The 57671-nt window shown below is 34.2% G+C and carries 48 protein-coding genes and 1 pseudogene (2 of these 49 running past the window's edge); 3 read left to right on the top strand and 46 right to left on the bottom strand.

What is annotated here, in order from left to right:
• From topA to IAE51_RS01290, 14 genes and pseudogenes are all read right to left on the bottom strand, one after another.
• Positions 1-1037, bottom strand: the start of a protein-coding gene (gene topA / locus IAE51_RS01355) for a type I DNA topoisomerase (protein WP_003131148.1). 1096 nt of this gene lie to the left of the window's left edge; 1037 of the gene's 2133 nt are visible here — the first part of the coding sequence; the start codon lies at positions 1035-1037; its stop codon lies off the left edge, out of view.
• Positions 1038-1298: 261 nt separating this feature from the next.
• Positions 1299-2147, bottom strand: a pseudogene (dprA, locus tag IAE51_RS01350) (DNA-processing protein DprA).
• A 145-nt stretch (positions 2148-2292) separates the two neighbouring features.
• Complete coding sequence (locus IAE51_RS01345; RefSeq protein WP_015426409.1) at positions 2293-2673, bottom strand: RidA family protein; 381 nt, start codon at positions 2671-2673, stop codon at positions 2293-2295.
• Between the two features lie 40 nt (positions 2674-2713).
• Positions 2714-3424 (bottom strand): acetolactate decarboxylase, encoded by a 711-nt coding sequence (budA, locus tag IAE51_RS01340; protein ID WP_003131140.1) that lies wholly within the window; start codon positions 3422-3424, stop codon positions 2714-2716.
• A gap of 118 nt (positions 3425-3542) precedes the next feature.
• Positions 3543-4793 (bottom strand): threonine ammonia-lyase IlvA, encoded by a 1251-nt coding sequence (gene ilvA / locus IAE51_RS01335; protein ID WP_015426407.1) that lies wholly within the window; start codon positions 4791-4793, stop codon positions 3543-3545.
• A 55-nt stretch (positions 4794-4848) separates the two neighbouring features.
• Complete coding sequence (gene ilvC / locus IAE51_RS01330) at positions 4849-5871, bottom strand: ketol-acid reductoisomerase (protein ID WP_017864494.1); 1023 nt, start codon at positions 5869-5871, stop codon at positions 4849-4851.
• Positions 5872-5916: 45 nt separating this feature from the next.
• Positions 5917-6393 (bottom strand): acetolactate synthase small subunit, encoded by a 477-nt coding sequence (gene ilvN / locus IAE51_RS01325; protein ID WP_010905839.1) that lies wholly within the window; start codon positions 6391-6393, stop codon positions 5917-5919.
• Positions 6386-8113 (bottom strand): acetolactate synthase large subunit, encoded by a 1728-nt coding sequence (locus IAE51_RS01320; RefSeq protein ID WP_200094547.1) that lies wholly within the window; start codon positions 8111-8113, stop codon positions 6386-6388. The genes ilvN and IAE51_RS01320 overlap by 8 nt, the downstream gene beginning before the upstream one ends.
• Before the next feature lie 10 nt (positions 8114-8123).
• Positions 8124-9836 (bottom strand): dihydroxy-acid dehydratase, encoded by a 1713-nt coding sequence (ilvD, locus tag IAE51_RS01315; RefSeq protein WP_014570601.1) that lies wholly within the window; start codon positions 9834-9836, stop codon positions 8124-8126.
• A gap of 121 nt (positions 9837-9957) precedes the next feature.
• Positions 9958-10737: an ABC transporter ATP-binding protein gene (locus IAE51_RS01310; protein WP_200094545.1), complete on the bottom strand. Its 780-nt coding sequence runs from the start codon at positions 10735-10737 to the stop codon at positions 9958-9960.
• 13 nt (positions 10738-10750) lie between these two features.
• Complete coding sequence (gene leuD, locus IAE51_RS01305) at positions 10751-11326, bottom strand: 3-isopropylmalate dehydratase small subunit (RefSeq protein ID WP_200094543.1); 576 nt, start codon at positions 11324-11326, stop codon at positions 10751-10753.
• A 19-nt stretch (positions 11327-11345) separates the two neighbouring features.
• Entirely contained in the window at positions 11346-12728 is a 1383-nt protein-coding gene (gene leuC / locus IAE51_RS01300; protein WP_200094540.1) for a 3-isopropylmalate dehydratase large subunit, read from the bottom strand.
• Between the two features lie 217 nt (positions 12729-12945).
• Positions 12946-13983 carry a 3-isopropylmalate dehydrogenase gene (gene leuB, locus IAE51_RS01295; RefSeq protein ID WP_012897815.1) on the bottom strand — a complete coding sequence of 346 codons (1038 nt, stop codon included), beginning with the start codon at positions 13981-13983 and terminating at the stop codon, positions 12946-12948.
• Positions 13984-13994: 11 nt separating this feature from the next.
• Positions 13995-15536, bottom strand: coding sequence for a 2-isopropylmalate synthase (locus tag IAE51_RS01290; protein ID WP_058203795.1), 1542 nt, complete (start codon positions 15534-15536; stop codon positions 13995-13997).
• Between the two features lie 424 nt (positions 15537-15960).
• On the opposite strand from IAE51_RS01290, the gene IAE51_RS01285 reads away from it, so the two are divergent.
• Entirely contained in the window at positions 15961-16920 is a 960-nt protein-coding gene (locus IAE51_RS01285; protein WP_003131122.1) for a rhodanese-related sulfurtransferase, read from the top strand.
• Positions 16921-16933: 13 nt separating this feature from the next.
• Here IAE51_RS01285 and IAE51_RS01280 read toward each other — a convergent pair whose 3' ends face one another.
• From IAE51_RS01280 to IAE51_RS01160, 25 genes are all read right to left on the bottom strand, one after another.
• Positions 16934-17743 carry a histidinol-phosphatase gene (locus tag IAE51_RS01280; protein WP_058206575.1) on the bottom strand — a complete coding sequence of 270 codons (810 nt, stop codon included), beginning with the start codon at positions 17741-17743 and terminating at the stop codon, positions 16934-16936.
• A complete protein-coding gene (hisIE, locus tag IAE51_RS01275) occupies positions 17744-18382 on the bottom strand; it encodes a bifunctional phosphoribosyl-AMP cyclohydrolase/phosphoribosyl-ATP diphosphatase HisIE (protein ID WP_021721688.1) in 639 nt (212 codons plus the stop codon). It abuts the gene before it with no gap.
• Entirely contained in the window at positions 18379-19158 is a 780-nt protein-coding gene (gene hisF, locus IAE51_RS01270) for an imidazole glycerol phosphate synthase subunit HisF (RefSeq protein WP_085624359.1), read from the bottom strand. Before hisF ends, hisIE begins: the two co-directional genes overlap by 4 nt.
• Positions 19148-19867 (bottom strand): 1-(5-phosphoribosyl)-5-[(5-phosphoribosylamino)methylideneamino]imidazole-4-carboxamide isomerase, encoded by a 720-nt coding sequence (gene hisA / locus IAE51_RS01265; RefSeq protein ID WP_058206573.1) that lies wholly within the window; start codon positions 19865-19867, stop codon positions 19148-19150. Before hisA ends, hisF begins: the two co-directional genes overlap by 11 nt.
• On the bottom strand, positions 19868-20470 hold the full coding sequence (gene hisH / locus IAE51_RS01260) for an imidazole glycerol phosphate synthase subunit HisH (RefSeq protein WP_033899582.1): 603 nt from the start codon (positions 20468-20470) through the stop codon (positions 19868-19870).
• Complete coding sequence (gene hisB, locus IAE51_RS01255) at positions 20471-21073, bottom strand: imidazoleglycerol-phosphate dehydratase HisB (RefSeq protein WP_139916727.1); 603 nt, start codon at positions 21071-21073, stop codon at positions 20471-20473. It lies immediately after the preceding gene.
• A complete protein-coding gene (locus IAE51_RS01250) occupies positions 21070-21816 on the bottom strand; it encodes a methyltransferase domain-containing protein (protein WP_226319422.1) in 747 nt (248 codons plus the stop codon). Before IAE51_RS01250 ends, hisB begins: the two co-directional genes overlap by 4 nt.
• Before the next feature lie 95 nt (positions 21817-21911).
• Entirely contained in the window at positions 21912-23207 is a 1296-nt protein-coding gene (gene hisD, locus IAE51_RS01245; RefSeq protein WP_200094537.1) for a histidinol dehydrogenase, read from the bottom strand.
• Positions 23191-23817, bottom strand: a complete 627-nt coding sequence (gene hisG / locus IAE51_RS01240) for an ATP phosphoribosyltransferase (protein WP_003131107.1) — start codon at positions 23815-23817, stop codon at positions 23191-23193. The genes hisD and hisG overlap by 17 nt, the downstream gene beginning before the upstream one ends.
• Entirely contained in the window at positions 23810-24796 is a 987-nt protein-coding gene (locus tag IAE51_RS01235; protein WP_032946489.1) for an ATP phosphoribosyltransferase regulatory subunit, read from the bottom strand. The genes hisG and IAE51_RS01235 overlap by 8 nt, the downstream gene beginning before the upstream one ends.
• The gene (gene hisC / locus IAE51_RS01230; protein ID WP_003131105.1) at positions 24784-25866 is read right to left on the bottom strand and encodes a histidinol-phosphate transaminase; all 1083 of its coding nucleotides are present in this window, start codon (positions 25864-25866) and stop codon (positions 24784-24786) included. The genes IAE51_RS01235 and hisC overlap by 13 nt, the downstream gene beginning before the upstream one ends.
• A gap of 470 nt (positions 25867-26336) precedes the next feature.
• On the bottom strand, positions 26337-28334 hold the full coding sequence (gene rnr, locus IAE51_RS01225) for a ribonuclease R (RefSeq protein WP_103054740.1): 1998 nt from the start codon (positions 28332-28334) through the stop codon (positions 26337-26339).
• 100 nt (positions 28335-28434) lie between these two features.
• Positions 28435-29955 carry a MucBP domain-containing protein gene (locus IAE51_RS01220; protein ID WP_058206567.1) on the bottom strand — a complete coding sequence of 507 codons (1521 nt, stop codon included), beginning with the start codon at positions 29953-29955 and terminating at the stop codon, positions 28435-28437.
• 34 nt (positions 29956-29989) lie between these two features.
• Positions 29990-30334, bottom strand: coding sequence for a helix-turn-helix transcriptional regulator (locus IAE51_RS01215; protein ID WP_021721680.1), 345 nt, complete (start codon positions 30332-30334; stop codon positions 29990-29992).
• An 807-nt stretch (positions 30335-31141) separates the two neighbouring features.
• Positions 31142-31771, bottom strand: coding sequence for a K(+)-transporting ATPase subunit C (locus IAE51_RS01210; RefSeq protein WP_033899568.1), 630 nt, complete (start codon positions 31769-31771; stop codon positions 31142-31144).
• A 17-nt stretch (positions 31772-31788) separates the two neighbouring features.
• A complete protein-coding gene (gene kdpB, locus IAE51_RS01205) occupies positions 31789-33855 on the bottom strand; it encodes a potassium-transporting ATPase subunit KdpB (protein WP_103054739.1) in 2067 nt (688 codons plus the stop codon).
• A gap of 8 nt (positions 33856-33863) precedes the next feature.
• Positions 33864-35591, bottom strand: a complete 1728-nt coding sequence (locus IAE51_RS01200) for a potassium-transporting ATPase subunit KdpA (protein ID WP_200094534.1) — start codon at positions 35589-35591, stop codon at positions 33864-33866.
• A 9-nt stretch (positions 35592-35600) separates the two neighbouring features.
• Positions 35601-35681 (bottom strand): K(+)-transporting ATPase subunit F, encoded by an 81-nt coding sequence (kdpF, locus tag IAE51_RS12400; protein ID WP_072285303.1) that lies wholly within the window; start codon positions 35679-35681, stop codon positions 35601-35603.
• Positions 35682-35927: 246 nt separating this feature from the next.
• The gene (locus IAE51_RS01190) at positions 35928-36638 is read right to left on the bottom strand and encodes a response regulator transcription factor (protein WP_058203809.1); all 711 of its coding nucleotides are present in this window, start codon (positions 36636-36638) and stop codon (positions 35928-35930) included.
• On the bottom strand, positions 36628-39258 hold the full coding sequence (locus IAE51_RS01185; protein WP_085624371.1) for a sensor histidine kinase KdpD: 2631 nt from the start codon (positions 39256-39258) through the stop codon (positions 36628-36630). The genes IAE51_RS01190 and IAE51_RS01185 overlap by 11 nt, the downstream gene beginning before the upstream one ends.
• A 287-nt stretch (positions 39259-39545) precedes the next feature.
• Positions 39546-42017 (bottom strand): Cna B-type domain-containing protein, encoded by a 2472-nt coding sequence (locus IAE51_RS01180; RefSeq protein ID WP_085624373.1) that lies wholly within the window; start codon positions 42015-42017, stop codon positions 39546-39548.
• 338 nt (positions 42018-42355) lie between these two features.
• A complete protein-coding gene (locus IAE51_RS01175) occupies positions 42356-43366 on the bottom strand; it encodes a DUF916 and DUF3324 domain-containing protein (protein WP_233611008.1) in 1011 nt (336 codons plus the stop codon).
• An 80-nt stretch (positions 43367-43446) separates the two neighbouring features.
• Complete coding sequence (locus tag IAE51_RS01170; RefSeq protein WP_058203811.1) at positions 43447-43974, bottom strand: hypothetical protein; 528 nt, start codon at positions 43972-43974, stop codon at positions 43447-43449.
• Positions 43971-44306 carry a hypothetical protein gene (locus IAE51_RS01165; RefSeq protein ID WP_058203812.1) on the bottom strand — a complete coding sequence of 112 codons (336 nt, stop codon included), beginning with the start codon at positions 44304-44306 and terminating at the stop codon, positions 43971-43973. The genes IAE51_RS01170 and IAE51_RS01165 overlap by 4 nt, the downstream gene beginning before the upstream one ends.
• Positions 44307-44342: 36 nt before the next feature.
• The gene (locus tag IAE51_RS01160) at positions 44343-46634 is read right to left on the bottom strand and encodes a bacterial Ig-like domain-containing protein (protein ID WP_162551441.1); all 2292 of its coding nucleotides are present in this window, start codon (positions 46632-46634) and stop codon (positions 44343-44345) included.
• 456 nt (positions 46635-47090) lie between these two features.
• On the opposite strand from IAE51_RS01160, the gene IAE51_RS01155 reads away from it, so the two are divergent.
• Both IAE51_RS01155 and IAE51_RS01150 read left to right on the top strand, forming a co-directional pair.
• Positions 47091-48560 carry a helix-turn-helix domain-containing protein gene (locus IAE51_RS01155; protein WP_200094529.1) on the top strand — a complete coding sequence of 490 codons (1470 nt, stop codon included), beginning with the start codon at positions 47091-47093 and terminating at the stop codon, positions 48558-48560.
• 126 nt (positions 48561-48686) lie between these two features.
• Positions 48687-49343: a YoaK family protein gene (locus tag IAE51_RS01150; protein ID WP_058203814.1), complete on the top strand. Its 657-nt coding sequence runs from the start codon at positions 48687-48689 to the stop codon at positions 49341-49343.
• A 185-nt stretch (positions 49344-49528) separates the two neighbouring features.
• Here IAE51_RS01150 and IAE51_RS01145 read toward each other — a convergent pair whose 3' ends face one another.
• From IAE51_RS01145 to rlmD, 7 genes are all read right to left on the bottom strand, one after another.
• Entirely contained in the window at positions 49529-50464 is a 936-nt protein-coding gene (locus IAE51_RS01145; protein ID WP_033899552.1) for an AEC family transporter, read from the bottom strand.
• 257 nt (positions 50465-50721) lie between these two features.
• Positions 50722-52386, bottom strand: a complete 1665-nt coding sequence (gene alsS / locus IAE51_RS01140; RefSeq protein WP_003130131.1) for an acetolactate synthase AlsS — start codon at positions 52384-52386, stop codon at positions 50722-50724.
• Between the two features lie 154 nt (positions 52387-52540).
• Positions 52541-53797 (bottom strand): tetratricopeptide repeat protein, encoded by a 1257-nt coding sequence (locus IAE51_RS01135; RefSeq protein WP_200094527.1) that lies wholly within the window; start codon positions 53795-53797, stop codon positions 52541-52543.
• A gap of 27 nt (positions 53798-53824) precedes the next feature.
• A complete protein-coding gene (locus IAE51_RS01130; protein ID WP_003130134.1) occupies positions 53825-54997 on the bottom strand; it encodes an AI-2E family transporter in 1173 nt (390 codons plus the stop codon).
• A 65-nt stretch (positions 54998-55062) separates the two neighbouring features.
• Positions 55063-55683, bottom strand: a complete 621-nt coding sequence (locus IAE51_RS01125; protein WP_143458584.1) for a class I SAM-dependent methyltransferase — start codon at positions 55681-55683, stop codon at positions 55063-55065.
• Position 55684: 1 nt separating this feature from the next.
• Positions 55685-57292 (bottom strand): NAD(P)/FAD-dependent oxidoreductase, encoded by a 1608-nt coding sequence (locus tag IAE51_RS01120; protein ID WP_200094525.1) that lies wholly within the window; start codon positions 57290-57292, stop codon positions 55685-55687.
• Between the two features lie 36 nt (positions 57293-57328).
• On the bottom strand, positions 57329-57671 hold the 3' portion of the coding sequence (gene rlmD / locus IAE51_RS01115) for a 23S rRNA (uracil(1939)-C(5))-methyltransferase RlmD (RefSeq protein WP_165379844.1). It continues 1028 nt past the right edge of the window; only the last 343 of its 1371 coding nucleotides appear in the window; its start codon lies off the right edge, out of view; it ends in the stop codon at positions 57329-57331.

Below are 57671 nucleotides of genomic sequence, written 5' to 3'. Positions count from 1 at the left end.
CCAAATTGATCAGCAATATAATTGTGAGCTGCACTCTGTGCAACAGGAGAAATACGTGTTGAGTCTGTACGCATATAGGTAATTAAACCTTGATGGCCCTGGCTTCCTAAAGTAAGACCTTCATAAAGTTGTTGAGCAACCATCATTGTTTTACGGGTACGAAAGTTAAGTTTATTAGCTGCGTCTTGTTGCATTGAGCTAGTTGTATAAGGAAGAGGAGCGTTTCTGCGACGTTCTTTCTTTTCAACTTTATCTACGTTAAAATCAGGACCGTCTAAACGTTCCATGACTTTGATGACATCTTCATTGGTTTTTAAAGGATGTTTTTTTCCGTCAATTCCCCAGAAGGATGCTTTGAATTTTTTAGTTCCTTTTTTAAATTCACCATCAATTGACCAATACTCTTCTGGAATAAAAGCATTAATTTCATTCTCGCGGTCAACAATTAGTTTTAAGGCAATAGATTGAACTCGACCTGCTGAAAGTCCTTTTTTGACTTTTTTCCATAGAATAGGACTAATTGAATAACCCACCAAACGGTCAAGAACTCGGCGTGCTTGTTGGGCATCAACTAGGTCCACATCAATTTGACGCGGCTCCTTAAAGGCATTTTTAACAGCATCTTTAGTGATTTCATTAAAGACCACTCGATTTTTTTCTTCAAGTGGAAGATTTAAGATATGTGCTAAGTGCCAAGAAATTGCTTCACCTTCACGGTCCGGGTCACTTGCGAGATAGACGGCTTTGGCAGCCTTTGCTTCTTTTTTGAGAGAGTTGATTAATGGGGCTTTCCCACGAATATTAATATATTGGGGTTCATAGTCATTCTCTATATCAACAGACATGGTTGATTTTTTCAAATCACGAATATGACCTACTGAAGCCACAACTTTGTAGTTTCGACCTAAATATTTTTCAATTGTTTTAGCTTTTGCTGGCGATTCTACAATAACCAGATTTTTACCTGGAGTGACTCTTTTTCGTGTTGTTTTTTTCTTTGTAGTTGTTTTTGTTTTACTTTTAGTTGAAGTTGGCATAATTTTTCCTATTTATTCTTTTGGGTATCCACTATCTTTTAGTTATTGTATCTTAATTCATAGAGGTATATATCGAATGTGGAAGTAAAATAATAGTTTAAGAGGTGTTAATACTCTTATTTACATTAAATTCACTCTCTCATAATAAATGCTTTTCTTCAATATGTCAAGTTATTTAGTTTTCTTATAGTAGAACTTGATATTTTTTTGTACTATAAAAACCGACTTAAGTCATGTGGTGCAAGGTGATAAAGGCTTTTTTTAATCATACAAATATTCTTCTAAGATATCTTGGGCTTGATAGATTAATTTTGCTCCTTGTTGTATGAGATGATTACAGCCATCTGAAAATCCATCTGCTATGTTTCCTGGTACAGCGAAAATATCTCTTCCTTCTTCCAGAGCGCGCTCACAAGTAATTAAACTACCACTTCGTAACTTTGCTTCTATCACTACTACACCATGTGAAAGTCCCGCAATGATACGATTGCGTTCAGGAAAATGATAGCGAAGTGGTTTTTCTCCGACTGAATATTCTGATAGTATGAGTTGGTTTTTAGCAAGATATTCTTGAATTTTTCGATTTTCTAAAGGATAAAAGATATCTAAGCCTGTACCGATAACTGCAATTGTAGGGATTTTATTTTTAATGGCAGAAAGATGACTTGCTGTATCTATTCCTTTAGCGAGTCCGCTGACAATCGTAAAATTTTGGTTCAACTCTGTCACAATTTTTTGAACGGCTTTAATTCCTTGTGAGCTTGCTTGTCGACTACCAACAAAAGCTAATTTAGGAGTTTTTAAGAGTCTTATATCTCCTTGATAAAATAATAGAACCGGTGGATTGTAAATTTCCTTGAGCCTTTCGGGATAAATTTCATCAAGAAGAGAAAATGATGGGTATATTTTATACTCTTCTCTCAGTTTACTTACGTCTTGATTTTTATATTGTTCAATAAAGTTGGGAATTGATTTAAGTTGTGCTACTTGTCCCATTTGTCTTAAACTTATTTTTTTATCATATCTATGAAAAAATTTTTAAAGTTTATTTACTCCTAAATTGGTCATGCCAGCTTTTTTCCAACGATATAAATCAAAATTTGTTATCATAATTCCTCCATTTTTTACTGACAGCTTTGTCAGCAATTTTAAAATTGGCTTATAATTTTCTATACGTAAAAAAGACTGACTTGTAACCAAAAAAATTACTGACAGAAATCTTGTCAGTAATTTTTATAGCTAATATGTTTTAATTTTAGGATTTAACTTCTGCAATGACTTCTATTTCAATAAGGACATTTTTAGGTAATCCTGCGACTCCAACAGCGGAACGCGCTGGGAATTCCTTATCAAAAAACTTTGAATAAATTGCATTAAATCTTGAAAAATCTTCAATATTTTTCAAGAAACATGTTGTTTTGATGACTAAGTCAAAATCAGAATGTGCTTCTTTCAAAATAGCAGAAATATTTTTCATCACCTGTTCGGTTTGAGTCTCAATGCTATCTCCAACAATCTCTCCATTCAATGGATTCAACGGAATTTGGCCTGATGCATAGAGTAAACCATTAACAATTTTGCCTTGAACATAAGGACCGATAGCGGCTGGTGCATCTGATGTTGCAATAATTTTCATAGATTTCTCCTTTAATATAGCTAAAGAAATCTAGTGATTATCATTCAGCTACATCGATATCTTTTTTTAGTGCTTCAATATCAAGGTCAGCAAACAAGAATTTGCGATCTTGAACGGGGAATGATTGGTTCAATTGGTCAATTGCGCCAATTTCAACAGTACCATTATCAATAATAAAATCAAGGACATGTCCACCAAAAGTAAAATCTTCACTAATAAAATGGAGGTGATAACCAGCAACACTCACACCATGAAACATTTCTGGAGTCCAAATCCCAACAATTGTTCCTTTGACGTTTTCTTCAGTGTATTCGGGTTGATTTTGTGAAACTTCTACAAATCTTGTCCCTGATTTTGCCCGTGGAATCATACGAACGTGCATTTTTGGAAACTCACCAGTTATTTTGATTGAGCGAAATAAGTTTTGCCCGTCAAAATAGCTTTCGATTCGGTCTTCTAATTCCTTATCACTGGCCGTAAATTTTTGCTTAAAAACTACCTCTGCCTGATGGGGAACAACTGCAGCATAAGGAACTTTGATGTCATCAGTTAATTCGACGATAGTTTTATCACCTTTAGCTTGGTAGGCTTTGCCGTCCAAAACAATTAATTCTCCATCAACAGAATCTAAAGTTCCAATTCCTAAATCACCATGTTTCAGAAGTTCACCAATTGTCATTGTCCCCTCGTAAAGGCCTGCCATTAAAGCTCCAAGGGTATTATATTGAAAAAGTTGTGTGATTTCTGTCATGATATTTCTCTTTTCTATCTCATTAAATTTAAATAATTTATTAATTAAATTATATCAAATTTCTAGTGATTTAAAGAGAATTGAAACTAGAAAATGGCTCAAATCAATTATTGGTTAGTTAGACCAAAAGTTCGTATAAACTATCATTTCCATGTAAGTTAACATAACGATTATCAAATCTTTCAATCCGATTAATCAATGAATCATAATCACTAGCATCTGAAAGTAAAATCCCAACAAGACAAGGTCCTTTACCTTTATCAGCCCTTTTGATGTACTCAAATCGGGTAATATCATCATTTGGCCCTAAAATATCACTGACAAAAGTTCGTAAGGCTCCTGGTCTTTGAGGAAAGTTAATGACAAAATAATGTTTTAGACCTTCATAAACCAAAGCTCTTTCTTCAATTTCTTGCATTCGACTAATATCATTATTTCCGCCGCTGATGATACAGACAATATTTTTACCCTTGATTTCATCTTTAATAAGTTCAAGTGCGGCAACAGATGTTGCACCTGCTGGTTCGGCGACAATACCTAATTTTGAATACAATTCGAGTATGGTTTGAGAAATTAAACCTTCATCAACCGCAAGCAATTGTTTCACTTTGTCATTAATAAGTTGGTAAGTTTTTTGACCGACAGTCGCAACCGCAATTCCGTCAGCAAATTTATCAATGTGTTCCAAGGTGACGGGCTGACCAGCAGAGTAGGCAGCTTTCATACTTGTTGCCCCTTTTGCTTCAACTCCGATAATTTCAGTTTGGGGATAGCGCTCCTTACTGTAGGCCGTAATTCCTGCAATTAAACCACCTCCACCAATCTGTACAAAAATCTTATCTAAACTTATTCCTTGTTTTTTAGCTTGCGCAAAAATTTCTAAAGCCACTGTCCCTTGACCAGCAATTACATTTTCATCATCAAAAGGGTCTATAAATGGTTTGTCATTATCTTGAGAAAAAGCTTTTGCTGCTCTGGCTGATTCATCAAAAGTATCACCAATTAAACGAATTGTTACATGACTTTCGCCAAAAAATTTAACTTGTGAAATTTTTTGGTTAGGTGTGGTAACGGGCATAAAAATTGTCGCAGAAATATTTAATTGATTTGCGGCAAAAGCAACTCCTTGTGCATGATTACCTGCGGAGGCACAAACCACTCCTTTAGAGCGTTGCTCATCAGATAATTTACTGATAGAATAATAAGCTCCTCGTAATTTAAAAGAACGAACTTTCTGTAAGTTTTCTTCTTTTAAGTAAATATTTGCTTGATATTTATTGGAAAGGTAAGGGTCTAATTGTAAAGGTGTTTTAGTGACAACTGCTTTTAACAAATCATAGGCATCTTCAACCTCTTTGGCACTTATCATTTATGTCATTCCTCCATAAAATGCTTTTATGTTTTTGTTCAATCAATAAGAGAAATTACTGATAGATTTTAAAGGCATCGTCATCACCAGATTGTGTGAATGGCATTGCTTTACGTAGTTCTGCCCCAATTTTTTCAATTTCAAGATTTTTAGCAGCTTCGCGATAGGCTGTTAATTTTGGACGCCCCGCTTTGAAGTCATCAACGAAATCTTGAGCAAATTTTCCAGATTGAATATCAGCCAAAACAAGCTTCATATTCTTTTTAACTTCGTCAGTAATAATCCGTGGACCAGTCACATAATCGCCAAACTCAGCAGTATTTGAGATGGATTGACGCATTTTAGTAAAACCACCTTCATACATGAGGTCAACAATCAATTTCATTTCGTGTAAAACTTCAAAGTAAGCCAATTCGCCAGCGTATCCAGCTTCTGTCAGTGTTTCAAAACCGGCTTCAACAAGTGCTGTCAAACCTCCACATAGAACGGCTTGTTCTCCAAACAAATCTTCTTCTGTTTCTTCTTTAAAGGTTGTTTCGATAATTCCCACTCGAGCACAACCAATTCCTTTGGCCCAATCCATTGCGATTTCACGCGCATGACCACTTGCATTTTGGTGTGAAACAAACAAAGCTGGTGTACCAAAACCTTCAGTATAAGTCCGACGGACAAGGTGACCTGGAGCCTTAGGTGCAACCATAAAGACGTCAACGTCTTCTGGTACTTTAATATAGCCAAAATGGATATTAAATCCGTGAGCAAAACCAAGTGCTGAACCTGCTTTCAAGTTTGGTTTGATGTCCTCTTCATAAATGGATTGTTGAAGTTCATCTGGCGCCAAAACCATAATAACATCAGCTTTAGCTACCGCTTCTCCTACTTCAAATGTTTCAAAGCCATCTTCTTTTGCTTTATCAAAAGATTTTCCGTGGCGCACACCAATGATAACGTTGTGACCAGAATCACGCAAATTCTGTGCGTGAGCATGTCCTTGTGACCCATAGCCGATTACTGCAATTTGCTTTCCAGCAAGTGCTGATACTTCTACATCATCTTCATAATACATTGTAACTGCCATTTTTGTTTCCTCTATTTTTCTATTTATTTGTTAACTTATTTAAATTTAGCCACGCTCGAAGCCTGCACTACCTGTCCGAGCCATATTTAGAATGCCATAAGGACTAACAACATCAATAAGTGCTTCGATTTTTGCTGAATCACCCGTTAATTGAATGGTGACATTTTCCAGATTGACATCAACTACATTTACTCTAAAAGGTTCAATCATTGTAAAAATTTCTGCCCTAATGGTCGGTGGAGCTGATACTTTAATCAAGACGACTTCACGTTCTACATGAGGCAAATCTGTAATATCAGCTACTTCAATCACATCAATTAATCGATTTAATTGTTTAATGATTTGTTCTACTTCATCAAGATGATCAACTTCAATAACAAAAGTGGTATGAGTTAAGTCTTGACTTTCTGTAACTCCAGCGGTAATTGAGAGAATGTTCACTTGCCTTCGATTGAGAACGGCGGTAAATCGATTCATAATTCCTGTTACATTATGAAGTTTTGCGATAATCATTCTACGCATTATCTACCTCCTCATTCTTATCAGTAAAATGAAGTCCAATCATTTCGTCATTGTGTAATCCAGCTGGTATCATTGGTAAAACATGTTCAGATTTTGAAATTAGAACTTCAATAAGCATTGGCTCATCTTCTGTAATAATTTTTAAATCATCAGCCAAAGTTTTTGGATTATCTAACTTAACATGTTTGATGCCATAAGCTTCGGCTAACAATTGAAAATTGGGTTCAACATCAAAAACTGATTGTGAACGTCGCTCTTCATAGAATGATTCTTGCCATTGACGTACCATTCCCAATGAATGATTATTAATCAGAACAACTTTGATTGCAATACCGTAGCCATTAAGTAATGCTAATTCTTGATTAGTCATTTGAAAGCCACCATCGCCAACAAAAACAATGACATTTTTATTTGGTTGTGCCAGCTTTGCACCGATTGCTGCAGGAATGCCAAAGCCCATCGTTCCCATTCCCCCAGAAGTAATAAGTTGCCTTGCATTTTTATAAGGATAATATTGTGCCACCCACATTTGATGTTGCCCAACATCAGTTACAATGATTGCATCTCCTTGGGTATATTCTCCAATTAATTTAATTGTTTCCTGTGGACGGATATCATGGTTTTGGGGCTCATAAGTAAATGGTGCTTTCTCTTTATTTTCAATGACAGTTTTAATCCAATCATTAAAGTCAGTCTTGACCTTATTTAATTGCAAAAGTCTGCTTAAAGCCGCTTTCAAATCAGAAAGGATTGGAATATCGGTTTTTACAATTTTGCCAAGTTCAGCAGCGTCAATATCAATATGAGCAACGACAGCATTTTTAGCAAATTTTGCAGGATTGGATACAACTCTATCGTCAAAACGTGATCCCAAATTAATAATATAGTCAGCTTCAACTAAAGCCATATTTGCAGCGTATGAACCGTGCATTCCTGCCATTCCTAGTTGCAATTCGTGGCTGATTGGTAATGTTCCTAAGCCAAGCAATGTAGAAACAACTGGAATTTGATATTTTTCGACAAATACTCTGAAAATATCAACTGAGCCAGAATAATTAATTCCTCCGCCAGCAATAACGACTGGTTTTTTACTGACAGAAAGTTCTGTCAGTAATTCTTGCAATTGTTCATCAGTCGCTTTTTCACTTTCGTGATAATGAGGAAGATTCAAGCTTGGGTCATTAATTTCAGTGACTTCAAGGGTGGAAACATCTTTTGGTAAATCAATTTCTACTGGTCCAGGACGTCCTGTCCTTGCCAAATAATAGGCTTCTGTAACAATTCTTGGAATATCTGCAGTTTCCCTAATTTGATAATTATATTTTGTAATTGGGGCTGTAATTCCAACAGTATCTGCTTCTTGAAAAGCATCTTTACCAATTGACTGACGGCCAACTTGACCTGTGAAAACTAACAATGGGACTGAATCAAGATAAGCGTCAGCAATTCCGGTTACTGCATTAGTCGCTCCCGGTCCAGACGTAACAACGACGACACCAACTTTACCAGACGATTTAGCGTAACCTTCGGCTTCATGCGTTGCTCCTTGCTCATGACGGGCTAAAATATGTTGAATTCCTTCAAAATTATGAATCGCATCATACAAGGGGAGCATGGCCCCACCAGGATAACCAAAAATAATTTCTACTCCAAGTTCTTTTAAGGTTTGGAGAACAAGTTGGGAACCGGAAGTAGGTTTTTCTAACTTTATTTTTTTCATTCAAACCTTTCTATAAATCTGTAACGCAACCTTCACTAGCGGGGCGTGTAAGTTTGGCAAATTTTGCAAGGACACCACGCGTTGCTTTAGGGGTTGGTTTTTGATAATTGGCACGTCGTTTAGCAATTTCTTCATCAGAAACTTTTAAACTAATACTATTATTCACCGCATCAATTTCGATAATATCATCATCTTCAACTAAACCAATCAACCCACCTTCAACTGCTTCAGGGACGATATGACCCACAACAAAGCCGTGTGTGCCACCAGAAAATCTTCCGTCAGTAATTAGGGCACAAGATTTTCCAAGTCCGGCTCCAATTAATGCTGAAGTTGGTTTTAACATCTCTGGCATTCCCGGACCTCCGACTGGTCCAATATTTCTAATGACCGCAACATCACCGGCATGCAATCGGCCAGACTCAATGCCATCGATAAAGTGTTGTTCTCCGTCAAAAACACGAGCAGTTCCTTTGAAAAATTCGCCTTCTTTACCAGAAATTTTTGCAACAGAACCCCCTTGGGCAAGATTACCGTACAAGATTTGTAAATGTCCAGTAGCTTTAATTGGATTTTTTAGTGGTCGCATAATATCTTGGCTGTCAAAGTCCAAATCTAATGCTGTTTCAACATTTTCAGCCAAAGTTTTACCTGTGACGGTCAAACAATCACCGTGAAGTTTTCCTTCTTTAAGTAGGTATTTCAAAACAGCAGGAAGGCCACCAATTTTGTGCAGATCTTCCATCATATATTTTCCGCTTGGTTTGAAATCGCCAAGAACAGGGGTAATATCTGAAATACGTTGGAAATCATCTTGCGTAATTTCTACACCAATGGCATTTGCCATTGCAATGATATGAAGCACAGCATTGGTTGAGCCTCCAAGGACCATGACAATTGTTATGGCATTTTCAAAAGCTTCTTTGGTCATGATATCACTTGGTTTAATATCTTTTTCTAATAAATTTTTGATGGCTAAACCAATTTCATCACACTCTTCTTGTTTTTCTTGACTGACTGCTGGATTGGAAGAGGAATAAGGTAAACTCATTCCTAAAGTTTCAATAGCAGCAGCCAGGGTATTGGCAGTGTACATTCCTCCGCAAGCCCCTTGTCCTGGAATGGCATTGCAAATAACGCCATGATAATCTTCATCAGAAATATTTCCAGTGATTTTTTGCCCCAGAGCTTCAAAGGCCGAAACAATATTTAATTTTTCACCTTTATATTCGCCATGTTCAATCGTTCCACCATAGACCATAATTGACGGACGATTTAAGCGAGCCATTCCGATGATTGACCCTGGCATATTTTTATCACAACCGGGAATGGCAACGATGGCATCATAATATTCTGCGCCAGCGTTGGTTTCGATGCTGTCAGCAATCACTTCACGACTGACCAAAGAATATCTCATGCCAAGCTTTCCGTTAGCAATTCCATCAGAAACTCCAATAGTATGAAATTGAAGTCCAATCAATCCGTCAGTTTGGTTGACAGAACTTTTGATTTTACTCCCAAGTGTTCCCAAGTGCATATTACATGGATTTCCGTCCCAATCCATGCTGACGATTCCGACCTGAGCTTTTTTGAAATCCTCATCTTTAAAACCAATGCCGTAGTACATCGCTTGAGTCGCTGGTTGTGTTGGATCTTGAGTCAATGTCTTAGAATATTTATTGAGTTCCACTGATTCAACTTTTCCGTTATATTTGAATTCCATATGTTATCTTTTTGACCTCCCCGTAAATTTACATAGAGCTATTTTATCACTAAAAAAATGAAAATACAATAATTTGTCAGAATATTCTATATAGTCTATAAAATACTTTTGCTTTCCTTTCTCAGTTAGCAGGAATTACAAAATATTTCTGCTCAAAACGGTGAACTTCTACTTTTTCTTGATAAAAATCAGTAAGTATCTTTTCATTTAATAAGTTTTCTTTTTTCCCTGATTGAATCACTTTTCCTTCTCTTAAAAGTAAAAGGTGAGTAAAAATATCAGTGATTTCATCGGGATGATGAGAAATATAAATGAGTGTTGGTGCGGTTTTTAATTGATTAATCTGCTGCAGTTGCTTTAATAATTTTTCTTTAGCAAATAAATCTAAACCGTTCGTTGCTTCGTCCAAAATTAAAAGCTCAGGCTTTAAAATTAAGCTCCTAGCAATAAGAAGAACTTGCTTTTCCCCTTGAGAAAGGCTGGCATAATTTCGGCCAATAAGTGATTTTGCGCCCATTTGTCTTAAAAGCTGACGGGCCTCATCAAGTTCCTGATCTGTGTAGGGTTTATAGAGCATGCTCGAATTAAATTTCCCAGTATAAACAAGGTTTTCAGCCTTAATATTTGGTTGAAATCTTTCAGCAATAAATGAGCCAACTACGCTGATTCTTTTTCTCAACTTAGGAATTTCTCCATTTCCAAATTGAGTATTTAAAACAGTGATTTCGCCAGAAGTTTTCCATTCTTCTGCTAAAATCAATTTCAAAAGACTTGATTTTCCAGAACCGTTGAGGCCTAGAATAACCCAATTTTCGCCGGAATTTACTTTCCAAGTAATATCTTTAAGAATTTCTTTTTTATTTCGAGTAAGATTTACATTCTTTAAATTAATAATTGTCATTTTAGGCTCGCTCTTATTGATTTTTTTGTTCGTACGCTGAGATTGCTTCTTCATATTGCAAAGTTATTCCAATATCATCTAAGCCATTAATTAATTTGTCTTTCCAAATGGGGTCAATCTCAAAATGAAAGTCACCAAGACTTGTGATAATTAGCTGATGGGGTAAATCAATTGTAATTTCTTCTTGACTTGACAGTTTTGTCAGTTGATTTAGAACTTCTCTTGGTTGTTTAATTGGTAACAAGCCATTTTTTAAAGCATTATTATAAAAAATATCTGAGTAAGAGCCAGCAATAATTGCCCGAAAGCCGTAATCTGATAAGGCCCATGCCGCATGTTCTCTTGAAGAACCCGAACCAAAATTATCTCCTGAAATTAACAGAGAAGCTTTTTTGTATTTTGGAGCATTCAAAATAAAATCAGTATTCTCATCGTAATCTTTAAGATAACGCCATTCATAAAATAAATTTTTCCCAAAGCCCTTTTTATCGATTGCTTTCAAAAATTGTTTAGGAATAATTTGGTCTGTGTCAATATTATCGTTCATGACTGGAACACTTGTCCCTTTGTAAATCGTGAATTTTTCCATCTTTTTTTCTTTCTACAGACTAATCTGTTACGAGCGTTCTAACATCTACAAATTTACCAGCGATTGCGGCGGCAGCGGCCATAGCTGGAGAGCACAGGTGCGTTCTTGCATTATGTCCTTGACGTCCTTCAAAATTTCGATTAGAGGTTGAAGCACAATGAACGTATTCTGGAATTTGGTCAGGATTCATTCCAAGACAGGCTGAGCAACCCGGTTCCCGCCATTCAAAACCAGCTTCTTTAAAAATTTTATCAAGCCCTTGTGCTTCAGCCGCTTCTTTCACAGGTCTGCTTCCAGGGACGACAATTCCTGTCAGTCCATCAGCAATATGTCTGTCTCCAATAATTTTTGCAGCTTCTTCTAAATCACCAAGTCTAGCATTCGTACAAGAACCAATGAAAATATAGCCTAAATCTATGTCAGAAGCGGTTTGGCCTGGCTTTAAATCCATGTACTGATAAGCACGTTCATAATTCAAATCATTGTTAATTTCCGGAAACTTTTCGCCAAATTCTAGGCCCATTCCGGGATTTGTTCCCCATGTCAACATTGGTTTCAACTGGCTGACATCAAGACTTAAAATCTTATCGTATTGTGCATCAGAATCACTGACAAGTTTTTCCCATTTACTGACAGCTTCATCAAAGTTTTTAGGTGCATGTTCACGCCCTTTGACATAGTCATAAGTTTTTTCATCAGGATTCATCAGGCCAATTTTTGCCCCAAATTCAATTGACATGTTACAGATTGTCATCCGTTCTTCCATGCTTAAATCACTGATAGCATCCCCACTATATTCAACCGCATAACCTACACCTGCATCCACACCATATTTAGCAATTAATGCGAGGATAAAGTCTTTGCTATAAATTCCTTTTTGTGGATGACCTTGAAATTCAATTTTCATACGCTTGGGTTTAACTTGCCAAATGGTTTGAGTTGCAAGAACATGTTCAACTTCACTTGTACCAATTCCAAAAGCAATTGCACCAAATGCTCCATTTGTTGCGGTATGACTATCGCCACAAACAATTGTTTTTCCCGGTTGAGTTCTGCCAGATTCAGGTGCTACCATGTGAACAATTCCTTGTCCTTTTCCACCATGAGTCTCCGCTGGAACATCAAATTCTTTGACATTTTTAGTAAAAGTATCAATTTGTTTTTTAGAAATCAAATCTTGAATATTAAAAATATCTTGTGTTGGAACATTGTGGTCAAGAGTTCCGTATGTCAAATCTTTTCTCCGAACACGACGTCCTGCTTCGCGTAAGCCCTGAAATGCTTGCGGACTCGTAACCTCATGAATAACATGAAGGTCAATATAAAGCAGTTGAGGTTCTCCCTCATTTCCAGCAATCACATGCTGATCCCAAAGTTTATCAAATATTGTTTTACCTGACATTTTTTATTTCCTTTTTTAAAAATTTATTCTGACAAATTCTGTCAGTAATTTTGTACTTTTTGTCAGTAATATTTACTGATAGAATTATCAAATTTATTAACGGTTCTTTTGTCTGCAACTAAAATGCTCACTATTCAATCGCAATTACTGACAGAACTGTCAGCTATGATGACGGTTCTTTTATCTACAACTAAAATGCTCACTATTCAATCGCATTTTACTGACAATTTTTCAGGATTGCTTCTGTCATTTCTTTAGTTGTTGCAGTCCCACCTAAATCTTTAGTCAAAATTCCGTCAGTAAAAGTTTGGGTTACGGCTTTTTCAATCATCGCAGCCCCATCTTCTTGCCCAAAAGATTCTCTTAGCATCATGGCAATTGATAGAATCATCGAAACAGGGTTCGCAATTCCTTTTCCTGCAATATCTGGTGCCGAACCATGAATTGGCTCATAGAGTGCTAAACCGTTAAATCCATGCGAACTCGAAGGCATCACTCCTAAGCTACCGGCCAAACTACTTGCTTCATCAGAGAGAATATCACCAAATAGATTTTCAGTGACTATCACATCAAATTGTTGCGGATTAGTAATCAGTAACATCGCACAAGAATCGACCAATTGGTGCTCTAATCGTACATCAGGATATTCGTCAGCAATTTCATCAGCCATTTTTCGCCATAATTTAGAAGTTGCAAGAACATTTTGTTTATCAACCGAAGTCAGTAATTTTCTGGGCCGACTTTGAGCACTTTTGAAAGCAAAATGAAGAATTCTTCTTATTTCATCAGCAGAATAATCATTGACATCTCGTGCTTTATCATCTGCCAATTCATGCTGACCGAAATAGATTCCCCCTGTCAGTTCGCGAATCACTAAGAAATCAACATTTTCAACATTTCGGATGGGAGAAAGTTTTTTTAGAGCCGGATAAATTTTTAATGGACGAACATTAGCATACAGTCCTAATTCTTTTCGTAAAGCAAGTAGCCCTTGTTCTGGTCTAACTTTTGCATTGTTGTATTTAGGATGACCAATTGCAGCGAGCAAGATTGCGTCAGCATTTTTAACTGCTTGCAAAGTTTCTTCTGGTAAAGGATGACCATGCTTATCAATTGCAATTCCTCCAAAATCTTTAGCTTCTAATTCATACTCAAAATCAATTTTTTTACTGACAGCTTTTAAAACACTTAAACCAGCTGACATAATTTCTGGCCCAATTCCATCTCCCGCAAGTGTCACAATTTTTTTAGACAATATTTTTCACCTTAAATTCCATCATGAGCTGAAATTTGTTCAACCTTTCCTTGTAAATTTTCTTTTTGAACTAAAACATTAGCGTTCATGTAAGCAATGGCGCTTCCTTTCAATACATCATAATCAACACCTTTAGCATTAAATATAGTGCCTGTAGATAGATTTTCAACAGAAACCAAAGTCGTTGCTTGTGCATCAATTCCATCAGTTACAGCATCAACTGAATAGGAAATTAATTTTAGTTGATGATTAAAGACTTTATCAATAGCTTTAAAAATTGCATCCACTGAACCTGCCCCCTCTCCTTGGCTAACATAAATTTCCTCTTCTTGATTTTTTAGTTGCACCAATGCCTTGTGCCCATCAATTTGAACATTATCAAGTATAAATCCAGCTAGATTTTTTACCGTTTCTCCTGTAAACAAGGCATGAATATCTGCGTCAGTAATTTCTTTTTTCTTGTCAGCTAACTTTTTAAATTTTTCAAATAAAATTGCAAGACTTTCATCGTCATAAGCAATATTAAGTTCCGTCAATTTTTCACTAAAAGCATGACGACCAGAAAGTTTACCTAAAGGCAACGAATTATGCTTTATTCCGACAAGTTCTGGTGTAATAATTTCATAAGTTTCAGCATTTTTAAGGACACCATCTTGATGAATTCCTGATTCGTGTGCAAAAGCATTAGCACCAACAATTGCTTTATTTTTTGGAATAGCAATTCCTGAAAATTGTGAAATTAGTTCTGCCGTTGCAGCAGTTTCTGAAAGTTTTAAAGGACTTTGTGCCTGATAAAAATCTTTACGAATATGTAGTGCCACAGCAATTTCTTCAAGAGCAGCATTCCCAGCTCGCTCTCCAATACCATTGACAGTTCCTTCAACTCTCCCAGCCCCAGCTTTAATTGCAGCTAATGAATTAGCTACAGCCATTCCTAAATCATCATGACAATGTGGACTAAAAATAATTTCTCTCTCAGACTTAGTATTATCAATCAAAAATTTAAAAATTTTTCCATATTCTTCTGGTGTCGTATAACCGACAGTGTCAGGAATATTAATATAAGTTGCTCCAGCATCGACAGCCGTTTGAACAGCCTCTAAAAGAAAATTCAACTCTGTCCTTGTTGCATCCTCTGGAGAAAACTCAACAACCTCAACCCGTTCACGTGCGTATTTCACACATTTATCAATATTTTTCAAAACTTCTTCGGGACTGATTTTAAGTTTATATTTCATGTGAATAGGTGAAGTGGCAATGAAAACATGAATTTGCGGATATTTAGCCCCCTTTACCGCTTCAACCGCTTTATCGATATCTGAGATAACACAACGAGCTAATGCAGTGACAGCCGTATCATTCAAAGAATCAGCAATTTGCTTTACTGCTTCAAAACTATCTGGACTTGCCGCAGGAAAACCAGCCTCTATGACAGAAATCCCCCATTTTTCCAGTTGTTTAGCAATCGTTACTTTTTCTGAAATGGAGAAACTAACGCCCGGCGTCTGTTCGCCATCTCTCAAACTTGTGTCAAAGAATTCAATTTTTCGCATAATATTACCTCTATTTTTTATTAAGAAACAAAAAAGACGCCCGTGAGGACGTCTCTCGGTCCTCGAAATGACTATCGCCAAACAGGACCCACATATTTTAGCCACAAAAGCTAATGTAGGTCCACCTTGATCAACAACAATGAAAATTGTGTGTATGTCATTTCAAGTTCCTCTTTTTTGTTAATTTACATTATAATACTCTTAATATTTTAAATTGTCAATAAAATAATAATATTTAATGCATTTATTTGTATTAACAAGAATTTAACAACAAATAGATTACAACTTCTCCCTTTAATATTCAATTAAATCCACAATAATTAAGCTTGTTAGAAAATATACAAGCAATTTTGTTGCTTTAGGTAGACATAAAATGATTAAATTATAATGGATTCTAATGTACTAATAAGATTAAGGAGAAATTATGACTCAAGATTATCGAGTTTTATTATATTACCAATATGTCCCAATTGAAGATGGAGAAACTTTTGCCCAAAAACACCTCGCAGACTGTAAAGAATTAGGTTTAAAAGGACGCATTTTAGTTGCTGACGAAGGTATCAACGGAACTGTTTCTGGTACTATCGAGCAAACAAATGCCTACATGGAATTGATGAAAAATGACCCTCGCTTTAGCTCAACAATTTTCAAAATTGATGAAGCCGAGCAAAATGCTTTTAAGAAAATGCATGTCCGTTATCGCCCTGAATTAGTCAATTTAAGTTTAGAAGATGACGTCAATCCTTTGGAACTTACTGGGGCTTATCTTGATCCAAAAGAGTTTCGTGAGGCCATGCTTGATGAAAATACAGTAGTGATTGATGCACGAAATGATTATGAATTTGACTTAGGACATTTTCGTGGCGCCATTCGTCCAGAAATAAGAAGTTTTAGAGAACTTCCACAGTGGATTCGAGATAACAAAGAACAATTCATGGAAAAACGTGTTTTAACCTACTGTACCGGTGGAATACGTTGTGAAAAATTTTCAGGATGGCTCGTTCGTGAAGGCTTCAAAGATGTTGGTCAACTTCACGGAGGAATTGCCACATACGGAAAAGACCCAGAAGTTCAAGGAGATCTCTGGGACGGACAAATGTATGTTTTTGATAGCCGAATCGCAGTTCCAATCAACCAAAAAGAACATGTCATTGTCGGACGTGATTGGTTTGATGGAAGCCCATGTGAACGTTACATCAATTGCGGAAATCCAGAATGTAACAGACAAATGTTAGCTTCAGAGGAAAACGAAGCAAAATATCTTGGTGCTTGTTCACATGAATGTCGAGTTCATCCCAATAACCGTTACATCAAAGCCCACCAACTATCAAATCAAGAAGTTCAAGAACGTCTTGCGCTACTTGAGAAAGATTTAGCATCATAATATAAAAAGTCTATTATTCTTTAATAGACTTTTTATTTTTATCAATTTTCATCCCACTAAAAGTTGCTAGTTCGTGAAAACCAGCTTTTTTAATTAAAGTTCTTGCTTTATGAATTGAAAGCCAATCACGCTTTGCTATATGACTATCCGTTCCTAAAGTTATAAATTTTCCACCTAATTTTTTAAAATTAATCAATAAATCACTATAAAATTGTTCAGTTTTCGGATCATCAAACAATCTAGTATTTATTTCTAATGCTTTTTCTTTTGAAGCTAAAGCCCGCAAGATTTCAAATAAAATCTCCCGATTCTCTGCAAACTTTATTGATTTATCCGTGTAAGGTCCATATCTAGCAACATAATCTAAATGGCCAAATGAATTATAAGTCTCAAAATTTTGAACAACATCTAAACAAGCTAAAAGATATTCTCTTTGTGCTTCTTCTTTTGTTTTCTGTAGATAAAATTCTGTTCCGTCATAAACTTCAATATCTCCAATTTCATGAACAGAGGCAATCACAAAATCAAAAGAAGCCGAATCAATAAACTGATTAATTTCTGATTTAAAACGTAAATCAATTCCCATTTCCAAGCCAATTTTTATTTTAATTTTATCTTTAAATTCCGCTTGTAATCGATTGATTTCTTGAAAATACTCAGGTAGATTTAGTGAAAAATCCATTCCTGGAAAATAAAAATCTCGATGCTCTGTAAAACAAATTTCTTCTAAACCATGTGCTATAGCTTCTGTCACATGCTTTCTAGGAAGCTCCTCACTATCAGCCGAAAAATGAGAGTGAAAATGATAATCTAATTTTTTCATTTAATCTGCCGTCCTTGTATGAAATTCCTTCTTATTTCCTTCTAGCTGATGCCGTTCTTTTGCTTTTTGCCGTACTTCTTCTAGAGAAATACCTTGCTGATTCATTAATACAAACAAATGATAAAGTAAATCATCAATTTCTCCTAAAAGTTCTCCTTTATCTGAATTTTTACTAGCAATAATCACTTCACTTGCTTCTTCACCAACTTTTTTTAATACTTTATCAATGCCCTCTCCAAGCAAATAATTCGTATAAGATTTTTCGACTGGATGTAACTTTCGGTCGATGATTTGCTTCTCCAACTCTCTGAAAATATCAGAGTCATCAAAAGGAATAAGTTCATCATAAAAACAAGAGTAAGTTCCGGTATGGCAAGCATTACCAATTTGTTCAACAAAAACCAATAAAGTATCTTGGTCGCAATCCAAACGCATTCCTTTTATTTTTTGAAAATGACCTGATTCTTCTCCTTTGTGCCAAAGTTTTTGTCGTGAACGTGACCAAAACCAAGTCTCACCAGTTTCAAGCATTTTCTCAAAAGCTACTTCATTTGTATAGGCAAGCATTAATACTTGATTTGTTTGATAATCTTGAACAATAACAGGAATAAGTTCCTGCTTATGAAAATCTGGTCTCATAATGTCTCCTTCTTAATAATTCTTGCTGGAATATTATTTTTTATAAGTTCGTCTTTAACTTCATCAACTGTTGCTTCGCCATAATGAAATAATGAAGCAACAAGGGCAGCATCGCTTCTTGTATTTTGAAAAACTTCAACAATGTCCGAAATCTTCCCACAACCGCCACTTGCTACAACAGGAATATTAACAGCAGTACAAACGTCATTCAGCATTTCCAAATCGTAGCCTGTCTTTGTTCCATCCTTATCCATTGAGGTTAGTAAAATTTCGCCTGTTCCTAATCTTTCACACTTTTTAGCCCAATCAACTAAGTCAAGACCTGCATTTTCACGCCCGCCTTTGATATAGACATCATATCCCCTATGGTCTGCTCGTTTTTTAGCATCAATAGCAACAACAACACATTGAACGCCAAATTCGTTAGCCGCTTGACGAATAAGTTCAGGATTTTCAATTGCAGCTGAGTTGACGGATACTTTATCAGCTCCTCTAGCAAGAATTCTTCTAAAATCGTCAATTGAACGAATTCCTCCACCAACGGTTAATGGAATTGAAAGTTCACGCGCCGCCCGACCAATTAATTCACCAATAATTTCACGTTCTTCAAAAGATGCTGTAATATCAAGAAAAACAATTTCATCTGCACACTGTTCTTCATATATTTTGGCCAATTCCACTGGATCACCTATTTCTCTTAAACCCACAAAATTGATTCCCTTAACAACCTTACCATTTTTAATATCAAGACAAGGGATGATTCTTTTAGTTAGCATTCCTGAACTCCTTTTCAAGATTAATTTTCCCCTCATAGTAAGCTTTCCCAACGATAATTCCATAGAAGTCAGAACGAGTTGCACGTTGAATATCAGAATTATCCTTTACACCTCCAGAAATAATCACGTTTAGGGAACTTTCCTTTGAAATTTCATCATAAAGTTTAAAATTTGGACCTGTCAGTGTTCCGTCTTTGGAGATATCAGTAATAATAGTGGTTTTAACCCCTATTCTCTCTAATTTTTTTAAAAATGACAGGTAAGGAAGACTTGTTTTTTCTAACCAACCACTTGTTGATACAAAACCCTCTCTAATATCTACCCCAACAATGATTTTGCTTGGACCATATTTAATTAATAATTCCTTAAGAAAATCAGGTTTTTCTACCGCTGCGGTTCCTAAAATCACTCGTTCCACACCAATTTGTTCAAGATACATTCTAACTGTATCGAAATCTCTAATTCCACCACCAATTTCGATTTTCAATCTTGTTTCATCTTTTATTTTTCGCACAAGCTCTAAATTACGAGTTTGTCCTATCTTAGCACCATCTAAATCAACCAAATGGAGGTCAGTCGCCCCCATTCTTTCAAATTTTTGAGCAATTTCAAGGGGATTTTTTGAATAGACCGTTTTCTTATCATAATCTCCTTTGTAGAGACGCACGGCTTCACCATTTTGCAAATCAATTGCTGGAATAATCTTCATTTAAATTTCCTCCAAGAATGCTTTTAGTATCTTTCTGCCAATTTCTCCACTCTTTTCAGGGTGAAATTGACATCCTATCACATTATTTTTTCCAACAATTGCCGGAATTTTTACTTCGCCATAAGTGGTGTAGGCAATGAGTTCATCATCAGGACAAGTCGCCTGATAAGAATGGACAAAATAGACCTCATCATTATCAGACAAATAATGAGTTGTTGGACTGGTTTTAGCCAGGTTTAATTGATTCCATCCCATATGCGGAATTTTCTCATTAGTTTTGATTGGAATTACCTCTCCCTTTAAAAGTCCAAGACCTTGTCTTTCTTCTATCTCGTATCCTTTTTCAAAAAGCACTTGCATTCCTAAACAAATTCCCAATATTGGTATTCCAGCAGCAGCTCGTTCTTGTATAAGTTCAATCAAATTAAACTTTTTTAAATTATTCATTGCTGTAGGAAAAGCCCCAACTCCTGGAAGAATAAGTGCATCTGCTTTACGAATTTCCTCTAAATCTCTTGAAATCACTGTTTCTTGTCCCAATCGTAAAAATGCGGCCTGTACACTTTGAAGATTTCCAATATTGTAGTCGATGATAACAATCATTTATAGTAATCCTTTCGATGACGGAATTAAATTAGCTTTCGCTTCATCAATACTTACAGCTTGTTTTAGCGCCCTCGCTGTAGATTTAAACATGCCTTCAATAATATGATGCGTATTTTGCCCATAATGTTCGTTCAGATGTAACGTAATCCCAGCATTAAAAGCAAGGGCACGAAAAAATTCTTCAGTCATTTCTGTATCATAGCCACCAAGTTTTTGATTTCCTGATAAATCAGCATGAAATACCAAATAAGGTCGTCCACTAATATCTAAATCACAAGTCACCAAAGCTTCATCCATTGGAATGGTAAAACTTCCATAACGTCGAATACCGAGCTTATTACCTAATGCTTCGCTGATACATTTGCCAAGAGCAATCGCAACATCTTCAATGAGATGGTGCGGGTCCATCCCTACTGTTTCATGATCCCCATGTCCTATGATTTTTAAGTCAAAATCGCTGTGAAAGGTGAGAAGTGTCAGCATGTGGTCGAGAAAACCAATACCTGTACTAATGTCCGCTTGACCTGTGCCGTCAAGATTGATGGAAAGTTCGATTTGTGTTTCTTTGGTATTACGCGTGATGTGTGATATGCGTGTCATAACAGGTTCTCCTTAGTTTTTTTAAATATCAAATGATGTAATCGTGCGACTGGATACAGCGTTTGGTCTTTCGCTACTTTTTGCTCTAACTTAAGCATGGGTTGATACCAGTTGTCTGTTTCTTTGATTTCTGCGTTTTGTGAAATACCGTAAAAATGACGAATTCCAAATTTTTCTTGGAGTTTCAGTTTGTAATTTGCCACAAAATCTGTCAGCCAATCATCGTCATAAACTAGGATATCGCCGTGGTTGTGAGAAGCAACAGCTTCATTTTCATAAACATCAAGCGCTGCCTGCGGATTATCACGTCCTGCTGCCACTTCTATCATGCTACCGTACTTACTGTGCTTGACAATAGAAAGCGTGCCGCCATCTGTCAAAAGTGACAAGAGTAATTCCAACACGACTTTTCGGTCGAGGACGTATTCTAAAACATTGTGAATGAGAATCACGTCGTAACGCTCATTTTTAACAGTTTCTGCAAAGTCGTCAAAAGTTCCTGTCAACTGACGAAAAGTTTGGTCAGACATCATCTCGAGTTTTTCTACGTCAGGCTCATAGCCCGTGACTTCAAATCCCTGTTCCATCAAAAATGTTTCCGTCCGACCAAATCCAGAGCCGAAACTCAGAATTTTTGAATCTTTTGTCAAATTTGGTAGTAGCTGTGGAAAAAGTAAGTCATAGAACATCCGACCCCATGGTTTTTCGAAAACTTCTGCATAATAATTTTCTTGTTTTGTCATGTTTTTCTCCCTACTATTTTTCTTATTCAATATTTTAAAATCCATGTGGCTCCTCACGCCTTGACCAATAAATTTTTAAAATCTTGTCTCAAGTATTACATTTCATCAAATCTCACAGAAATTGAGTTAGCATGAGCCGTCAATCCTTCTGATTTTGCAAATGTCTCAACATCCTCTTTAAAGTCAGCCAAAACTTCTTTAGGATAATAGCTATAAGTTGAATATTTTATGAAATTATGGACACCCAAACCAGAGTAAAATTTGGCTGTTCCTCCAGTAGGTAAGACATGATTGCTTCCTGACATATAGTCGCCTAGCGGTTCTGGCGTATACTCTCCAAGAAAAATTGAGCCAGCATTTTTGATTTTTGGAAGCTGGACTAAGGATTCACTAGTCAAAACTTCTAAATGTTCTGGAGCCAGCTGATTGGAAACATCAAATGCTTCATCAATATTTTTTACAACAATGGCTCCACCGTAATTCCTGATGGAACTTTCAATGATTTCACGACGTTCCAAATTTTGAACTTGTCTATTTAATTCCTCATCTACTTGTTGAACAAGTTTTTCAGAAGTCGTCACTAGAATCGCTGACGCAAGTTTATCATGTTCTGCTTGCGCCATTAAATCAGCAGCGATATATTTTGTATTGGCAGTTTTGTCAGCAATAACTAGAACTTCTGACGGACCGGCTATCATATCAATATCTACCACCCCATAACAGATTTTCTTAGCTGTAGCCACAAAAATATTTCCGGGTCCGACAATCTTATCAACTTTGGGAATAGATTCTGTCCCATACGCAACGGCGGCAACACCTTGTGCTCCACCCACTTTATAGATTGTTTCTATTCCACAAACTTCAGCAGCTGCTAAAATATTTGGATTTACTTTTCCATCAGCTTTAACTGGAGTAATCATAATAATTTCTTTGACGCCTGCTAAAAGCGCTGGAACAGCATTCATAATGACTGTTGAGGGATATGCAGCCGTTCCTCCGGGAACATAGAGAGCAACACGTTCCAGAGGACGCGCAATTTGTCCCATGATAACACCATTTTCCTTAAAAATATTCCATGAATTTCCCAGTTGGTGCTTATGAAATTCTTCGATTTGTGATTTGGTGCGTCTAAGAATTCTAAAATAATCCTCATCAATTTGTTCTAGTCCTGTTTCACGTTCCATGGGCGTGACGAGTAAATTACTAGTATTCACATCATAACCATCGAACTTTTTAGCATAGTTAAATAAGGCAGTATCTCCACTTTTTTGAATGTCTTCTACAATCTGTTGAACAGTTTTATTAACTTCTTTTGATACTTCTGTTTTTCGACCTTGAAATTTTTCAGCAATTTCTTCAAGCTTTCCTTGATAATCAATTTGTTTGAGCATCTTCTAACCTCTCCACCATTTCTATAATTTTATCTTTTTTAAATTTGAAACTAGATTTATTGACAATCATCCGTGTTGAAATGTCACTGATTTTTTCAATGACCTCTAAACCATTTGCAGATAAAGTATTTCCTGTTTCGACAATGTCAACAATTGCATCGGCTAAACCAACAACTGGTCCAAGCTCAACAGAGCCTTCCAACTTGATAATTTCAATATCTTCTTGCTTTTGAGCAAAATATTTTTTTGTCACTCTTGGATATTTTGAAGCAATTCGTTTACGTCTTTGAAAATTTTTATTTGAAAAGTCAGGATAGGAAGCAAGGGCAAAAATACACTGCCCAATTTTTAAATCCAATAATTCATAATAATCATCAAAATCATTTTCATCAAGCGTATCTTTACCAACAAAGCCAATATCAACAATTCCATGTTCTAAAAAAGTAATGACATCATTAGCTTTTCCAAAAATGATTTGTAAATCATCTTTCGTTTTAATTTGTAATTCACGTCCTAGATTTAGAATTGGTTCAACATCATAGTTCGCATTTTCCAATAAATTGGTGACTTGTTTTTGGATTCGTCCTTTAGTTATGGCAATTTTAATCATTGTCTTCCTCCAATTCTTGTCTTTCCAGTGCCTTTAAAATAGTATCCATATGACAACAAAAACCAATGGCAACCGCCTCTTCTTGAAAATTACTTAATAGTTGGTCATATCTTCCTCCTGATAAAATAGGTTGATTAGCTGCTGAACTGTAAGCTTTAAACATTAAATCAGTATAATAATCCATTTTAGGAACCATTCCCAAATCAATGATAATCGGTTTAATCATTGAAAGTTTTTCTGAAAACTCTTTAAGCTGTTTAAAGGAAGAAATGAGCACATCATCTTTTGTATTTGTCACTAAATTTTCCAACCTTGATAACTCATTAGTAATAAATATTTCTTTCAAAAGTTCTCTTAATTCCTTAGAAAAATTATTTTTTTCGATAAAAGCATTAAGACCACTCAAATCTTTCTTGAGTAAAAGTTCTGTAAGTAACTCTGTTGAACCGTCAGCTAAATGACATAAACGTTGAAAAAATTTTGCTGAGCCTATTTCAAAGACCGTTTTATTCAAACCTAACTGTTCAATCACTTGAAGGGCTAAACTAAGAATTTCTAATTCTGACTTATCGGCTGATTCACCAAAAAGTTCAATACCAATCTGATAATTTTCCGTTGAACGACCTTTATGCCGTTTTTCTTTTCTAAATATTTTTCCAAAATAGGAATAACGAGCACTAGTAGAATCCTTGATTTGCGAATAAAGTCTAACTAAAGGAAGTGTAAAATCATAACGGAGTGTAATTGATTGTCCCTCATGATTGATAAACTGAAACATTTTTTCTTGATTAAAAGTTTTTCCATTACTTTCAAGTGCTGTATAGAGTTGTGTATATTCAAAGCTTGGAGGCATGACTTCCTGATAATTCTTCAAGCCAAATAATTTCCTTAAACGACCTTCTATCTGCCGTAGACTTTTAACTTGATTCAAGGTCATTTCTGCCGATTCTTCAGGAAGCAGATAATTTATTTTTTCCATTCGTCAATTTCCTCATTCTTTTTTAAATAGCCTTTTAAAAATTCAATCACTTTGTTCATTTCTTTATTAGTTCCAATAGTTATCCGTAACCAATCATCAATCCGTGGTTGATTCCAATGCCTGACAATAATTTTTGCCTCATAAAGCGCCTTAAAAAGTTCTTCTGCTTTTACTTTTGGATGATGAACAAAAACAAAGTTAGCCTTTGAATCAGTCACTTCAAATCCTAAATTAACCAGATTATCTTTAAAAACTTCTCTTGTCTTAATGATTTTCTGAATGTTTTTTTGAAAATAATGTTCATCCATTAAACTTGCTTCTCCAATAATTTGTGCCAAACTATCAATTGGATAGGAATTAAATGAATTTTTCACATCATACAAATGAGAAATTGCTTCAGCAGAGCCATAAGCTACACCCAAACGAATTCCTGCCAAACTCCGTGATTTAGAAAAAGTTTGAACCACTACTAAATTATCGTATTTTTTAAGCAAAGGAAGACATGTTTCACCACCAAAATCAATATAGGCTTCATCAATCAAGACAATTGATTTTTGATTTTTTTTCAGAATTTCTTCTATATCTTTAAGATTTAGCGCCAAAGCCGTTGGAGCATTAGGATTTGCAATCACAATTCCGCCATTTTCAATACAATAATCTTTTATTGAAACTTTAAAATCATCATCCACAGGGACTTTTTGAAAGGGAATTCGATAGAGTTCGCAATAAATAGGGTAAAAAGAATAAGTAATGTCAGGCATTAATAAAGGGCTTTGACTATTAAAAAAGGTCAGAAAACTAAGTGACAAAACTTCGTCAGAGCCATTTCCAATAAAAACCTGTTCAACTTCTAAATGATGATAGTCGGCCAATTTTTTTCTTAAACTTTTCGCGTCAGTACTTGGGTAAAGACGCAAATTTTTTGTCTTATAACGTTCATTAAATAATTGAGCTACACTAGTGGGCGGATATGGATTTTCGTTAGTGTTTAATTTGATCATGTCAGTAAGTTCAGGTTGTTCACCTGCAATATAGGGACTTACTGACCGAAGGTTATTTTGCCAACTCATAGATTTCTCCTTTCGAGAATAGAAAGATAATATAAAAAAAACGCCTAAAAGCACTTGGCTTAAAGGACGGTTTAATCGTGGTTCCACCTTAATTTATCACTTTTTCACAAAAGTGACCTCGGTAAGTTATAACAACTTAGCATTAACGCAGCTAACGCTCACATAATAATGTGAGTAAGATAGCGATGAGTATGGTTCATCCCATTATCAGACCTTTTCTCAGCAACAAGGCTCTCTCAACTGATACCTAAGACTACTCTTTCATCTCTTGTTTGTTAATTCTTAATTATCTGAATTATAATACTTATATTTTTAAAAGTCAACATTTATTTTAACAAAATATCTATCTTGTTGTTTAGCATAATAAAAATACCAGTAAATACTGGTATTTTACTCGAAAATATTTAAATTTCAATAGTTTAATTTATCTTATTAGTCCTTTATTTATTCGACATAATAGTAGACTGGCTTTATTCAGGAGCAATTTGTTCAAAATCAACTGTTCCTTTTCGTTTATTAGCAGCAATAACACGAATTTTTATTTCTTGTCCTATTTGATAGACTGTTTCTGATTTTTTTCCTGTAAAAATACTTGCTTCTTCATCAAATTCAAGTTCTTCTGTAGTCCCAGTATGTAAATTAGGTACACGAATTAAACCTTCAACTGTATTATCTAATGCAACAAAGATTCCAAATTTTTGCAGTCCTGTAATTGTACCAGTGTAAACTTCTCCAATCCGCTCTGACATATATTCTGCTTTTTTCATTGCATCAATAATTCGTTCAGTGACGACCGCACGGTGTTCCATATCAGAAGAATGGCTAGCAATTTCAGGTAAACGTTCTTTCCATTCGTCTTTAGTACGGTTAGAATGGTCAGAAGGATATAAATGTAATAAACGATGGATAATTAAATCAGGATAACGCCTAATTGGGCTTGTGAAATGCGTATAGTTAGTCGCTGCGAGCCCAAAATGTTTTGTATTTTTTTCAGAGTAAACCGCTGTTGACATCGTATGTCGAAGTTGATAAGTCAATGCCTTTTCAGAACTTGTTCCTTTAATCTCATCAGCAAAGAAATTAATGGCTTGATGAGAATCTGAATTTAAGGAAAAGCCAGCATTAGCAGCAGCTTCCATCAATTTAGCAAAAGCTTTCTCTTTAGGGTTATCGTGAACTCGATATAAGGAAGGTAGTTTTTTCTTTTGAAAATCTAGGGCAACAGTTTCATTTGCCATCAGCATAAAGGATTCAATCATTCGTTCTGCAGTATCACGATCACGTTTTACAATTTCGATTGGATGACCTTTTTCATCTAAAATAATTTTTGCTTCACTCTCGTCAAATTCAATCATTCCTCTGTCTTTTCGCATTGTTTCAAGAATTTCATGAAGTTCAACGGCTACTTTAATCGAATCGGTAATTTTATAGAAGTTTTCAAGGGCTTCTCTATGACCTTCTTGTCCTTGATGAATCATTTTATTGACATTATTATAAGTCATTCGATAAGTTGTTTTTATGACTGAAGGTGATATTTTATAACTGACAATCTTACCTTTGTCATCAATTTCCATTAGACAAGACATTGTTAGTCGCTCTTGAGCTTCATTGAGTGAACACAAATTATTGGATAACTTAACAGGCAACATCGGAACAACTCGGTCAGTTACATAGACTGATGTTGCGCGTGAGTAGGCTTCTTCATCTAAAGAAGAACCCTCAGTCACATAATGACTGACGTCAGCGATATGGACTCCTAATTCAAAATGTCCATTTGATAATTTTTTAACGTGGATGGCATCATCCAAATCCTTAGAATCATCTCCATCAATGGTATAGGTAATTTCATTCCGATAATCTTCACGATCTTGCAAATCTGAATCAGTTAATTTTTCGGAAAATGCCTCAGCCTCAGCTAAAGTTTCAGAAGAGAACTCTTGTGGAATTTTCATAGCACAAAGCACTTCTAAAATATCTAGTCCTACTTCGCCTTTATGTCCAATAATACCTGTAATTTTTCCTTCAAATGTCTTGGTATCGGTTGGATATTGGGTTATTTTAAGACTTACTACATCTTCTTCTTGAACCCCTGATAAAGGTTGTTTGATATATAAAGTATCAGAAATTCGATCATTATAGAGTTCTATTCTTCCTTTGTATCCTAATGCTTTGACTTGACGATTTGACAAAGAACGGTAAGTCCCGACCGTATCAACTACGGCTCGTTCATTTATTTTAGTAATTTGTCCACTTGCACCGCGTTTTTCAGTTTTAGGATAGGTAACTTTAACGGTAACTTTATCCCCATCCATCGCAAATTTAGTATCATTTTTACCGATATAGATATCATTTGTTTTATCTGTTGAGTCTTCTGGATGAACAAATCCGAAACCTTTAGGATGTTTAGAAAATACTCCCTTACTTTCTGTTTGATTAAGTGCTGATGCTAATTCTGATAGCTGAACCATATATATTTATTTCTTCCTCCAATTGTATCTTTCTATCATAACATAATCAGTAAGCAATATTCGACTATTAATAATAAAAAGGCCTTTGATAGCCTTTTATTTATTCTTTTTTATGTCGAAATACTATAATAGTTGACCCTAAAGTTATAAGAGTGAGTCCACTAATGAAAAACAATATACTCCTTTTTTTGTTTTCACCAGTTTCAGGTAGTTTTTGGGATTTTTCAGAACTGGAGTTTTTAACTTTTGGATTAGTTTTATTTATTATTTTTGTTCCAGAATTTACTAATTCATCTTTTGGTTTTATAATATGATTTTTAGTATAAACATAAGTTATGGTCTGAATTTTATCCGTATATTTACCTTTTGAATTACCTCGAATTCCTTGAAAAGTATAACCAGAAATATTTTTTTCTTCAGTTATATAATCTTCCCCAACAGTTCCAGTTCTAACAACATCTTTTAAAATTGATTTTCCATCTGTATCTATATATTTTACAACAACTTTTCCTGTAGCAATAGGTAACTCATTTTTTTTGTATATATAAGTAACTGTTTGTGCCTTTTCTGAAAACTGACCTGATGAATTTCCTTGAACTTCTTTTAGAGTATAATCTTTAATATTTTTTTTATCAGTATAATAGTTTTCACCAATATTTCCTTGTAAAATGATATCTTCTGAAATAGGATTATTCTCTATATCTACATATCTTACTGTCACATCAGCTGCAACCACTGGATTTTTAGAATAAACATAAGTGACTGTTTGAAGCGCTTCTTTAAAATTTCCTATACTATTTTGTGGTAGTTTAGATGTGTCTAATGTGTAACCATCTAAGACCAATTTGTACTGATCTGTACTGGCGTCATAAACATCTCCTTTTGAACCACTAATAGTTTGCGGATCATGAATTTCATTTCCTTCCTCATCAACATACTTCACCATTACTCCTTTAGAATAATCTGGGTATACGAATTGGAGTTGATTTCGATCAGTAAAAAAGGGATAAGGACTATAATTTTGTAACCAGTACTCTCCGCTAAAAGGAATAAACTGTTTATTTAAATTGGAATTGCTCAATATGTAATCAGTATCAGGAGAAAGTTGAAAAGAAACCTCTATATCATTCTCTTGGTTATTTGCATCATCTGGATATACAATTGGTTTAAGAAGCTCGACCATGTAGCCTTTGAGCTGTTCTAGACTTGGTTTACTATCAGAATAGTTAATCCCATCCGTTGTATAAGTAATTTTTATGTCTCCTTTAGTTGCTTCTGGATAAGATAAAAATTTGAACCAGGATTTTCCTGATGAATCCTGATTCAAGAAAGACATTTTCCATTTATCTATTCTGCCATTATATACTGTTAGTATCTGTTTATTATAAACAACTTTATTTTTCGCTAAGTCAACGGTTGTAGGCCTAACGAAGTGATTATAAAAGTCAGAACCTATGATATAGTAATCAGAACCATCGGCAGAGACCTGTAGACTCGTACTCGAAACTGAACCTTGAGCATAAACCTTTCCAGCTCCAATTACTAACATCATTGATGCAAGCAATAATGACATTAAAAAAGTACTTATAAGTCTTTTTACCATCTTATTTTTTATTATCATAATAAATAAACTCCATACAATCTCTAAATTCTTTTTAATTGTGAGATTGTTCCTCCTTTAATTCTTGCAACATCCAGTTTTGCGAAAACTTACATATTTCAATTTTTTGATTTTTATCAAGACTTTTAAAAAGAAACTCTGCAAAATCTCTTTCTTCATGATTTTTTGAACAAATTTTATCCATCCCTAGTAAATATCTTGGTGTTACATCAAAATACTCTGCTAACTCTAATAACCGAATGGCTGATGGCATGGTTTGTGTTTTATAATTACTTAAGGCATTTCGAGAATATCCTAATTCTTTTTCGATTTGATTAAATGATTTTCCTAAATCAGTCGCTAGCTTTCTAACTCTCTTATAAAATATACTTTCTTCCATCGCTTTTCCTTTCAAAATATCAAAATCTAATTTTCAGAAAAATTAAGATTTTTCGGAAAGTACTGTGACTGTTCTGTTATACTTATATATGAACAATTCGCTTAAAACAGCATTTACAAAAATACTGAAAAAAAAAAGGTATTTAAAATAAAACAATTAAGTAAATAAAAGTCATGGTATGGGAATCGTAACGAATCATAAGTGGCATATTATGTATTTTTCAGCACAAAAAGACTCCGAAAAATCTTAATTTTTCGGAGTCTTATTATAATATGTTACGGAACATCATGATATTTAAACAACTAACTGTTTAAATACCTTATTCATCAGACTTTTTTTAATTATAAAAATGTTACATTAATTACATGTACTCTATATTATACATTTTTTTAATTTTTTTGCCAACATGTTTTATATATATGTTAATTGAACCAAACGATTTTATTCCATTTCATGTCCTAATCCATTAATTTTTTCGATAGAAATTTCAAAAATTGTTAATACTTCACTGGTATTTTTTAGCTTCTTTGAAAGGGTTCCTTAGAATAATTCTCACCAAAATATTTCTCATAAACCAGGACCGTTGATTTTCTGTTATCTAATTGTGTATTCTAAATCATTTTTGGTTTAATTTATCGCTAATTTAAAACTTCTTACTTTTTATGTTACCATCAGTAAATGCTTATTTTTAGAAGTATACAATTGGAAAGATAGTCTTAAAATCTTTCCATACTATTTTTATAAAAAGAGAATATCTAAAAAAACTATAAATCATAGTGATTTATAGTTTTTTCTTTTTTTACGTTATTAATCACTTTTTTCACTTAATTGATTGTAAATTTCAAGATTAACTTTTAATACATTGACTGTTTTTTCACCTAGAAATCCTAAAGTTTTATTTTGAGTATTTTTATCAATAATTTTTTTCAAATTATCTACGCTTATACCTGTAGACTTCGAAATTTGAGGAATTTGAATCAGGGCACTCTGTTGGCTAATGCTAGGATCAAGGCCTGAACCTGATGATGTCAATAAATCTGTAGGAATATCTTTTTTATTTATGCTCGGATTATTATTTAGAAAGTTTTGTAAATCACTCTCTACTCGTTTTTTTAGTAAGGGATTACTAGGTGATAAATTTTGTGAGCCTGAAGCCACTCCCAAATATTTACCCTCAGATTTTTCTTTTGCAGTATAAGTATTATAATTAACAGCTGAGGGACGTCCCTTCATGAATCCTTCATCAGAAAATTGTTGCCCAATTAATTCAGATCCTATCACTTTCCCTTTATTAACGATAAGACTACCATTAGCCTGATAGGGAAAGATACTTTGTCCCAGACCTGTTATGAGCAATGGATAGAAAAGACCACAAATCACTGTAAAAACCACTGTAACTAGAAAAGGTGTTTTTAATTCTTTAAATATTTTTCTCATCACTTCTCCTTTTAGCATTAAAGACCAATCATGTGCAATAACGGAGCAATGATTAAGTCAATAATTTTTATTCCAATGAATGGAGCAATAACTCCCCCTAAACCATAAACTAACATATTATGTGTCAGCATTTTATCCGAATGCTGTGGTTTATATTTTACGCCCTTCATCGCTAGAGGGATTAAAAGTGGAATGATTATTGCATTAAAAATTAATGCTGATAATATTGCACTGGAAGGCGTTGCAAGATTCATAATATTTAAAATATGAATTTGTGGAATAGCAAGCATAAACATTGCGGGAATAATCGCAAAATATTTGGCGATATCATTGGCAATAGAAAATGTTGTTAGTGCTCCTCTTGTAATTAAAAGTTGTTTACCAATCTCTACAATATCAAGAATTTTAGTCGGATCACTGTCTAAATCTACCATATTTGCTGCTTCTTTGGCCGCACTTGTCCCTGAATTCATTGCAATACCAACGTCAGCTTGTGCTAGTGCTGGTGCATCATTAGTTCCATCCCCTGTCATTGCAACAACTTTTCCATCGTTTTGTTCAACTTTTATTGCTTTGATTTTATCCTCTGGCTTACATTCAGCGATATAACTATCAACCCCAGCTTCTTGAGCAATCGTTGCGGCCGTCAAAGGATTATCACCAGTACACATAATTGTTTTAATTCCCATTTCACGTAAACGAGCAAACCGTTCTACCAATCCTGGCTTTATTGTATCTTTTAAATAGATAACTCCCAGAATCTTTGAATCTTCTGAAACTACCAATGGGGTGCCGCCTACCGAAGATATTTCATCGGTAATTCTCTTCAAATCATTAGGAACTCCCCCTCCTTGTTGTTGAATATAATCAATCACAGCATCTGTTGCTCCTTTGCGAATTGTCTTTCCTGTCGGAAAATCAACTCCACTCATTCTTGTTTGAGCGGTGAACTCTACAAAAGTCATTTCAGCTGGAGTCATAAAGTCCTTATCTTCTTGTTCTTCTGCTAATCTAATAATAGACTTGCCTTCTGGTGTTTCATCTTTCAATGAAGTTAAAACAGCATTTTCTGTCAATTCTTCTAAAGAAACACCGTTTACTGGAAGAAATTTTGCGGCCATTCTATTACCAAATGTAATTGTTCCCGTTTTATCTAAAATCATAGTATCCACATCACCACTGGCTTCAACTGCTTTACCAGACATTGCAATCACATTAAAACGTGTCACTCTATCCATTCCAGCGATCCCAATTGCCGATAGTAAGCCACCAATTGTTGTTGGAATTAAGCAGACCGTTAAGGCAATGAGTGTCGTTACACTTAACTTCACATGAACAAAAGAAGCAATGGGGTAGAGTGTCACAATAACTATTAAGAAAATAATAGTTAAACTCACAAGTAGAGTATTTAATGCTATTTCATTTGGCGTTTTTTTCCGTGAGGCTCCTTCAACAAGAGAAATCATTTTATCAAGAAATGATTCTCCTGAACTAGAAGTGATTTTTATCTTGAGCCAGTCGCTTGAAACAGTTGTTCCTCCTGTTACTGAGGCAAAGTCACCACCAGATTCTTTTACAACAGGAGCAGATTCTCCTGTTATTGCCGATTCATCGACGGAAGCAATTCCTTCAATCACTTCTCCATCACTTGGTATCAATTCACCTGCTTTAACTAGAACTAAATCATCTTTTTTTAACTCAATTGCATCAATAATAGTTTCCTTAATCTGATTAGTAGCTTTATCTTTATTAATAATTCTTGCTTTCATATTTTTTTGCGTTTTTTTCAAGCTCTCCGCCTGAGCTTTTCCTCTGCCTTCAGCGACAGATTCTGCAAAATTAGCAAAAAGAATTGTTAAGAATAAGATTAAAGTCACAATTATATTATAAATTTGACTTGACGATTGAACTGTCCCAAATAAGTTAGGAAAAATAGATAGAATTAATGTAATAGTAAATCCAACCTCAACGACAAACATGACTGGATTTTTCATCATATATGCTGGATTAAGTTTGATAAAAGCTCCTTTGATAGAACTTTTTAGAATCTCTTGATTCAATAGTTTTTTATTTTTAGAAATCATCATAAGCCTCATAATGTTAAAGATTCAGCGATTGGTCCAAGAACCAAAACTGGTAAAAATGTTAATGCTGATATTACAATCACTATTACAAATAGAACGACGGTGAAAGTTCCACTATCTGTTTTAAGTGAACCTACAGAATTATTTACCGACCTTTTCATCATTAATGATGAAGCAATCGCAAGTTGAATAATTAAAATGAGATATCGGCCTAAAAATATAGCAACTCCTGTCGTAATATTCCAAAAAGCGGTATTATCTTTTAACCCCTCAAAACCCGAACCGTTGTTCGCCGCCGAAGATGTATACTGATAAACAATTTGCGATAAACCGTGAAAGCCAGGATTGGATACTCCAGCAATACCCGCGGAAACAGAAACGGCTAGTGCCGTAAAACTTAAAATAATTAAAGGGTGTATGATAATTGCTAGAGCAGTCAATTTCATTTCTTTTCCTTCAATTTTTTTCCCTAAGTAAACAGGAGTTCGGCCAATCATTAAACCACAGATGAATACTGTCAAAAGAACGTAGAGAATCATATTCATTAATCCAACGCCTTTTCCTCCAAAAACAAGATTAAGCATCATATTAATCATGGCAATACCACCACTTAATGGTGCCAGACTATCATGCATGTTATTTACAGAACCTGTTGTGAAAGCAGTAGTAATTTCGGTAAATAAAGCTGACATATTTGTGCCAAATCTAGTTTCTTTCCCTTCCATGTTACCCATAGCTTGACTTAAGCCTAGGTGCTGTAAAATAGGATTACCTTTGGACTCAGCCCAAATAATTATTGTAAGCCCGATTAAAAATAAAACACTCATCACGATAAATAATGGTCGAGCCTCTTTTCCTAAGAAAAATCTTCTTTTACTTTTTAATTGAGAATTTAATAATTTATTTTCTTGATGACTATCTGAAACCATATATCCAAACGCAAATAATATCGAACCAGGTAATAACATCATTGATATCATTTCAATTATATTTGTAATAATATTTGGATTTTCAAAGGGCATTGCTGAATTTGCTGCAAAAAAGCCGCCGCCATTTGTTCCCAAATGTTTGATGATTTCAAGTGCTGCCACTGGGCCTAGAGCAATATCTTGCATTTTCCCTTCAAGGGTTGTAATTGTTAAATTATGTACTAATGTCTGAGGAACGCCTTGTGATATCAATAATAAAGCGCCAATAATAGAAAATGGAAGTAATACACGAGTAATCACTCGTACAAAATCATAATAGAAATTTCCCATATCTTTGTATTTTCCAGACAGTCCTCGAATGAAAGCCATTGAGGCTGCAAAACCAGAAGCTGCTGATGTAAACATCATAAAGGTAATGACAATCATTTGACTCATATAGGAAAGGGCAGACTCTCCAGAATAGTTTTGTAAGTTAGTATTAGTGATAAATGAAATTACTGTATTAAAACTTAGACTTTGCTCCATTGCCCCAATGTGGTTAGGATTTAGAAAGGGAATTTCTTGAATTCTCAAAATTAAATAACCAATAAAAACCATTACAGCATTTGTTAATACTAGAGATAGCGCGTATTTTTTCCAAGTCATGGGCTGTTTTTTCATAGCAATCAATTTATATATAAAGCCATCAAATTTATCCATGACCGGATCTGCAAAGGTCTTTTGATCTGTTGCTATGTGATAAAGGTATTTACCTGTAGGTATCATTAATAATATGGCCACTGCCAATACGAAAATAATTTGTAACATCTGTTCCCCCTAAAACCTCTCTGGATAAATCAGAGCATAAAAGAGATAAATCGCCAATAACATGATAATAATCCCTAAAATAATAAACATTTTAAAAACTTCTTTCTAAATTTCTTTAATTTGCTTGTCACACCAAGCTATTAGAGCCAGAATTAGTAGAAAACTTACTACTAATCCTCCAAGCATCAATAAATCCATCAAAATATTTTCCTCCTCCTTGATGTTGAAATTATTTTAACACTTGAAAAATAAAAAGAGTGTAAAGATTGGGTTGTTCGTATAAAGATAATCTAAAGATTCTCATAAAAAAAGTACTGACGAATCTGTCAGTACTTTTTAGTCAATTTTTATCATTCGATAGCCGACACCAATATGTGTCTGTATCATCTTTGGATAATTGGAATCAAGTTCAATCTTCTTACGTAGCGTATTTGCAAATACTCTAAGTGCTGAAAAATCTTCCTCATAATACCCCCAAATTTCTTTGACAAGATAGTTGTAGGTCATCACCCGGTCCAAATTTTCTGCTAATAAACAAAGAAGTTTGTACTCAATAGGAGTGAGATGTATCTCTTTTTCATTTACAAAAACACACTTTGATAAATAATTTATTTTCAACCAGCCATTAGTAAAAGTTGTTACTTCTGTCAGTAAATTTTGATTATTCCCAGAAAACTTAGCTCTTCTCAAACTTACCCTAAGTCGAGCCAAAAGTTCATCAGTACTAAATGGTTTTGTCAAATAATCATCCGCACCAGCATCTAAAGCTGCTATTTTATCAGCATCTTCTCCTCTGGCGCTGACTACGATAATTGGGAGTTGAGAGAATCCACGAACTTTAGAAATAATCTCTTTTCCGTCCATATCCGGTAAGCCTAAATCTAAAATTAGTAAATCTGGGCGCTGAGAGATAATTTTTCTTAACGCTTCCTTTCCATTTTGAACGGCTACATAATTATAGTCTTCAACCTCCATTGTCAAAGATAAGAGTTTATTAATTGACAAATCATCTTCACAAATCAATATTTTTATATCATCATTGTTCATCAGAAATTAAAACCTCCTCTAAAGGTAATTTGAAACCAATAATTGCTCCATTTGGCTGATTATCTTTAACATAAATTTGTCCTCCATGTGCTAAAATAATACTTTTACACAAAGAAAGTCCTAAACCTAAACCACGCTTAGAATCAACTTGCCGATTTTCGTCAGTATAAAATAAATCAAATATTTTTTCTTTAGCTTTATCAGTAATGCCAGGCCCATTATCAGAAACTTCAAGAACTAACTCATCATTAATTTTTTTGGTTTGTAGTTCTATTTTAGAATTAATTGGTGTATATTTCACTGCATTATTAATCAAGTTTACAATCACTTGTATCATAAGAGCCACATCCATTTTTGCCATTAAGAGTTCGTCGGCTAAATTTAAACTAAATTTATGCTGTTCCAAATGCCTGTCTACATGTTTAAGGGCTTCTTCAACTACTTCATCAATAATATTTGCTTCCAACTTTAATTCTATTTTTTCATCCAATCTTGTGATAGATAAAAGATTTTCAACTAAATTAATCAACCACATTGAATCATCATAGATATAAGCTGATAATTCTTGAATTTGAAGTTTATTTATTGTGCTATCATTTTTCATCAGTAATTTTGCATGTCCAGAAATACTAGTAAGTGGAGTTCTTAAATCATGTGAAATAGCACGTAACAAATTTACACGTAACTGTTCTTGCTCAATTTGAATTTCGTTTTTTTGTTGGACTTCTCGAAGAATTTCTTTTTCTAAAGCTAATCCTGCTTCACCTAATATAGCCAGAATTATAGATTTTTCAAATGTTTCCAACTCATTTTTATCCTTCATTAGGATACCAATCACCGCAAAAGATTGATTTTTCCCACGAATTGACAAATATAAGTAATTAGCAGCTGATAATGTATTGGTCGTTGCTCCTGCACGTTTATTATTGTGCATTACCCACTCAGCTACACCTCTCTCATTAAAATTCTGGTATTTTTCTAAATTATACTTAGAAGACTCAGTTGAAAAATATGATTCATCTCCTAAAACTTTATCTTTGATTGGATAAATCACAATATCTCGATCAAGTAATTTTTTTAACTGTTGAACTGTTGCTTCTAGAATTTCTACTACCGAATCAACCTGTGCTAAATCTTTATTCGTTTGTAAAAGTACTTCTGTTCGATATGATTTTTCCGCAGAGACTCGAACTTGTTCTTGAATTCTTTTGATTAATGTCGACGTAATTAATCCAGCAGCCAACATAATTAAGAAAGTAATTGGATAATTAGAGCTAAAGGCTACAAAAGTGTAATAAGGTTCTGTGAAAAAATAATTAAAGCAAAGTACAGATAAGACTGAGGAAATGAGACTAAAAATTCTTCCTTTTGTAAAAATAGCATTAATCTGAACTCCTAAAATATAAAGCATAATTATATTAGCAACATTGAAGTTCCAGTATTTGAAGGCTAACCCACACGAAGTGACAAGAGCTAGCATCAGTATTGTTTTCAATAAATCACTTAATGAAAACCGGATTTTTTTAAAATTATACAAAGTTCCAGAAGTATTTTTTTGTTGTCCCCTTGCATTTGGAATGACATAGATATCAAGCTCTGGCGCTTCCAGACTTATAAGATCTACAATATTTTCCCTACTCCAAAATGAACTTTGTACACTTTTACCAATTACCAGCTTTGATATTTGACTAATTTTAGCATATTCGACAATTTGCTTAGAAACATTATCTCCATAAAGGACAGATAGTTTTGCGCCTAACTGTTCAGCCAAACGTAAATTCTGTCTCAGTCTATCTTTTTCTTCTTTGGAAGAATTTTCTAAATCACCGATATATAATGCCGTAAATTCTGCTTTAAATGCAACTGCAAGTCTCGCAGCTGCATGAATAACATGAGAGGCTGAGGGTGAAGCTGAAACACATACTAAAACATGTTCTTTTGCATAAATACTTTTTTTATTTTGAGCTTTACGAATAGCGCTCTTATTGACTTGGTCAGCAGTTTTTCGTAAAGCAATTTCCCGAAGGGCGATAAGTTTTTCTAATGTAAAAAAATTTTCTTTTGCTTGATTTACTTTGTTTAACTGATAAATTTTTCCTTTATCTAGTCGTTCTAATAAATCAACGGGTTCAATATCAATTAGCTCAATTTGATCAGCCTCTTCAAATATGTAATCAGGAATTTTTTCATTTACAATAATCCCAGTTATTTTTTCAATTACATCATTTAGACCTTCAAGATGCTGAATATTTATTGTTGTAAAAACATCTATTCCTGCTTTCAAAAGTTCTTCAATATCTTGAAATCTCTTCTTATTTCTTGAACCATGGCAATTTGTGTGGGCTAATTCATCAACTAGGATAACCTGAGGTCTACGAATCAAAGCTTCTTCTAAATTGAACTCTTTTAATTGAATTCCTTTATAATTTATTTTTTTTAAAGGTAAGGTTTCGAGCCCTTCAATTAATTTTGAGGTCTCTGGTCGATTATGAGGTTCAATGTAGCCTGAAACAACATCAATTCCAGATTTCTGAACCTCACGCGCCCCTTCGAGCATAGCAAATGTTTTTCCAACACCAGCAGCATAGCCAAAATATATCTTTAGTTTTCCCTTTTTCATTGATTGCCTCTAAATTTTCTTGTCCATATTATAGCATAAAAAAACGTAGTCCATTATTGACATAAACTTTCTAACCCTTCCAATTTTACAATCTTCAAAATAATTCAATTTTGAAATTTCTGCTTAGTTAAAGAAACAAGACTTGGCCTCACAACTAAGTATACTTTAATTTTTCAACAAAAAAACTCTATTTTCATAGTATCTTCAGATTCCATGAAAATAGAGTTTTTTTGCTTTTAACAGAACTGGCCAGAATTTATATAATGCTTTGGTTCTTTTTTAGTTTATCATTTTTTTCTTTCTTGTTTATGCTTCACTAACAATACAACTCCAAATAGTAATGCGGCACCAACAAGTATCAACCAAAATCCTGAATATTGCCCCACCACAGGGAGATTTTCTGTGGTTTCTTTTTTAGCATCGTTGTGTGCTTCTTCTGAATGATTTGAGTTACCATCATTATTATTAGTAGGTTCGTTGTCACCGTCATTATTAATGTTGTTGTTGTTGTCCTCCTCCTCTTCTTCAGGATTAGGCTCTTCCTTCACAAATTTATTAATCAAAGTAATTTTATTATTTTCTTGAATTTGATCAACTTGATAATGCTTAGGTACGTCAATTTCTTTAATTGAATATAAAATATCATTGCCCAGTTCATCTCTTATGGCTAAATCGGTAAATTCCCAAGTCCATTTTTCACTGACTCCAATAGTGACTGGATTCCCTTGCAACTTATTATTTGCCAATAGTTGAATTGTAATTGTTTCTGGTCTGATAGATTCATAGCCCTTATCATCCCAATCTTTATTAACAATCAAGCTCATTTTTTCTACTTCAATAGCTGTATTGACAATATCTCGTCCTATAACTTGTGACTCATAGCGATATTTATAGTCAGTTGATAACTCTTCTTTTAAGAAATACTGAATTCCTTGTTCAACTCCTTCTATCTCCTCCATTCCATGCAAGTGAGAGAAAGTATATTCCCAGTTCTTATTTGAATTTGTCTCTTGTGTCACAAAATCATTAGAATTTACTTGTCCATAAAAGCTTTGATAACCGGTTGCTAATTCATTGAATTGAACCTGACGTTCTTGCTCACCATCTTTTCTCCATAGTTGAACTGTGATATGAGCTGGTCGTGAAGTAATATTTCCATCATCCAACCAGATTTTTTCGCCCGAAATGGTAAGTGGGTTTTGAATCTTATTAGAAAGTTTAAATTGAATTTCTGAATCATTTTCGTCATTTAATCTTTGGCTTGTTGACTCATAACCAGCTACGGGAATTTCTGTCACGTCATAGAAAATTTCACGCCCTTCGTTATTATATTTTGGTAGATTATCATAAACATAGGTCCAATTATCTGTAGCTCTTATTTCTATTGGGGTCTTATAAGGAAGTCGAACTTCTTCTTTATTATTCGTTGCTTTAAGATTTGCCCAAATTTGAACTTCAATGGTATCGGGCCTTAGACCGTTTATATCGCTCTCATCTTCCCAAATTTTATCGATTGTCAATCTTTTTACCGCTGAGTATTCAAAAGAATCAAATCTAAATTGTTGAAGATTACGAAAGGCACCTGTTGATGCAGATACAGCTAAAGCTAGCGAATCAGATGAATCAATTTCTTTTTGACCAATTAAATCATAAACAATGCCATCTTCCGTCAATGTTCCTGATGAGATTGGATTAGTTGTTATGCCATGGAGCAAATAAATGCTAAGCGTTCCTTTTCCTGAATCTCCAGGTTTATAATCATAGATGACATTTTGAAAACCTGTGGTGTTATCTTTAGTTGAACCACTTAGTAAATCATCATTAGCATCATACCCATAATCGGAAGTTAATCTTCTACTTTCCCCTTGTACAGGGTTGCCGTCGGTATCATCACCAATTTCACCACGGCGACTTATACCTGAATTTTGTAGTATCTTACTTGTGTCTAGCCAAGCAACTTGATTCCAATCGGCTACACCAAATCCTGCACCAGTTGCAAAAGGTACCGTTCGGCCTGAATTCAAAAGGGGAGTGTTGGCCGGAGTAGGTTCAGTTGTCGTCTCGATAAAAGATCCGAAAGGGTTACCTTGGTGAGGTGCTTTACTTCCAGGATCCTCTTCCCAGCCTAAGCGATGGTTGTCATCACCATTACTTTGCTGCGCAGTATTCCAGTAAGTATCAAACTTATAACCAATCGCACCTTTAAGACCGCCAATCCCCATGTTAGCCCCTGTAAAACCAACCTTTCCTACTTCTTCAGGATGAAAAGCAAAACCTATCCCGTCCGCACCTCCACTTGGAGTTCCTCCATTTTCGCCAGCATCTTCTTTATCTCTCCAGTCTTCATCAGTTCTATCTCCCAAATAAATAGCGCCTTTAAGTTTAAAAGGTTGTTCTGTTGAAATTCGATTATTAAGCGTGAAATTGCCTGACCAGTCATTTCGATTAGGGGTTAAGGTGATAATTCCTGTTTCTTCATCATATCTAGCTTTCGTTTCGTCATCAGTTAGTGCAGGACCAAAAGGATTAAAAGCTCCACCGACTTGATAACGCATGCCAACAGTACCTGATAAAGTAAAATTATCATTGAAATCACTCCTAGTAAGTGTTGTAGCTCCCGTATCAACATCAGTTGAATTAACAGTAACTACTTCTTCAGCATTAGTCTGTTTAGTTTGAACTGATAGCAATGTTAGTGAGCTAATAAATATTAGACCAATTAGAGAGACTATTACAGTTCCTTTTTTGTTTAGAATCATTCTTCACCTGCTTTCTATTTTGTATTTAATTTATTACTGCACCTGCATCGTTGTATTCGTTTTCATTATATCATTAATTATTTTTGCCCCAAAATAATATCCTAAGTACATTGTCCGATATTTTTAATACCGATTATTCTTTGGCAAAACTTTATTAATAATTATTTAAACCTTTTTATTTCATTATTTTATAGAAAAAGTCGCTGAATATTCATAATAATAAGCGACTTTTTCTATTTAATTTATACATTTTAATATTCCTAGTTTAATTAACTAGCTTTTTTAAGTTCGAAATAAAAAAGCTGAATATGAATGTATATGTATGTATGTGTTTTGTTTTACTTACTTCGCTTTCCCAAAAAATAGAATAATATTAGCAATAAAAACAAAGTTATTCCTACCAACATATAATGTATCCAATTTAAGTCTGTTTTTTTTGTGTAATCTACAGACGTCTGATTATACATGTTAGCTTCGCTTTCTTTAATAGTAAAGTCTTTTGAAAATTGCCAGTCTTCATGATCATTCTTCAAGACGATCTTATAAGTATAGGTTCCTGGTTTAAAGTGATCATTAAGTGATACAGGGAGTTCAAAAGCACTATTAGGCGCAATACTCAGGTTCTGCTGTTGGATATTAACTAATGGTTTTGTTTCTCCTTTTTTAGTGATGATAAAATCCCCATTCAGCTGAGACATTAATTTAGCTTGAGGATTGCGAATGGCCATACTGACCTGGTTGTGTAAATTTTCCTGTCCGATTTTGACATCGCCCCCAATCAGTTCGGAGTGAACAGGTGTATCATTTTCGGAAATCCGAAGCGCAATCGTATGGATAAAGACGTTTTGTATGCCTTTACCTTCTTTTTTTTCTTGGACTGGACGAACAACGATTCCTCCTAATAAAATCCCATTAATAGCTTGATCGGGCATTGTTAAATGAAAACGAACTGTATGCGATTGGTGTCCACCTACTGTAAGTTGTGGGCTGTCATTCTTAATCAAGTCCTTTAGATCTAACTTCATAGAAGAATCTTTCTTAAATTTTGATTGAGTATAGTCGACAATCCCATTGCAATTGGTTGTCGCGTTATTAATTTCAATTTGAAATGTTTGAGGCTGGTTAGATTCATTATTAAGCGTTAATTCAAAATTATCACTTGCTTTAGGGGCTAATTTCATATCATAAAAATTAGAAGTCTCTTTCTTTTGAGAGATACCAAAGTTAGGAGTAACCGTATAATTTCCTGGCTTTTCAGAAGATGAGCTCTCTTGAGCATTCACAAAACCCTGACTCCCAAAGCTTATGAAAAGTAGGAGAGAGAAAAAGAGCATAAAATATTTTTTCATTTGAGATTCCTTAGTTAAAAAAGCCACTCTTTTAAGAGAGTGGTCTCTTTTCTTGTTTTTTAGAGACACCTGAAGTGTCATCAGCTAGGAGCTCCATCAACCACATTCCAAACAATGGTTGCGGTATATTGGTTAGGAGTAGTTTTGGCTGGAACCTCAATACTTGGACTCAAAGTAATTTTTGTATCTGGTTTAGTTGCATCTGCTTTATCTAGAACATCAATATTTTGGGCGCTTCCATTCAATGAAACGGCCGCAACCTTCCCTTGATCAGAAGTAGGAGCAAGTTTTAATGTCATCCCTCCCCCTAAAGTTGCGTCTTTTTTATAGTTTGCTTGTAGATACCAACCAGTAGTAGAACCACGATAGTCATGTAAATTTAAAGCTACTCCTGTCGTTTTAGGCGTCGATGTTTGTGCCTGCCCATTTAAAGTAATCGCATTAAAATCAATACTGGCAAGGGGATCAATGTTTAATCCACCACTTGTTACTGAAATAGTTGCGTTGGTATTAGTTGTTGAATCTGCGTGGGCTACCCCTTGAAATAAAAAGGTTCCTCCGAGCATTGTGAGTAAAGCTGTCGTTGCAACTGTTGTTGTTTTTATCATTTCATCATTTCCTTTTTCTCTTTATTTTTTGATAAATTAAGTCCTGAAATTAAGCTTGCTAGAAGTAAGCAAAATAACCCTAGAACCCCCTCCTTAAAAGGGTCGTATCGGTCATTAGTCTGTGGAAGTAATCCTTGAACAGGTGTCACACGGATAGGTGTATAAGACTGATTTAAGGGAATAATTTGATTGGGAGCAGGAACTACTGAAGGGGAGGCTTTAACTGTAATCGTAACATCAGTTTGACTTGAGGTCGTATCCGCCCAGGTATTCGTTCCTCCACCTAAAGCTAAAACTGAAGTTAATAGCAAACACGTGATCTGGGTTTTCATCTTCTGTCCCTTTCTATATCTATATGTCAACTTTTATTAAGAAGCAGGAACTTCTTGCAAATTCCAGACAATGGTTGCAGTATAGCTATTAGGAGTCACATGAGCAGGGACATCAATAGTAGGGTTCAAAATAATGTTTGTATCTGGTTTGTTAACATCTGCTTTTTCTAGAACATCAATATTTTGGGCGCTTCCATTCAATGAAACTGCCGCAACCTTCCCTTGATCAGAAGTAGGAGCAAGGCTTAAAGTCATCCCTCCTCCCAAGGAGGCTCCCTTTAGATAGCTTGCCTGTAAATCCCACCCATCAGATAACCCTCGACGATCCCGCAAGTTCAATGATATATCTTCTATTTTAGGCTTTGAAGTTTGACTACTTCCATTTAAAATAATGTTATTAAAATCAATACTAGGTAAACTTGATAGTGTCAATGCTCCAGATTTAACATGAACATGTACTACTTTTTCTATAGGAGAAATAGGTTTTAAAGAGTATGTTAATGAATAATCACCTACTTTATGAGTATCCACTTTATCTGCCCCCAATACTGACACCTTATCAAACTTTAATGGATTCCCGGCATTGTCCGTTGCTGACAAAAATCCTTTACTAATATCTAATGAATCACCGACGGTTAAAACAATATCCTGAACATCAAGGCTACTTTTAGTTTCTAAAACTTTTACTTCATTATGCGTTACCATGCCATCGTATGTGAAGGTTAGTGGATATACACCTACTTTTTTTGTATCAACTTCTCCATTAACTATTACTTGATCATCCTTAACAGGGTTTCCATCTCGATCTGTTACAGTTAAAATATTTGAGCTTTTATCCCATGGATTGTATTGATAAATTACACTGTTTTGAGTCTTTAGTTCACGCTGGTCAATAGTAACTATTGAATCAATAGAGTTAGATTCGAGGTCGTTTGAATCCGTTAATTTAAAACGTAAGGTATGTTTTCCCGTTTGATTAATAGGAGGTAAAGAAGCTTGTTTTGTTGCCCCGGATTCGCTTGAATCACTTAAGTCATAGGTTTGAACTTGCTTAAAATCGCCTTGGTCGACAGATTCCCATAGTGTTACCTTTTGGCTTGTTGGCGCATCAAAAGAAAACTTAAGATCAATTGGTTGTTGACTTCCGTAACTTTCACTCCCCATTGTAGCCATTAGTAGTTGTGGCTTTTCAGCCTTAAATAGTGTTTGGAGCGTTATCGGGCGTTGGAGCACATTTTGTTCGCTAGAACTTAAAACAAAATTTTCCCCTTGGGATGTCTTTTGTGCAGTTGCTTGTACTTTAGGCTGAGTGTCAACTGTTTTATTAAAGATATTAACAACTCTACCGAATCTTTTAGCCACCATCTCTGCTGTTGGGAACCCATCTTTCCTTAAATTCCATTGTATTGTTGGAGTGAGATATCCGCCTGGAAGTTGAGTATTAACTCCTTTGACTTCATCAAAGGATGCATGCTCTATATTATATTCATTTTTACTGTCCCACGGAGAAATATAAGTTGACCATGTAGGAATATCTATTTCCATGGTATTAGATGGTTTAGCTCCATCTATTAAAGAAATCTTAGACCTATGCAAAAATTCAGTTTGGCACTGATCCCAATCGTAAAAAGTTGCTTTTCCAACAATTTTATTGTCTTGTGAGGGAAATATCCATCCTTTGGTATTAACTTTATTTGGACTTTCATCAAAAGGTAATCCTTCCGCAGACAACAACACATGCTTGTCAAAAGCCATTGATATATGGTTTGGAACATTATCTTTTGGTAGACCACTGTCAAATATATAGTTCCATAACATACTAGCTACCCCGGTTTCTGAATCACCCCTCATAGTTATACGAAGCACTTTTTCTCCTGATGGAGCATTAACTACATTAAATCCATTCGTATTGACTATGGTTGTATCATGTCCAGGATAATTATCTAGTGTTAATTTAAATGAAGAAGGAGATAAGGCAAAGCCTTTGTCCACTGCTGCTTTCAACGTTTCCGGTGTTATATCTTCCTCACTGGATAAGCTTGAAAAGTTAACATCACATATAAAAGAAAGGCCAGTTTGTGCAATAAGAGGGAAGTCGGTAATGCTAGTATCTGAATTATCACAAGTTCCCTGTAGAAAGACAGGGATAACTTGACTAGAACTTGAATATATATTTGAAATGTCTGCATTAATAGTTGGCTTAGGTGTTGGTAAAAGTTTTACTTTAACGCCTCCAGGTTCATATGCTTCACATGTTTTTACATTTATTAGTGCTATCCCCATAACAAGCAAAATACCTAGTAAAAAGGAATTAACTATTTTTTTCATTAAAATTTCTCCTCAGTAACCATATAATTTTTGGTATGATATTTAAGATTTTTACATTAAGCTTGTTGAAAGTATTGAAAAGAGTTTTAGGTTTCATACCTCATATATCATTTAAAAATTTTTTGGTATCTCGAAAAATAATACCTCCTTTATCAAATAGAACTATATTTATTATATTTATATTTTATAATATATTGCGCATCATAAACAATACACAAATGCTGTATATCGTTATACATCGTTTGTGTATAAAGGTACACGTATGGCTTTCTATCAACCTTTTCTCTTTTTTTTGTAAGAATATCAGTACATTAACTTTTACCTTTCGTTGTAATTAATTGAAGATAAATATATAATTAGTCGTATAAAAAATAAGACACTTATATGTGTTATTAATCATATATTTACCTAATAAATAAGAAAGGAAAGTACAATCACCAGTATAAAAATTTATCCATGTTAAAAAATATTATTCCCTGTTATTTAAATATTGAAATAGAGGTTTTATTCTATATAATTAAAAAGAAATCAACAACTCTGAACGATGTTTCTGCTAGCTTAGGGGTTTCGAAGAGAATTGTAAAAGAAAATATAATAAAGATTAATACTTCTATGGAAGATTATTTTTCAGTAATTGGCTTTATTGTTTCAAATAATTTTGGAAGTATTTGCGTAAATTCAAATTATAAGTACTGCTCATTAGAATATGCTTATAATTTACGACTATATCTTTTAAAGAGTAATGTCTTATTTAATTGCTGCGTTAAGCTGGTTACTCACTCTAAAATAAGTAGAGAACATTTGATTCGTTCTCTTTTTATATCAGAATACTATCTACCTAAACTAATACATAAACTTAATATATTTTTTGAAGAATTTGGAATAACGATCTTAAATAATCAAGGAATTTATTGTTTGGAGGGCAATGAACTGTCTATTCGACTTTTTTCATACCTTTTTTTACAAGACACATTTCAGGAAGTGGATTGGCCATTTGAAGACATTCCAAAACCTCAGCAAATATTACAAAATTCTGACAAATGGGCCAGTACTAAAAAGAGGGCTTTGTATTTACTATATACTGTCTTATCAATTAGAGTAGCTGATAATAAATTTTTAATAGCACCATTTTCCAAAGATATGATGTCCTTCTTTGAAATTATTTATCAAGACTTTGATATTTCCTCTCTAATTCATCCAAACTTTTTTTCAATTATTAAACTTGGAAAAAGTAAAAAAATAGAAATGTTATACTTTAGTTTTTTGTCTAGGATATTCCTTCCTTATATTTTTTCGATGGAACAAAAAAAGAAATTAGGAAAATATTTTTCTACTTCTGAACATCCATTTTGTATACTTGCTAAAAAGATATTTACTAAAATAGCTTCTTTAATTAATGTTAATGGGTTAGAAAATGATGAACGAAAGTACTTATACCTTTATTACATTGTAATTTTTAATGCTTGGTGTCTGCTCAATGATGAGAACAAGGATGTACTTAGTTTTTATATTCCTTTTACACATTTTGAATTGCCCCAAAATACGTTGTTGTTTTCTAAAATTAAAGAAGAAATATTATCGGTAGTAAACGATAGAAAACACACTAATCTTCTAAGTAATCTAATATGTTCATTATCTATTTCTGAGAAAAAAGGCCAATTGAGTATATATATTCAAGTCATTAAATCATTTACAACAGAAATTTTTATTAGAAATAGATTAACTAGTTTCTATAACAAACAAAATATCTATATTACTGATAGCTATGACGAAGCTGATATTGTTATAACTGACACGTATGAAAGATTTAATAAATCAAGTGGTAAAGAAATATTTTATCTGGATTCAATTGAGGATGAGCTAATTCTAAATGAGTTGAACGAATTGATTAGAATCAAATATAGAGAGAAATTAAGAAATAATTAGTTTTATATTTTTTATTATAGATTTCTTCTGTTAAACCTTAATGGAAGAATTAATTAGCCAAAAATAGTATTAGATTTAAATTTTTAAAAGAAGTTTTGTCTGGTTATCAACGAAAGGGAAGTTTATATGAATTTAGCATTTTATGAAAAAATCCATTTTGCAATGTATCTAACATTTATAGGAGGAGCAATGGATACTTATACTTTCTTAAAGTATAATGCATTTCCAGTAGCTCATAGTGGGAATCTAATACTTGCATTATCAAATATATATACACATCATTATGATTTAGCCATAAAAAAGGGGCTGGCCGTATTATGCTTTTTTTTAGGGGTTTTATTTGCAAGACTAATGCAGAATTTGCTACAGAAATTACCCGGTTGGGAAGTATATACTTTATTTTTTGAAGCAATTATATTTTCTTTAATTGGATTTCCAATATTTTACAACCATCCCAGTATGGTGATTGCACTAATTGCTTTTACTGTTTCAATTCAATGGGTTCTATTTAATACTGTAGAAGGTCATTCTTATATCAATTTATATGTTAGTGGTAATATAAAAGGATTAGGTCTTAACTTGATCAATTATATAAATAACCCTGAAATCAAATCTTTAAAAAAGATCAAATTTTTTATAAAATTAATTTTGTGTTTCTTTATTGGAGCAATATTATCACTCTTTTTTTTCCAAATATTTGCTGTTAAATCATGTTTTTTCATTAGTTTGTTATTTGCTTCTTTAGCCATTAAATCTGTTTATGATCAGTTTTATAGAAAATAATTTATTATATAGGTTTACAAATACGGAGCTAGTTTTAAGTACTTAATCTATATTTCTAAAATATAATACTCCCGAGAGTTATCAGGGAGTATTTCTATTTATATTTTTTATAAGAACTATTTTTTCAAACCGTTAGCAGACTGCTTTAGAATATAATATTATATCACAATTGTAGAGGTTCAACATTAGGAATTTAGATGCAAAAAATTAAGGAAAAAAATGATGAATGGGATTGTTATTAATGATAAAATCGTAGACAAACTAACCAAGAGTATTCCTGGTTCTGCATCACCTTTCGATTCCAATGTAAATAAAACAACTAAGCCAGCAACTGGACAAGAAGTCAATATTACTGTTGTTAAAAGTGAGGTACCCGTGACTCCCAATGATATTAAAATAAATATAGAAAAAATTGGGTATATAAAATTTTTCAAAAGGATAGCTAAAATTAATAATCGATTAAAACTTAAAGCTTTTAACTGAATATCTGCTAAACTACAACCTATTATAATCATGGACAGGGGTGCAAACATCGCAGCTATATAATCTAGTAATTGGTTAACTACGTTAGGGATAGGTATTGAAAAAACAAATACAAAAATCCCTAGTAAAATAGCTATAATATTGGGATTCATCAAAATATCACGTGATAACTCTTTCCAACCTTTTTGCTCGTTAAATAGACTTACACCATGGCTCCAAGAAAATATGTTGAAAGCTAAAACTGAGATAACACTAAAAAATACACCTTGGCTTCCAAAAAGTGCCTGAGCTAATGGAATTCCCATGAATCCTGAATTTGGGTATACACTTCCATATTTTAAAGTTCGTTGTAAGTTTTTATCCTTTACTTTAGAAAAGATGAGTTTTGAAATAATTATGGAAATAATATAAATAGCGAAAACACCGATACTAGTTATCAAAAAGGTTATCATACGATCCGCAGTAAATTTTTGCTCAAAAGCTTTAATGATTACACATGGAGAGATAAAATATAAAATAATTTTTGTTAAATCAGTATTAGTTGTATCTCTGAGAAAGCCAATTTTTTTTAAAAATACACCAACCAGCATTAAAATAAAAATAATAATAATTTGCAATAATAAATTTGTTAAAAACAATATTACCTCCTAAATATGAATTCTTATTTACTGAATAGAAATTCATTTTCTATATAATAATATGATAGAGGAAATAATATGACATAGCAATATACAAATAATGTACAACGATACTTGTTATTTATCTTTTTTTTAAAAATTTATTATACCAAACTTAAAACTATTCTAATGTTTAAACCTAATATACGTAATAAAAAAACCTTGAATTCTTAAAGGTTCAAGGTTTTTTTATTTTTTTACAAACTATTTGATTCTTATCAGTAAAATTCTTCTGGCAATAATTTTTCTGCTAATTTAATGTTATCAGAATAGTCCAAAGGAACGTCAATTACTACTGGTCCAGTAGTATCTGGGATTGATTTAAGAATTTCAGCAAGTTCTTCTTTGCTGTGTGCACGGTAACCTTTTGCTCCCATTGCTTCAGCATATTTTACGTAATCAACATAGCCAAAATCAACGGCTGCTGAACGACCATATTTCATTTCTTCTTGGAATTTAACCATATCATAATGGCCGTCATTCCAGATAATTTGAACGATTGGAAGATTCAAACGTACAGCTGTTTCCAACTCTTGCCCTGTGAAAAGGAAGCCTCCATCACCAGAGTGTGAATAAACTTTTTTACCTGGGCGCAACAATGCGGCTGTAATTGCCCAAGGGAGTGCAACTCCGAGTGTTTGCATTCCGTTTGAGAAGAGGAGATGACGTGGTTCGTATGATTTGAAATGACGTGCCATCCAAATGTAGAGTGAACCTACGTCAACGGTTACTGTTTCATCATCTTTGACGATTTCTTGGAAAGTGCTGACCAAATCAAGAGGGTGCATTCTACCTTCTTCAGTATTTTCAGTATCAAATTCGTGTTGCTCAGCAACTTCATGAAGCCCATCGAGATAATCTTTTGTTCCTTTTGGAATTTTGTAGCCACGAACAGCCGGTAAAAGATTATCCAATGTTGCTGCGATATCACCAATTAATTCACGCTCTGGTTGGTAGTAAGTATCAATTTCAGCAATGGCATTATCAATAACGATAATTCGACTATCAATTTCTGCATTCCAGTTACGAGCTTCATATTCAATTGGGTCGTAACCAACTGCAATAACAAGGTCAGAACGCTTCAAAAGCATATCTCCTGGTTGATTGCGGAAAAGTCCGATACGTCCATAAAAAGTATGTTCTAAATCATGTGAAATAACCCCTGCACCTTGGAATGTTTCAACGACAGGAATATTAACATGAGTCAATAGATTACGCAATGATGAAGCGACTTTAGCATCTGAAGCACCAGCTCCAACCAAAATTACTGGCAATACAGCATTTTTAATTGCTTGTGCTAAATAGTTAATGTCATCAATAGAGGCATTCCCCATTTTAGGGTCTGAAAGTGGTTGAATGGCCTTGATTGATACTTCGGCATCCGTTACATCTTGGGGGATTGATAAGAAAGTTGCACCTGGATGTCCTGATTTTGCAATACGATAAGCGTTGGCAATTGATTCAGAAAGTGTATCAGGGTCAAGAACTTCTGCTGAATATTTTGTTGCTGATTGCATCATTCCAGCATTATCCATTGATTGGTGCGCACGTTTAAGACGGTCACTTCGTTTAACTTGTCCACCGATAGCCAAAATAGCATCACCTTCTGAAGTCGCGGTCAAAAGCGGAGTCGCAAGGTTTGATACACCAGGCCCACTCGTAACAACTACTACACCAGGTTCGCCAGTCAAACGACCAACAGCTTGAGCCATGAAAGCAGCTCCTTGCTCATGACGAGTCACGACCATTTGAGGGCCTTCTTCATTTTCTAATAAATCAAAAACCCGGTCAATTTTTGCTCCTGGAATCCCAAATACATACTTCACTTTATGGTTAATCAAACTATCGACAACCAAGTTCGCCCCAAATTGTTTCTCAGACATTTTTTATTTTACCTCTATTTGTTCTAATTCATATTTCATAATCTCTTGGATTACTTCACAATCATTTTATCAGATAATAGAACCTTTTACAATTATTTTGACGCAAGTTTGTGAATTTTCTAGCTTACAATAAAAATAATTACTGACAGCTTTGTCAGTAATTATTTTTTAAGTCTGTCAGTAAATTTCTCATATTTTCATCATCTGGAACAAGTTCCAAATATTGTTCAATAATTGGTTCTGTTTTAGAAATTTGACCAATTTCTTTAAGAAAATCAATATAGTCTTCTAAAAACTCTGGATTCTCAGACAGATTGGTTTGAATGAGTTCTTCATACAAAGTAGCCGCTTCAGAATCATTTTCCAAAGCTTTATGTGCTCCTGCAAAAAGCCATTTAGCTAATAAATGTTCATCTTCTAAAAGCTCTTCAAGATTAATGACAGCTTCAAAATCTTCTTCGTTAAAGTATAAATTAGCAAGCAAAAAGACTGTTTCGTCATGTAATTCTGGTAAATTTAAGGCATCCATGAGATAACGTTCTGCTGCAGCTTTGTCCTTAAGTTTGAAACTAATTTTTGAAGCGAAGTGTAAGAGAGGAACGGCATTAGGATTTTTTTTCATCCCTTTCTTTGCCATTTCTAGTGCAGCTTCAAATTCTTGATTAGCTTCTAGGGTTTGGGCATAGGCTAATTCATAGTTCAAAAATTCAACATCCATTTTTTCTAACCGTTTGAAATTAGCAATGGCTCTTGTTTCATTATGAGTTTCCCCATAAAGAAGAGCAATTTTATACAAGGTTTCCGGTTTTTCATCAAATTCTAGTGATTTTTCAAGAAATGATATGGCATTCTCAAAATTACCTAATTGGGCATAAGAGTCACCAATTCTTTGATAAATAGAAATTTTTGTTTCATGTAAAATTTTGCGTTCTGAAAGTTTTGCATATTCGGTAATGGCAGCTGAATAATCACCTTGTTCAAAGTAGGACTCAGCCAAAGCAAAAGTAATCAGAGGAGAATCCGATAATTCTCTTGCTTCTTCTAACTTAGAAATTGCTGTTTCAAAATCACCTTCAAATTGATATAGGTCAGCAATTTTGACTAAAGCAGCAATATAATTTTCATCATTCACCGGGATTTGATAAAGGTAATTTAAAGCTTCATCCAAATTACCGTTATCTTCTGCAATTTCTGCTAAGTTAATCAGGTAATCAGTTGTTTCCGGATCTTCTGACATGATTTGGTCATAAATTTTTTGACTTTCATCAATGAAACCCATCATTTGCAAATATTCGGCTAGATCAGCCAACATTTCACTATTATCATTTTTTAATGCTTTAGCAAGTGAATTTTGCATTCCAATCAGATCTCCCTGATGTAAGAAATCAATTGTATCTTCTGAATAAGACATTTTTCTCCTTATTTTTTATTCTATTAATTACTCATTTGCTTCTTCTGTAGCCGTTTCTTCACGATAAAGAACTGAAATTTCACGATACCATTCGTAAACATGGACAATAATAACTTTCAAAGTTGCATAGAATGGGATAGCAAGTAATACTCCCCAGACACCCAGAATTTGACCTGCTGTCAGTAAAACAAATAATATTGTAATTGGATGAATTGACATTTGTTTTCCAAGAACTAAAGGAGAAATAAATCTTCCTTCAAGTGTTTGCTCAATAATAAGGACAATGATTACTTTTACAAGCATCAAAGGTCCACCAATTGCTAAACCAACAATTACCATTGGGATAGCAGCTAAAAATGAGCCTAAAAATGGAACTAAATTCAAAAATCCAGCGGTGATTGCTAAAGCAACAGCATAACGCAAACCAATAATAGGTAAACCAATCATAAACATGATAGCAACCGCAATTGCGACCAAAACTTGGCCACGGACATAATTTGAAAGCTGACTATTAATTTCGTGCAAAACTTTTGAAGTTTCTTTACGCCAATCATTTGGCAATAAATGAGTGACAAATCCATTTAATCTTTGACCATCTCTCAATAAGTAAAAAAGAACAAAAGGGAATACAATTAATGAAATTAAGATACTTGTTGTTTTACTGATGAGATGTGAAAGAGTCGTAACAGCATTAACAGAGAAAGCTTTTGACCAATCAATCAATTGATTACCAATTGACTTAGCAAACTGGTCAACTTGTGGTCGAAATTGTTCAAAATGTGGATTTTTTGCTAAAGCATTAATCTCTTTTTGAGCAGTATTTACATAGTGAGGGACTGACGAAGCAAAATTATCTACTCCACTGATAATATTAGGAATAGCAACAATTAAGCCCCAAGCAATCAAAGCTGCAATTATTAAGAAAAGAACAATAATCGTAACAACTCGTGGGACTCTTTTTTTTTCCAAAAAATCAACAATTGGGTTAAGAAGATAATAAAATACAGCTGCCAAAATAACGGGCAGCGAGATAACCGTTATAAATTCTCCTACAGGTTTAAAAATAAATCCAACTTTATTGAGTAAGAGAATATTCAGCAATAAGAGAAGGACGATTGCTAAAGCTGCAACTACTTTATTATTAATAAACCACTTGAAAAACCAAGAGGCTTTGAAACCTCGGTGTTGTTCTTGTTCCATATTTTTTTCCTAATTCTTTTTTTAGAATTACTGACAGATATTGTTCAAGTCTTTTTGTTTTTCTGTCAGTAACTTTTTTCTAGTTCATAATATTGAATCTGTAAAAAAATCTTTTTGTCAGTAATTTTCCAACCGTTGTGATTAAAAATTCTTGTCAGTTCTTTTGGCTGATAGACTTTTACATCTCCTTCTGTTGAAAATTTATTAAGTCGCCAATTATAGGCTTTTGTAATAAATGGAATATGAATCTCAGCGATGACCAATTTCCCCTCCGGCGCCAGCAGTCGTTTAGCCTCTGCTAAAAAAACTTCAGGCAAAGGAAAATGATGAAAGCTCGCTGAACAAATAATCAAATCAAAATTAGCATCCTCAAAGGGAATTTTTTGAGCAGAGCCTTGCTTAAAAGTAAAATTAGGATGCTTAACTTGAGCAATTTTTATCATTTCTGACGAAATATCTAAGCCACTTCCAAAAATTTTCTCTTTTCGATTTAACATTGCCAAAAGATTTCCATTAGCACAACCAACATCTAAGATTCTTGAATTTTTTTCAACTTTTAAACGTTTTATAATAAATCTCTTGAAAAAACTGGCTAAAAATCCATCAAAACTATGATCAAAACGACTTGCAATATGGTCATAAAAGTCTTCAGATTCTCTTTCGTAATCATGAGTCTTTTGAGCCATTTTAGTCCTCCATCAAAGGTTTAGCGAATTCTGCAATCATGCTCTCAGCACATTTTAAACCGTCAATACCGGCTGAGACAATTCCGCCAGCAAAACCAGCCCCTTCACCTGAAGGATAGATTCCTTTTGTCGAAACAGATTGATAATTTTCTTCATCACGATTAATTCTGACCGGTGAAGATGAACGAGATTCAACCCCTGTCATTACAGCATCAGAGAGTGCAAAGCCATGCATTTTTTTATCTAATCCAACAATCGCTTCACGCATAGATTGTGTAACATAGTCTGGGAATAGCGATTCAAGATTAGTTGGTTTCACTCCTAAAGCATAACTAGGTTCAACTGTTCCCATTGCTTTAGAGGCTTTTCCATCAAGAAAGTCTCCAACAAGTTGAGCTGGTGCTTGATAATTAGAACCGCCTAATTCAAAGGCTTTATGTTCTAATTCCTTTTGGAACTCTACTCCAGCAAGTGGATGGTCAGTTGGGAAATCTTCTGGAAAAACTTGGACTAAAAGTCCAGAATTTGCATTTTTTTGGTCTCTAGCATGTTCAGACATCCCATTAGTCACAAGGCCACCTTCTTCTGATGCAGCTGGAACAACCAGTCCTCCTGGACACATACAGAAAGTATAAACGCCACGCCCTGATGATGCCTTATAAGTTAAGCGATATTCTGCTGCTCCAAGACGCGGATGGTCAGCAAATTCTTTATATTGTGCTTTATTGATTAAAGATTGGGGATGTTCAATTCTGACTCCAACAGCAAAGGGTTTAGCTGTAATCGTTACCCCTTTATCATAAAGTTCTGAGAAAGTATCACGTGCCGAATGACCAATGGCTAAAATAGCCTGATTTGTTTTAATAATATTTCCGTCAGCAAGTTTTACAGCCTGTAATTGTTCATCTTCAATTAAAAATTCTTCAACTTGAGCATCAAAATGAACTTCTCCGCCCAACTCAATAATTTGTTTTCGGATATTTTTAACAATATCACGAAGTAAGTCGGTTCCGACATGAGGATGTGCCTTATAAAGAATATCTTCTGGGGCACCAGCTTGTACAAATTCCTCCAAAACCTTACGACCACGCAAATCACGAACACGACTCGTTAATTTACCGTCAGAAAAAGTTCCTGCTCCACCTTCACCAAATTGAACATTCGATTTTGGATTAAGTTTTCCTTCAAACCAAAACTTATCAATTGATTTTACACGCTCATCAACAGCTTGACCTCTTTCAAGAACAATTGGCCGATAACCATTTTGAGCCAATAATAAAGCCGCAAACATTCCTGCGGGACCAAATCCAATGACTACAGGCCGATGAAGCATTTTTTTATTTCCTATAACTGGATTGACATAATCTAATTCAGGTGCCAAAGAAACATTTTTTATTTTTTTAGACAGAATTCTTGCTTCATCTTTAAGTTTAATATCAACAGTATAGATAAAATCAATTTCGCCTCTATGTCTTGCATCAATTGATTCTTTGTAAATTCGATAATCCAGTAAGTCAGATTCTTGTAGTCTTAGTTTTTTCAAAACAAGACTTTTAACCTTACTGACAGGTTCATCAATTGAAATTTTGATTTGTGTTATGCGAATCATGATTTTCTTTCTATGAATAGGATTTATTATCCTCTTTTATTTTTTATTAAAACTAGCAACTAATTCAATATGATGCGTTTGTGGGAATAAGTCAACTGGTTGAACTTTATCCAACAAATAACCCTCAGCTTCAAAGCGAACAACATCACGAGCAAAAGTTGCTGGATTACAAGAAATATAAACAATACGTCGAGGATTCATCATTGCTGCTGCTTTAATAAAGCCTTCATCCAACCCTTTTCTTGGTGGATCAACAAAAATGACATCGGGTTTTATTCCTTCTGAAAGCCATTTAGGCATGATTTTTTCAGCAGTTCCAACCTCATAATGTGTATTTTCAAGTTCATTTAATTGAGCATTACGTTTAGCATTTTCAACG

This window comes from Lactococcus sp. S64, assembly GCF_016516525.1.
In the GTDB taxonomy this organism is placed as follows: Bacteria; Bacillota; Bacilli; order Lactobacillales; family Streptococcaceae; genus Lactococcus; species Lactococcus lactis.
This window is presented reverse-complemented; position numbering and strand designations above follow the sequence as displayed.

Bases quoted from the DNA above. Each gene is read 5' to 3' on its own strand.
- IAE51_RS01345 (WP_015426409.1), bottom strand. From the start codon at position 2,673: ATGAAAATTATTGCAACATCAGATGCACCAGCCGCTATCGGTCCTTAT.
- budA (WP_003131140.1), bottom strand. From the start codon at position 3,424: ATGACAGAAATCACACAACTTTTTCAATATAATACCCTTGGAGCTTTA.
- ilvA (WP_015426407.1), bottom strand. From the start codon at position 4,793: ATGATAAGTGCCAAAGAGGTTGAAGATGCCTATGATTTGTTAAAAGCA.
- ilvC (WP_017864494.1), bottom strand. From the start codon at position 5,871: ATGGCAGTTACAATGTATTATGAAGATGATGTAGAAGTATCAGCACTT.
- ilvN (WP_010905839.1), bottom strand. From the start codon at position 6,393: ATGCGTAGAATGATTATCGCAAAACTTCATAATGTAACAGGAATTATG.
- IAE51_RS01320 (WP_200094547.1), bottom strand. From the start codon at position 8,113: ATGAAAAAAATAAAGTTAGAAAAACCTACTTCCGGTTCCCAACTTGTT.
- ilvD (WP_014570601.1), bottom strand. From the start codon at position 9,836: ATGGAATTCAAATATAACGGAAAAGTTGAATCAGTGGAACTCAATAAA.
- IAE51_RS01310 (WP_200094545.1), bottom strand. From the start codon at position 10,737: ATGACAATTATTAATTTAAAGAATGTAAATCTTACTCGAAATAAAAAA.
- leuD (WP_200094543.1), bottom strand. From the start codon at position 11,326: ATGGAAAAATTCACGATTTACAAAGGGACAAGTGTTCCAGTCATGAAC.
- leuC (WP_200094540.1), bottom strand. From the start codon at position 12,728: ATGTCAGGTAAAACAATATTTGATAAACTTTGGGATCAGCATGTGATT.
- IAE51_RS01290 (WP_058203795.1), bottom strand. From the start codon at position 15,536: ATGCGAAAAATTGAATTCTTTGACACAAGTTTGAGAGATGGCGAACAG.
- IAE51_RS01285 (WP_003131122.1), top strand. From the start codon at position 15,961: ATGACTCAAGATTATCGAGTTTTATTATATTACCAATATGTCCCAATT.
- IAE51_RS01280 (WP_058206575.1), bottom strand. From the start codon at position 17,743: ATGAAAAAATTAGATTATCATTTTCACTCTCATTTTTCGGCTGATAGT.
- hisIE (WP_021721688.1), bottom strand. From the start codon at position 18,382: ATGAGACCAGATTTTCATAAGCAGGAACTTATTCCTGTTATTGTTCAA.
- hisF (WP_085624359.1), bottom strand. From the start codon at position 19,158: ATGCTAACTAAAAGAATCATCCCTTGTCTTGATATTAAAAATGGTAAG.
- hisA (WP_058206573.1), bottom strand. From the start codon at position 19,867: ATGAAGATTATTCCAGCAATTGATTTGCAAAATGGTGAAGCCGTGCGT.
- hisH (WP_033899582.1), bottom strand. From the start codon at position 20,470: ATGATTGTTATCATCGACTACAATATTGGAAATCTTCAAAGTGTACAG.
- hisB (WP_139916727.1), bottom strand. From the start codon at position 21,073: ATGACACGCATATCACACATCACGCGTAATACCAAAGAAACACAAATC.
- IAE51_RS01250 (WP_226319422.1), bottom strand. From the start codon at position 21,816: ATGACAAAACAAGAAAATTATTATGCAGAAGTTTTCGAAAAACCATGG.
- hisD (WP_200094537.1), bottom strand. From the start codon at position 23,207: ATGCTCAAACAAATTGATTATCAAGGAAAGCTTGAAGAAATTGCTGAA.
- hisG (WP_003131107.1), bottom strand. From the start codon at position 23,817: ATGATTAAAATTGCCATAACTAAAGGACGAATCCAAAAACAAGTCACC.
- IAE51_RS01235 (WP_032946489.1), bottom strand. From the start codon at position 24,796: ATGGAAAAAATAAATTATCTGCTTCCTGAAGAATCGGCAGAAATGACC.
- hisC (WP_003131105.1), bottom strand. From the start codon at position 25,866: ATGAGTTGGCAAAATAACCTTCGGTCAGTAAGTCCCTATATTGCAGGT.
- rnr (WP_103054740.1), bottom strand. From the start codon at position 28,334: ATGGTTCAGCTATCAGAATTAGCATCAGCACTTAATCAAACAGAAAGT.
- IAE51_RS01220 (WP_058206567.1), bottom strand. From the start codon at position 29,955: ATGATAATAAAAAATAAGATGGTAAAAAGACTTATAAGTACTTTTTTA.
- IAE51_RS01215 (WP_021721680.1), bottom strand. From the start codon at position 30,334: ATGGAAGAAAGTATATTTTATAAGAGAGTTAGAAAGCTAGCGACTGAT.
- IAE51_RS01210 (WP_033899568.1), bottom strand. From the start codon at position 31,771: ATGAGAAAAATATTTAAAGAATTAAAAACACCTTTTCTAGTTACAGTG.
- kdpB (WP_103054739.1), bottom strand. From the start codon at position 33,855: ATGATTTCTAAAAATAAAAAACTATTGAATCAAGAGATTCTAAAAAGT.
- IAE51_RS01200 (WP_200094534.1), bottom strand. From the start codon at position 35,591: ATGTTACAAATTATTTTCGTATTGGCAGTGGCCATATTATTAATGATA.
- kdpF (WP_072285303.1), bottom strand. From the start codon at position 35,681: ATGTTTATTATTTTAGGGATTATTATCATGTTATTGGCGATTTATCTC.
- IAE51_RS01190 (WP_058203809.1), bottom strand. From the start codon at position 36,638: ATGAACAATGATGATATAAAAATATTGATTTGTGAAGATGATTTGTCA.
- IAE51_RS01185 (WP_085624371.1), bottom strand. From the start codon at position 39,258: ATGAAAAAGGGAAAACTAAAGATATATTTTGGCTATGCTGCTGGTGTT.
- IAE51_RS01180 (WP_085624373.1), bottom strand. From the start codon at position 42,017: ATGATTCTAAACAAAAAAGGAACTGTAATAGTCTCTCTAATTGGTCTA.
- IAE51_RS01175 (WP_233611008.1), bottom strand. From the start codon at position 43,366: ATGAAAAAATATTTTATGCTCTTTTTCTCTCTCCTACTTTTCATAAGC.
- IAE51_RS01170 (WP_058203811.1), bottom strand. From the start codon at position 43,974: ATGATAAAAACAACAACAGTTGCAACGACAGCTTTACTCACAATGCTC.
- IAE51_RS01165 (WP_058203812.1), bottom strand. From the start codon at position 44,306: ATGAAAACCCAGATCACGTGTTTGCTATTAACTTCAGTTTTAGCTTTA.
- IAE51_RS01160 (WP_162551441.1), bottom strand. From the start codon at position 46,634: ATGAAAAAAATAGTTAATTCCTTTTTACTAGGTATTTTGCTTGTTATG.
- IAE51_RS01155 (WP_200094529.1), top strand. From the start codon at position 47,091: ATGTTAAAAAATATTATTCCCTGTTATTTAAATATTGAAATAGAGGTT.
- IAE51_RS01150 (WP_058203814.1), top strand. From the start codon at position 48,687: ATGAATTTAGCATTTTATGAAAAAATCCATTTTGCAATGTATCTAACA.
- alsS (WP_003130131.1), bottom strand. From the start codon at position 52,386: ATGTCTGAGAAACAATTTGGGGCGAACTTGGTTGTCGATAGTTTGATT.
- IAE51_RS01135 (WP_200094527.1), bottom strand. From the start codon at position 53,797: ATGTCTTATTCAGAAGATACAATTGATTTCTTACATCAGGGAGATCTG.
- IAE51_RS01130 (WP_003130134.1), bottom strand. From the start codon at position 54,997: ATGGAACAAGAACAACACCGAGGTTTCAAAGCCTCTTGGTTTTTCAAG.
- IAE51_RS01125 (WP_143458584.1), bottom strand. From the start codon at position 55,683: ATGGCTCAAAAGACTCATGATTACGAAAGAGAATCTGAAGACTTTTAT.
- IAE51_RS01120 (WP_200094525.1), bottom strand. From the start codon at position 57,292: ATGATTCGCATAACACAAATCAAAATTTCAATTGATGAACCTGTCAGT.